The organism is Halapricum sp. CBA1109, assembly GCF_009741825.1.
Taxonomy (GTDB): Archaea; Halobacteriota; Halobacteria; order Halobacteriales; family Haloarculaceae; genus Halapricum.
Genome location: NZ_WPCA01000001.1, coordinates 1 through 57,671, shown reverse-complemented (window position 1 = coordinate 57,671; position 57,671 = coordinate 1). Strand labels below are relative to the sequence as shown.

Sequence of the window (57,671 nt, the reverse complement as noted above, 5' to 3'; positions counted from 1 at the left end):
CTGACACCACAATAAGATTTCAACGGAGCAGAATCACGTGTCTTTGTTTCGACGAATCCACCAGATCGATAGGATTGCCAGAGCCACCCATTCGATCAGGAGTACGGTATTAGAGACGCCGATATTGAGATAGCCGAAGAAATCGTTGAGCGCTGCTGATGCTGCGAAGCCCGTCATCACAGCAGCGGTATCCTCCATGTAGTACGTTGTGCGAGAACTTTGCCAGGGATCGCCCTCGAACGTAGCACGAACAACGCTCCCCTGTGGAACAGCAGTGGCCATACCTGAGCTGTCGGTCGTCACATTTGACTCGGAGGCACCGGTGAGCGAAAGTTCTCGACCGGCGAGTGGCGCGCCTGATTGCGCATCTGTAAGCTGCATTTGCAGGACATCAGTGCCACTAGAATCATCGATCCAGACTGTGATTTTAGCATCTCTGTAGGGAACAACCGACAGAGAGGTGCCTCCGATCTCCTTCTCGAAGATGGTCGTCGCTCTGAATTCGACGTCTTCTCCGAGTTCTCGATCAAGCGTCTCGACATATCCTGCGACCTCGTCGTAGAGCGGGGAGGGGCGCGCGTTGTCAGGAGCGATGATCGTCGATGGGAGTGACGTTCCCGGCACGATTCGGTTGATTTCGGCGTAGTCTCCTCGCCACCAGGAGGACTCATTTGCTGGTTCATCCAAATAGAGAGAGACGTTTCCGACCGCGACCCGATTCCGGAGCAGACGTGGATATGTATCGCTGAATGAGTGGCCAGAAGAAATAGTAGTAGTCTCATTAGCTGAGCGTTCCTCGACAGCGTCACTCTGCGACACGGGATAGAAGCGCCACGGCGAGCCCAGATGAAGACGAGTGTTTCCGAACGTGGCGGTGATCTGTTGCCATGGCGCGGCAGCGAGCGTCTGGTTCCCAGACCATTCAATATGGATAATATCGTCTCCTCGACGGTCGTAGTACGTTGCGTCGATCTGAAGAGCTGCAGATTCGTCGTCGACGATCTGGACCGGAACAGAATACGACACGACGTGCGTCACATTTTGGAAGCGCTCTCTATCATAGGAGGTGCACTCAGCACTGGTGATACCGTAGCGTTCCAGAACAGAGGCTGTGACATTGACTTCGGCAGTGATTTCGTATGCTCCTGCAGAGAGCGATGGCTTCCAGCTCATGTAGGGCTGACCGAGAGCCCACATTCCAGACGAAAACTGCAAGTTCATATCGGCAGTGTATGACCCGTTACCGATCCAGACATCTACGACGGCGTCGTGACTTTCGAGCGTATATTCAGCCCACTTCGTTCGAGGGTGGTTGTGGATCACCGTCGAATTGTTGATGGTATGGACGTGTCGGCAGGTATCAGAGACGGAGTACTCATCCGGAATTTCGAGGCGGTAATCCCATGGGACGGCAGCCGTGGTGTCCCAGTCGCGGGTGACGTACCGGCCGCGATACCACGCTGCTGGTGGGACGTCTGCGATTCCGACGTACGTGTCACGGACGACATTGGTGGGTCTCTGCCACTGTCGGTTGATGCTCCCACCGTTACTGACCGGATAGAGTTCTTCGCCTTCCTCCATCGGGATCGCGACTCGCTCTCTCGCAACGGCAGGATCAGCATCTTCGGAATACCGAAGGAGTTCCTTGACAGCCTTCCAGCGGCGTGTACTCACCCACTCACCAGTAGGGACGTGAACAATCGCGCTGGATGGGTTGGCTACAAAATAGCCATCTGGAGAGTCGTCTTCTTGGACATCAGCGTTGTACACTGGATGCCAGTACCCGAGATGGTTGAGCGCCTCGACCCTGTAGTTTCCTGAGATACTAGTCGGCTCTAGTGCGGTTACGTTCGAGAGTTGGATAATGCTCGTGCGGAGGTGACTATATTCATCCAGAGGGACCCACGTGTCCCGGTGGGGAATCGTCCCCGATTTGTCGTACAGTGAGGTCTGGTAGACATCAGTCTCGTATGCTACGAGAAGCGCATCACTCGGTCGGAGACTGCGTGGGTCGAGTTGGACGGGGAATATCCCGAAGGTCTCGTTCTCGTACGTGAGCGACCCATCGTCGTGGAACACAGGAACCCTGAGAGTGCTGGTGTTGAACAGCGGGTCTTCATCCTCACTCGCCAAGATTCGGTAGGTATCATTGTATGTCCGCTCGACACCAGGTTCTGGTTCGGGAATCGTTGGTGAGCTTTGGTTGGCTGCTGGTCCCTGCGCGAGTGAGCCTGCCATCGCAGTCGAGCTCAAGAGGAGGCACACGAGGACGACCGTCGGAAGGGTCTTGCACGATGCAGCCGCTCGAGGGACAGATTCACGGAGAGAGGACATATGTCAAGAGGTTAATGATGGCGTTGAAGCCGAATCCAGCGACGATCATAAACACGCCGAAGAACGTCATTCGCTGTCCCCACTGGCGGGATTTGTAGCTGAAGCCGCCGTAGCGGGCCATAAGTCCAATCCCCAGAATGCAGAAGCCTGTGAGGGTTAGGGCTTCAGCAACCCAGGGTGGGAACGTGAGGGCGGTTGCGAGGCCACTTCCGACCTGAAGGATGGACCCCAATAGAACCTGCACCGGGATACCAGTCTGTTCTGACGAGGGTGTGAATGCGAGCGTGTGTGATACCGCTTGTTCCAGTATAGTGGCGGTGAATTGCGATTTCATGGTAGGTTCGGGCTGGGCCCCACCCGGTCAGTCGGCGAAGTGTGAGGACCCATAGACCGTATCATCAACACACTGATTCGCGAAAGAGGGAGAAATAGCCTCGAAGATTACGGCTACCGCATGATTGCACAGACCGTAGGCCTACAGCCGCCGTAAGATTGCGGCTACCGTATTCGTGATATGTACAAGTCCTACCGAGACCCAGAAGACGGTGATACACAATCGAACGCCTCGACTGGGCCTGATCCAGACGAGGCCACGCTATCACAACCATCATGCCCGAAGTTGAAATTCAATTTGCAAGCGACGAAGAATACGAAGTTCTTCGTGACGTTCGGAACAGACACGGAGTGCAGTGGCGTGGGATGCTTCTGCAGGGAGCCCGCCAGGTAGAGGGCTACGATCTCCGACAGGCACTGCTACAGCTCGACCCTGTCACACTCGACAGCGAGGATCTACACGCAGGATCTCTTTCGAAAAAGTCGGATTCTGCTGAGCAGCGCTCACAGTGTACTCAGCAGGTCAGAGAGCAAGTCGACACCCATCCGCAAGCGTCGAACTCGTTCGGACACCCCGTTTCCGGTGAAATACCGCAGGAAGAAAACGGCCCAGGCACACCGACTGAGCCCCCAGCAAACTATGTCGCCGAAGAGAGTGCTCGCGACGAATCGGAGGCCAGTCGATGAAGTCCACGAGAGTCAATATCCCGAGCGAAGAGCAGTACGAACATCTCAAACGCATCCGTGAAACCCACGGGCTCTCCTGGCGAGGGCTCACCATCCGTGGTGCTGAACGGCTCGAATCGACGAGTCCGTTCCCGCCCGAAGATCGCTTGAGGAACGCTTCGAGCGGGGAGTCGGAGTGACTGAATGGTTCAATCAGTCCCCGTCGCTGCGAACCTCCTCGAAACCAAACTTGGAGGATTCTCTGCCCGGCGGATCGGCGAGTCAATGGCCTTGCCTATTGCACCGTGTGGTATCCTCCACGCGCTGAACTTCCCGACAGAGGTGACGCTTCCATTGTTTGTCGGCGGACTCCTAGTCGGTGGGACGATCTTCAGAAAGACGCCGAAAGGGCAACGCCCGATGATCTGGACGCGAGCAGTGCTCCAGCACAGATTTGGCTCGAACGCTTACACCTGGTCACATCCCGGTCACTCAGAAAATGACTTCGCCGAAGGTGTCGCCCAAGATGAGTGGATTACGCGAGACTCGCCGCCACACGTCTCACGGATGCACGAAGCATCGGCGGCCGCTGAAGTGAGCTTCCGATCATCAGCAGCGGAGCGAGAGACGCCCGACTATCCGGTGGCGACTGAATCAGAAGGAGTCGATAATGGCCGGTAGCAAGGGATCACACAAAGCAAGAGCGGAGGGAAAGACGTCGACGCTCGACCTCCTGCACTTTGAGAACATTCGTGACCAGGGTATCATCGAGACGCCAACGTCGTATGCGATGCTGCTCGAAATCGAACCTCGGGACTGGCTAACGCTCTCTGAAGAGCGACGGTCCAATCTCTACATTGCGTACCTGACGTACCTTCGAGGATTGTCCTATCCGACCCAGATCCTCAGTATGACGACCCCGTTCGACGCGAGTGATTACTTCGACCAATTCATTCGCCCGCCAGCGATTGAAACAACAGCACCCGTCGAGACTGACGAGAGAGAGGCCGAAGAACAATCCGTCTCTGCTGATGGTGGGACCGTCCCACCAGTCGATACAGTCGGGGATTCGCCGCTACTGGAGTATGGACGTCTCACCCACGTCGAGTGGCTCGGCCAGATGCTATCTGAAGGGCAAGTTCGAGACCGCCGATTCTTCGTCGCAGTCGGCGTCAACAAAGGAGAGGACGACGACGAGAACGCTGGCTTCCTCAACCGGCTGCAAGGGATGTTCTCGGTGATGGGATCCGCCCAAGAGATCAGCGATGAGGAACCATATCTCGACGAGGTCTGGGCTCGCGCACACCGCGTTGCATCACAACTCCCGCGGACCGAGGTAGGGACGACCGTACTCGACAACCGGGAAGATGTTCTGAGTGTTCTCTATCACTCGTTCAGGGGGACGCCGCCAGCGATCGGGTTTGATCATGCGTCGTTCACGCGAGCCGACGAAGACGCGCTGATCGACCCAGTGAGCGGAGACCAACTGGATCTGGAGACAACCTTCGCAGAGGCCGACGCTGAGGCACTTTCGAAGACTCCTGACCGACCGAAAACCGACGACCTACCTTACCAGGGTCGTGTCGCACCCGAGTTGGTCACAAAAGTCGACCGAAGTCGTCTCCTCCAATGGTACGTCCGGAATATCGCACCGCTGGGCGTAGGCCGAAATTCGTCGACGCCACTCAGCGTGTACGGAGGAGTAGCGATGTTCGTACTCGCCGTAGTGCTGGGCATCGGTGCCTTCGCAACGTTCAATGCCACCGGTACGGTGTCCTCACAAGCAAACTACTGGCTACTGAGAGAGGGATCGTTTCTGTTCGCAGCAGGCGCACTACCGATGTTTCTCGTCGGCCTCGTTGTCCTCCTGCCATCATCTCGACGTGCGAGAGCATTCGGCGTACTCGGTTCGAGCATCATCGCCGTGGCGATCTATCTGTTTCAGGCGGCCTACCCGGCCGTGTGGGACAGTGATATGGGCCAGACGACGACCGTCCTCGAAGTCTACGGCGTAGGGATACTCATCCTCGTCCTTGCTGTCGGGATGGCTGTTCGCCAACGCCGTGGAGCGCTCAGCGAGGAAGATGAGAACGAGGCAGACATCGACGATCCGGAGCCGTCTGCTGGGGAATAGCGAGGAAATCGTACCATCATTAGAGCCATGCTGAAGAAGATTACTGACGCATTCAACAACGAAGATCCGAACGTAGAAGCCAAGCGGCGGCCGATCGACGAACTGACCGGTGACGAAACTCAGCACGCGATAGATTACCTCAATCTGCTGGGCAAGGACACGACGCTTGAGAATATCGAGTGGGCAGCCTATCAGATGGAAGCCGAGGACGTCAAGCTCGCCACTCCAGAGATGACGCTGAAAGAGCGAGGTGACCAGGACAAGCGCGTTGTCGCCCCGCGTGTCGTTCAGGACTTTCCCGAGTTCCAGATTCGCGACGACAAGGTGACGTCGATTATGACGGTCACATCACTTCCACGGAAAGTGGGCCTGGGATGGCTCGTGCCGCTGACGCTGGCCGACGTCGACCTCCGGCTCTCGCTACACATCCAGCCTCGGGATGGACGTTCGACGCGAAAGAAGCTCCAGCGTCGATATACGCAGGCGGTTACGATGCTGAGCCTCAAAGAGAAGAAAGGTCGAACCGATACCTACGAGGATCAGCTCGATCGCGATGATTTGCAGCGTATCCTGCAAAACGTGATCAAAGGGACGACGAAGCTATTCGATGTCTCAATCTACATCGAGTTGATTGCCGACTCCCAGGAAGAACTCGAAGACGCAAAAGGCCGCGTCGACGCAATCCTTGCCGAACAGGACGTCGACCTTGCGCCGATCAAGCACCAGCAATTAGACGCGAATGGATCGGTCGCGCCGCTGTGCACGGATACGCTCGGGAATGCACACCCAATCCAGCTGGAAGCCCTCGGTACGTTCTTCAATTTCGTCGAGCCGTCGATTTACGATCCAGATGGCATCTTGTTCGGATTCGACGATACCAAGCGCCCCGTGATTCTCGACCGCTACGCACTGTCTGGACATTCGATGGCGATCTCGGGAAAGACCGGCTCTGGAAAATCCTACTTCCGAAAATTAGAGATCTATCGTCGATTGCTTGCAGATCCGAACGTCCAGTGTATCTTCTTCGATCCCGCCGGCGACGACTATCCGAAGTTCGCGAAGTCCCTCGGGGGCGAAGTCATTCGATTCGGTGGCAAGCACACGGTGAACCCGCTCGATATATCTGCTCCCTCAGATGCAGAACTCGAAGGTGGTGTCGATACGTACGCCCTGACGATTCGCTCGGTCATCGAGATGCTGAATACGCACTTCGAGCAACGCGATGGACTCTCCGCTGGTGAAGAGGGTGTACTCATTCAGGCGGCGCACTACGCCGCGCTATCGCGAGGAATCATCCTTGGACAGTACGAGACGTACGACCGAGATTCGCCGATTCTCGACGACCTCTTCCGAGGTGTCGATATCGTTGCCGTTGGTGGTCTCGAAGCAGCTCACGAGCAGGGTATCATTGAAGCAAGTGACCTAGATGTCTTCAGGGAATACGGAATTCTCGGCGACATCGTTGAAGACCCAGACCGAGAGTACGTTATTCCAGTGTCGGAGATGCTGGTCAAGCCGACCGATCACCATCGCGAACTGGCTCGAAATCTCCAGCCAAAATTCGAGTCGTTCAAACCGGGTGGTATCAACCACAACCTGAACGGCCAGACGAATCTCGACCTCAATTCACGAGTCGTTGTGATGGATATGAGCAGTTTCGCCGATACAGGTGAAATGCCACTCATCCTCCACGCAATGCTCTCGTGGGCGTATATCGAAGCGAAGCGCTCGCCGTTCAAGATAGATGTGACCTTCGACGAAGCACACTATCTGCTTGGACGTCCAGCAGCGAGAGATTTGATCAACCTATTCATCCGTCACGCTCGGCACTACGAAGCGGGGCTGACGTTGATGAGCCAGACAGCCCACGAGTTCGTTCGGACGGCTGATCGGCGTGAGGTGTACGAGAACTGCGACGTGAAGTGTCTCTTCTACGCCGAGTCGGTGAGCGAAGACACCCAAGAGTACTACGACCTCTCCGAAGACGAGATTCGATTCATGCAGACCGCTGCACGGGGACAGGACTCTGGGTACTCAGAGTGCTTGCTCGCGACCAGCGTTCACGGCCGTCGACGCCTCGAAATTCGGAGCGGTCCGTTCGAGCATCAGGTGATCGACGACAAACTCGACCCTTGGGAGTGGCTCCGAGATGTGGAAGGGTTCGAAGCCCCGGAGGATATCGACCAGCCGTACAGCACGGCAGTTAGCAACGAATTCGAAGTCAGCGATATTCCCACCGTGATGTCTCGCGACCGCGATCTCGAACTCTCGCTCGATGAGAGCGGGAGTGAGGACGTGACAGTACTCGACCCCAGTATACTGGACCCTGATGAATCAGGTGGTTCCCTAGGTCCTGCGACCTCGACTCGAGATACCGAGGAGGTCTAGATGAACATCCCGCTGCAATTGGTGGTCCTCATCGGGATTCCGAACCCCTTGGGCGGTCTCAGGCGAGCGGTCGGAGCCTTACCTGACGCAATCGCAGGCGCAATCTTCAATTTCATCCGTAGGATTGCAGATGCGGTTCTCTCCGGAATTATCGACTACTCGGTTGGCCCATTACTGGATATCTCAAACCCGATGGGGAGTGCACAGGCGCTGACAGCTTGGTCGGACGTCGCTTCGGTTGCAATCGCCGTTCTCCCGATTCTAGTCGTCATGAACCTCGTCGCGTGGCCGTTTGGTGAACAGAACTCCGGGTCACTCTGGGAGATCGTCCTGAGAGGGCTTGCAGTCATATTGTTCATCGGCATTTCGAGGCCGCTCTGGGGATTCGCTATCGACGCGACGAATCAAATCACGCTGGCCTTGTTGCCAACGTCGTTCAACATGGCGAATCCCTCCGATAGTCTGGGCATCCTCGGTGGTACAGCTACGCTGTTCTTGCTTCCGATCATCGCAATCTTAGCGTTCATCGGATTCACACTCACGATGTTGCTGCTGTTACTTCGGTGGTATCTCGTGTGGGTTGTCTTTGTCGGGACACCGCTGTTTGCGGTGATGTGGTATCCGAACAAAGGACCATTCAAATCCGTCAGTAAATACGGGTCGACGTTTCTTCGAATGGGAGCGTACAGTCTCCTCGCTGGGCCTGTCATCGCGTTGGTCGTCAAAGTCTTCGCACTGATTGCCGGTGGCGGGATGATTACTGGACGGTCTGGAATCAGTGGGACGGTCCTGGAGTTCGGTGTCACTCTGGCTCTCGTCCTCCTCATGCCGCTGATGATCTTCTTGGTCTCCTACAAGGTGATCGCCTGGGCAGGTCAGCCGATGGGAGTCGGTGCAGTCGTCGGCGCGACGATCGTCGCCGCAGCGGCCGCGGCGTCCGCAGGTACGGCAATGGCTGGAGGGGGCGCTGTGGGCGGCGCAGGCGCTGCTGGAGCAGGAGGAAGTGCAGCTGGTGGGAGTGGCGGCGCCGGAGGTGCCAGCGGTGCGAGTGGGGCTTCTGCGGCCGGTAAAGGTGCCACCGCAGCAGGCGAGGCTATCGATCCATCTGCTGCAACCGACGGAACATCAATCGGCAGTGGCATTCGGCAGAGCATCGGCGACGCGATGTCGGCCAAGCGGGAGCAATCGGACGTCGAGGCCAACGCACCTAGCGTCGGGCATAAGATTGTCTCGTCGGCTAAAGAATCGATATCAGACAAAGCCAGTGGTGGTAAAACTGGGTCTGCTGTGACAAGAGCGAAGGGGGCTGCTAGTGGTGCGAAAGATGCTGCTTCCTACGTGACCGCTGGTGCAGCATATCATGGGAGTGGATCATCCGTTGTCGACCGGATGAGAAAGGTAGAAGCCGCTGCCACTGACAAAGCAGCGACTCACAGAGATAACGCTGACTTCATTGCCAGTGCTGGGGAGAGCAAGAAGATCGATATGCAAGAGGCCGTCAGTCGCGGTATAGTCCCCCAGGACGCGCAACCAGCAGAGCACGTCTCCTCAGTGCCAGTGAATACGATTCGTGCTAGCGATAAAGATGGAGCAGATGTTCAAAAAGCAACCTACCGGGGACAGGACGGGTCATTCAAGACGATTGATCTCTCCGAAGCACGAGATTCCCAACTCGCCAAAGCAGACGAACATATGAGCGAAGCCACTAGCGCAGCGAGTAGGACAAAATCTGCTCGTGCTATCGGACAAGGTTCAAAGACAGTCGGGAAAGCGCCTGGGAAGATCGGAGTGAAGGCTGGGAAAGCATACGGGAAGACAGTCGTTGCTGGTTCGAAAATTGGGGCAGCCGCGATGATCGGTGGAGTAACTCAGAACCCATATATGGGTATGAAAGCCGGGCAATATATCGGTGGAAGTCGACCCAGTAATCGAGCGAGGGAAATGCTGATAGGGTCGAATATGGAGCAGAGTGCGGGGAGATCAAGTACGGTCTCGATGAGTGGTGGAGTCGGACCCGATGAACATGAAGATACGCCAGATTACGATGGAGGGGATTCTTTCACACAGTGAAATGCGCTTGCTTTCACGGTGAGAGTTTATTAGATATAACAGCGATATACGGGTAGTGCAGCTGAGCACAACCCACCCACACCGAGGATACCACCACGTGACACAACCAGCAATCAATGGACCTCATATTTGCATTCGCAGTCCTGTTCGCAGCGGTAATTGTTAGCGATCTCACTGTAATCTTTCTCGACCGACGTATCCAGTCAATGGTCGAAAAAGATCTTCCCGAAATCGAGGACTACAGAATAGTTCTACGTGGAGAGAGCTCGGTTGGTAGATGGGGTAGTTGGCTACTTTGCTTCATAACTGTTGGACTAATCTACGCACTACTACGGTTCGTTCTCATACCCCTTAGAATTCCAATAAGCAGTCCATTTCTCCTATTAGCGGGAGTAGCAAGTTTAGTTGTGGCCTTTGCTTACAGAGAGATTCTTTATATAGCAATCTCAGTACTGAAGGATCGGTCAAAGTTAGCTGAGCAGATCGTATTTTCGTATTACCGCGCAATTGAGAAGCCCCCTGTACTGATGGGGTTCTTATTGTCCACTGCATTGCTAGCTGGTTACTCAGTAGTCTACTGGGTCGTTTCATGGCTCGGTGTAGCTGGGATCCCGAGCCCCAGTTCCTCCAGCGTCATATTCATATTCAGCCTCTTTGGGGGTTTTGTTGGGTTCGACGTGGCAAAGGACTTACCAGAAGACGAGTCTACCAAATCAGAGAGCGAGCAAACGCAGAGGGCTTCGGCTATGAGTTCATCTGCTGGTTCACAACAGTCGATTACGAATCAGGCCAAACGAGATCAGTTTAGGAAAACTCAGGAACGCCGGAATCAACAGTCCCAGCAGTTCACGCAGATGTCCTTTGATTGGCAGTGGTCGGACATAGACTTCGACGAGATTGGAGGATATGACGAACTAAAGAGCGTACTGACTGACGAGATTATTGCCCCACTTCGGGCAGAGCATATCGGTGATGACCGATTCACACGTTTCGATGTTGAGCCCGAGCGAGGGATTCTGTTCTATGGGCCTCCGGGGACTGGAAAGACGATATTTGCCCGTGCCCTCGCCGGCGAGCTCGGAGTTCCCTTCGTCGAGTTGAGTCCATCCGACGTCGCTAGCAAATGGGTCAACGAGGGGCCCACGAAGATTCACCAGCTTTTCGATGAAGCTGCTCGGCTAGGTCCCAGCGTGGTATTCATTGACGAAGCTGAGCACCTATTCGGGGCTCGAGGAGGAGACATGAATAACATCCATGCAGAGGATCGGAAGATGACGACTGAATTTTTGGTGCATCTCACGTCAGAAAATCGCGAATCGATCGTAGTCGCAGCTACGAATCGGCCTGATGATATCGATCCCGCCATTCTTCGTCCTGGACGACTGACCTCACACTACTATGTCGGCCTTCCGGAGAAGAACGCACGTAACGCGATTTTGCACTCGAAACTAGCGGGTGTTCCAGCAGACATCGATTCAGATGAACTAAGCGAGATTGCAACCTACACGGAAGGATTCACTGGGGCGGATCTCGCTGAGCTCGTCGACGAAGCCAAACGATCGGCTGCCCGTCGAAATGGGCCGTCTGTGATCAAGAGCGATTTTCCATCAGCTGATGCCTTATCGGAGGCCTCACAGCATCTACTTCGCGAAACAAAAACTGAGAAAGTTTCAGACAGACCTACAGAGGGCTTGGTTGACATCGACAATTTGGACGACGACGAACCGGTTGGGTTCCACTGAGGAGCGTGTCATAGAAAGCTTCCCACCGTCTGTCTATCCAACTCTTGTCAAGACTCGCGTGCAAGATAGAAGGCGCATATTCAGCACCGAACTTGGTATACGCCGGCTGACTCAACCAAGTTTTTACTAACCATCCGTCTGATAAACAAACTATGAGCCGGATACCAGATGAACTTGGTGACATAGCAGACGCAGATGCAGGAGAATGGCCAAAATTCATTCTTCAACATGAGGAGAAAATAGTTCACACACATAGTTGGAATACCAGTTGGCGGATCGAGAGGCATGGGATACACCAGCAAAAGGAGGATTTCAGTGAAGATTGGACTGATGTATACCCTGGTCCTTGCAAATCCGATACTGCATACGTGTATCATAACAACTCCCCGATTTATTCAAAGAATATAGTACTTGTAGATAGTGCTCAAGCTATCATCCCATATCCTACAAAAATTAATGGTGATTGGAAGATATCACAGTTGGAAGAGAATATCGGCGCGATTCTGACGGATGATGTGAGTTCATTCTATGACAAATTAAACTCGGCAAATATCGAAGTCACAGACGATACTATCCGACCGCGTTAGTGTCGCCCTCTTTGCAAACCGAGTACCTAATAAAATCTCTACATCTTGCACCCGGATTATGATAATTTCTGAATAGGTCGGATCACCCTGTGCAAGACAGAACACGCAAATCTTACCTATCATTTCTCATGAGTTTCAGCTAAGTCGTTTATTATCATTCCTCATTGGTCTTAGAGATTGATCGGATTTTCAAAACCGCTGGCAGAAGTTGGTGCGATCAACTCCGTTTTAGTGGGCCGGTACAACTTCTAATCGTTGAGTGAGTTTCGCAAGACGCACCGTCGGGCCGAACACCGAATGAGAATCGGTCAACGAACTCAGGGATCAAATGTACTCAATATACGTGGAATTCAGACCCCAGAAATACGGGAAGTTGATGAGACAATAACTTCCGTAGTTAGGCTATCTATATCTTCACTTAGATCTTCTTCAAAACCTGCTGGATTTGTTATCTCATATCCAGGGTCATGAACATAACAAACAAGAAATTCGCAGTCGGGATGGGTTCGATAATGTTCTTTGTCCTCACTTAATTCTTCTAAGATATCGGCGTTCCCTCTACCAGATCTTGTTATTTTTATTTCCACAGCTATAGTCTCTTGTTTCAAAAGAAAATCAATTCTTGGGGATTTCCCGGCATAACTTGGTGCCCATTCTTCTTCACGAATATCGTCAAAGTACAGTTTCAGCATAGCATGAAAGAGGTCTTGGACGTCATACTCATCGTTGATCTCAATGGTGCTTCGATCTGAATATCTCTCTTGTAATTGGCGACCAACAGCTGACAGTCTATCACATATTCTGTATACATTCTCAAGCTTAGGAGTATGTATACGGCCGATAAGCCGATTATATTGGTCAACTGATTTTGTACCCGGAGAAAATATTTGTCCAATCTCGATTAGGGATCTGAACCATCTCTCTCCGTCAACCTTAATCTCGTCTGGTTTTGGAAGGAAAACGACGTTCCCATCGGGCTCGATCAATTCATCATTGTATTCCCAGCTCTTTACTACTAATCCCACAGGGAGATCGCCTACTGGCTCCTTTCCGGGTATTTTGGCAATAACCTCGTAATCACATATCGCAGAGTTTTCAACATCGATATAGACCTCAGAATTGGTTACGTTAGTAAAATATGGAGTGAATGGTTCTTCGTTACGCTCAAGATCAACATGTGCCCACCAATGATCAACAACTTCCGAAACAGCGCATTCCTCATCTGATTCTGGAGGCGGCGGGGATTCTGAAGGGAACCCATCAAATTTTGATAACCAGTTGTAATTGGAAAATAGATATGTTTTGTTAGGTCTTGGATGCAGTGATTCTAATGATGTTGTAAGGGCGACAACAGTTCTACCCGTTTCTAAAAGCTCGACAATAGATTTCTGCAAAAACATCATCGCATCATGTGTACCTTCTCCACCAACAGTATCACCACCGGTCTTGTCTTCTGTCTTTGATATCTCAGTGTCCAAAATAAGGATATCTTCGGTCAGAGTACTATTATCAAAATCTTCCCAAGGCGATATTATGCCTCGTTCGGGCGCATCAACATCAACAGCCACTTCCTCTAGAAAATCAGATATTATTCTGGCTGATGTCATTAGGCCTGTTAGTAAAAATCCCTAATTCTTATAAATTTCCCACTTATAAAGCCAGCATCGGATAAGAGGAATCTCGATGTAGAGAACTTGTGCGGAAACCGTCGGCCCCAGACTCGGATATAGAAACGGATTATAATTCTGTGCTGAATCCAACCTCTATATTTTGCAGAGCCTTCTGAAACTGTATTTCTTCCAACATTCCACTATCCGGGTAGCACCGCAGAGAATTGATCGTGAATGTTTCTATGACACGCTACTGAGAGTAGCCGCAGTTTAGTGTATTTGATGCAGTGCTATTGCGGACACAGGGGTGTGTCTGCTAGAGTTACCCCACAAAGCAGAATCTATGTGAACAGCGTGGGGTAACCCCTGTTGAGAAGATACCTTACCTGAGTCGGACAGCAGTCCCCTCGCGCTCTAGAATCTGCTTTTCGACTAATCGAGCAATTGCATCGTCAACAGCGCCCGATTGGTCGTCAGAAAGCGCTCTCACGTTCGAGAGGACGCGGTCTCGAATTTTCTCGACATCGGCTACCCCATCATCGACCGCACCCAAGACGGTGTACTCAACTTCGAACTCTGTCGCGAACTCTGCGATACGAGACGTGAACGTATTCGGGAGGCCAGACAGAGAAGTGACGGCCATCTCGATAGTGAACAGCGGATGGGAACGGTCGCGGATGTGCCGTGCTTCAGTCGACCCTGTGTTGAACGGACGCTGTTCGCCGATTTCGGTCAGGATCGATTCATAGTCGAGGCCACGCTGGGCGTACTTCCGCATATCCTCAATGTCGCGGCGGCGGCCACTCGCCAGGTCACCACCTGAGACCGCTTTCAGCAGAAACATATCCTCATCCGAGAGGACAAACGCCGTCGCGTGGTCACCGGTCCAGAATTCCTCGGCCCGGTCATGCATTCGCTCGGTGATCCACACTTTCCCGACGACTTGCCGCTCGAAAAGATCGACATGGAATCCGCGGTCTTCGTGATGGAGCTCAACTGTTTTCCCGACACCCTCGAACGACTCCGTCGGCTCGTCAACCACCGCGAAGCCTTCTGCCTGAAGCACCTGCAGAACGTGCTCGAACTCGGAAACGACACCCAGTGCAAGGTCGATATCCTCGGTCTGATCTTTCAGCCCTCGTGCTGTCATCGCGGAGCCGCCGAGAAGATACACGTCTACGGGTTCCGAAAGCCAGCTGTCGAACTCTTCGAGGAACGCCCTGATCGCCTCACCTCCTTTGAACACAGTCATTGGACACCGTATTGCTCTTTGAGAGCCATAAATTCTGATTCACTTGGAAGGAAGATTGGGAGGTCCTCAGCAATCTCGAACTCTCCGTGAAGGGGTCGGTACATTGCGGCCACCGCTGTCTCCAGATCGTACCACCTGGCCGTTTCTGTGAGGATCTCCTGATCGATATTCAGTTTCTCGATCAGCAGCATCGAATAACTGACGCGTCGCGACCCGCTATCGAGGACGAGAGTGTGGCACACGACCTCCGAGGGCGTGAGGTCTTCATCCGGTGCGTACCAGAACGCGGGTTCGCCACCGAGGAAGAACTGTAAGCCGTACTCCTGGAATCGTGCGAGTCCAGTGAGTCGCCACTCAGGACTTGACTCTAGTGCGGTCGTATCCTCCGACGTCTGGACGCGAACGAGTGCTCGCTTCGGGTCACACCACTCGACTGTCGCACTCGGGGCGAGTTCTCGAGCTCGCGAGCGATGTTCGTGTGTCACGACTTCTCGTGCAAACCTTAGCAGTGGCGAGAGGTCATCAGTCAACGCGTATTCGGGCCCAGACGGCGACAGCATTGCACGATGCTTGAGCAGTGACAACGCGTTGTGGACGCCCTGTCGGGTAATTTCGAGTCGGTCTGCGATCTCGGTCGCTCGACGTGGTTCGTCGAGATACCAGCACACCCGCAGCGTCGCTGGTGAGAGTATCTCAGTCCAGTCGACGTGACCGAGCTTCGAACGGAGGTCTCGATACGACTCGACGACTGGATGGTCAGTCACCTGGACGAGACGCCGATTCTTCGAACCGCGGGCTTCGGTGAGCAAGCCGTCTTCGATCAACGTGTCAAGGACGTCGTAGATATGTGCCTGGGAATACTCAGTCTCGGTCGCGAGTTCGTTTGCTGTAGCTTCACGGCCAGCGCTAAGCGCGTCTAGCAGTGCAAGGCTGGCCTTGGTCAGCATCTCTGTAAACTATAGAGTGGATTCATATAAATATGTTTGTGGATTTCTGTTTACAATCGGCCTATGCGGAACGGCTACCCAGATGCAGACAAATCCTGCTACATCGAATACGGCGTGAGCTAGTCACAGAACAAGCAGATTGCGAAGCATACAGACAGTGTTTCGTCAGAATCCTGGCTTCTGTCGTACCTTCGATTGTGACTCGAAACCGCTAGGTCGATGAATTTGAAGAACTGCTGTGACCGATATCATGATCGGCTGAGTCCTCGAAATTTCGGACAGGGTGGTGTGCCTGTAGTTACCCCACAAATTCAAAGTAGTTGCGGAACGTGGGGTAACTATGGCAAGGAAGCCTCCAACTCCGGACCTACCAAAATATCTTCTTGAGCCGCTCAAGAAACAGTCTCCGGAACGACTGGAAGCTGTGGCCACCTATGCGAGTGATCTTGCCGAATGGAAACGAGAACAGCGAGAAGCAGAGCTTCAACAACGTCGAGCTGAGGAAGAAGTAGATCAAGAGGAACTCGAGGAGTTAGAGGAACGCGGGTTATCGACAGATCCCAATGAATACGACGACGTTCCAGCAAGTGGAGCCTACATCACGGTGAAAGAGACGAAACCGGGATACCGGTACTTCTACTGGCAGTGGCGTGACGGAGACTCGTGGAAAAACGAGTATATCGCACCAGTCAACCCAAAGTAAATACGACCTCGATGAAGCTGGGAACGGGGACCCTCCCCCCCCGTCATCGATGTGTAAAACCGTGAGAAGAGGGCAGGGGGAGAAGACGAAATCATGGGAAAACAGACGGAACAGTCGCAGACGCGGTTAAGAAGCCGTGACACTCCAGAAATAGCTTCTCTAGAACTTATGACTCTAGTCTGACGAAGTTTTATGTAACCGCCGAATTAACCAAAGCCGTAATGGACCTAGAGTGAGTGTCAGCTGGAGTAACATTCCAACTGACCGAGCGAGGATAATCACTCTGAAAGATCGTTGTTCTGCACCCTTCTTTCCTTGCTATCACTAGCGTTAGACCCTCTTACCCTGAATGAGACCGTTCGATTCATCGGCTCTACCCCTCCTTCATCGGTGATTTACACATCGATGACGGGGGGGAGGGGGTTGTGTTATGGATTCGAGACAATCCGTCAGGAATCTCCTTCCTCTCCTTTGTTCAAAGGCATTTTCCAATCTCAGTTGAGTCTGACAAGAGTGATCTGTGCTATTGACGACCTGGACTTTGCGTTCACTAATACCGAACACGCTTGCTCAGCTTCGTTGAACTAGTCGCTTCATCGATGCCAGTTACACTTCGATGACGGGGAGAGGGGTGAGGGACTTACACATCGATGACGGGGGGTGTGTCTACACCCACACTCCGAGAAAATATCCCAGCTTAGCCCTGGTGGAAGTCCTTCAGCTGTGCGTTGACCACCGTTCGGAGGAGTTCCTCCTGTTCGGCAATACTCTCCAATCGGGTGTCTTCCGTGATCCGTTTCATGATCCCAGTGGGGTCACCTGTGAAGGTGAACTCCATGTACATCCCGCCACCGCGACCACGACTCTTCCTCGATGTAGAAATCAATCCGTACGTGGAAAGCTCCTTGACGTACTTGACGTACGTTTCCCGTGTCATTTGATCCGCATCGATATCGTCCGTCACCCACTGATATACTTTGAATCCGACTGGACTTGGAACAGAGCTTCCGGAGCGCTTTGAGTAATGGGCGACGGCGGCAGTGGCGTACAGTGAGATCTTTTTTTGTGTCGTGAGTCCCTCGACGAGCTTTAGCGACCGATCTTTGTCGATTTCCTCTTGAGACTCGCGGACGTGGTGTTCGTCGACGTGGTCATCATCACGCTCGTCGGCGAGGTCGCCGGCGCCACGAAACAGGTCGATGGCCTTCCGAGCGTCCCCGTGACTTTGTGCTGCGAAGGCAGCAACAAGTGGAATTACGTCATCGGAGAGTGCATCCGGCCGAAAAGCATCGCGACGATTCTGGAGTATTTCGCGCAACTGGGTGGCATCATAATCCGGAAAGTAGACGTCCCGTGGGTTGAACGAACTCTCGGCACGGCCGTCAATATCCTCCATGAATTTCGGATCGTTCGTCAGTGCTGCGACGGATACTCTCCCCTCAATCTCGTTCGTATTGCTGGCTCGCGAGAGTTGGTAGAGTAACTTTGAGTAGGCAGGCTCGTCGTTAGCACGCCGTCCGACCAAGAGATCGATCTCGTCGAGGATGAAGATGACCGAGTCGTGATGTTTGTTAATAAGTTCGTAGAGACGTCTGTACTTACGCTTCGTCGACACGCCAGTTTCGGGCACGCCCACCTCTGCACCGACGTCTTTTGCGACTGTCTGGACGAGTTCGTAGACCGCTTGGTCGAGGGTGTTGATTGGCTGGCAGTTGATGTCGACAACACCGAAACTTTCACCATTTGATTTACAGAGATCGACGATTTGCTGTGTCACGGCACCGATGATGAGTGACTTCCCAGTACCGGCGGGACCGTAGAGCAGCATATTCGGCGGCCGATTTCCTTGCAATGTCGGCTTCAGGAACGATACGACGGACTCGAGTTGATCGTCGCGGCCGACGATCCGCTCTTCGTCGATGATGGTGTCCGGCTCCACGAGATCTCGGTTGACAAAAACTGACCCGCCACCGTCCTCGTTGAGCATATCCCGAATCGACTGTTGTGTACTTCCGCCAGCATCGTCTTCGGAAAGACCGAGAGACGCGTTGTCGGCAGCAGTATCTTCCTGAGTGGCGTCGAACTTGTCCTCTGTCTGTGATTGTGTTTCTTCCTCCTCCAACGCCGATTGATCAGTGCCACCCTGATTGCTGCCAGCCATACTTCTGTTGTGTGGCGGGGGTGTTAAAAAGATTCACCTCCGTCGATGTATATCTAACAGCCTTAATTGTGCTAACCACTATATTCTCCACTCTGAATCTTTTCACCTTGATACCGGTAGCGATGTATATCTTTGTTGCCCGCCCCCCGTCATCGAAGTGTAACAGTGCGCAGTTCGGCTGGATTTTGATAACCTATGATACTGTAGTCTATCCAATGTATCAACTACACCCTCCGTCATCGATGTGTAAAGCCGATCTCTTGATTTAGATTTATCGTCGAATTGGTGCCGGAAGAAAGTGAACCCCAGTCGATGACTATCACAATGGGTATAGCAGACAAAGCCGCCGACAAACTCGTACAGTGGCGAATGCGTGATCATCTGATGGAACTCGATATGCAGGGGATCATAGATGCACATAAGAAAGCCGCTGGCTCCGTCGGTGGTCCTGCCTAGCATTTCGAGCTACAAGTAGCGACTGAAGTGGTCGTCGAGGTTCTTGAGGAAATCTCACGAATGGAGAGCATTGATTTCGATTCCATTCGGACTAGTCCAGACTCCCGTCTCGGAGACTACTGAGGGTATCTGAAACTGAATTGTAAAATCGAACTTCTTCTCTAATTCGATTTTATGCCTTTGACTGATCGCGGACAGCGGTCAGAGGTATCTCTGGAAGTTTTGGTCCAATCTCGCGCTTCGCGACGGTTATTGCTTCTTCGTAGGTTGTCCCCTTCGCCTCCATCGTGAGAAGGAGCCCAACCAGGCCTGTCTTCGATACCATCAGCAGGGCATCTGTTGAGGTTTCACAGTCAGCGCAACGGATTTTTTGAACGCTGATATCTATCTCCCTGATAGGGTTCTTCGCCGGGGTAATTCTTTTTCCGACCTCACTGACTGCGATGTTGATCGCATCTTGGCCACTGTCTACCTTCTTTACAATCCACGGGATGGAGAACGTCACTTCGTACCACTCTCCCCCCGGAGACCCACCTGAACGGTTTTGACTTTCTTTTTGATAGTCTGATGCGTTCTCAGTGGCCGATTTTACTTCGTGGTGTTTGTCGGCCATGCATATAATACACTACAGGTAATATTAAATTCATCTAACGAGGCAGAATCTCCTCAACCTATCGCTCAGCGACCATTGTTGGCCACAAATTGAGAAACCCCTCAGAGGCGGGCGGCTGCTCGTTAAACATACACCATCTTACTAGCGTCTTGGAGGGTGTCATAGAACTCTTCTCACACCGTGATGATCGTGCTTCCCCGGATTGTCTCCGGTTCGTAGTTGGTGATTGCCACGACGAGGCGAAGGCACAGCGCAAGAGGCAGTTCCTCCAGCCGTGAATGCATTGTTTTCAATTCATTAACCGTCTCCGGCATTTCCTCTGGCTCAACATTTCCTAACAGTCGATCAAGCCGATGCGAATCTAACAATCACACTTCGTTCATCATCAGCGTCTCGGAGAGGCACGCACTTAGATACTGAGAGCCAATCAGACTAGCTGTCTTCTCGCTAGTTTCGAAAGACGGTCTAGCTGCAGCTAGGCAGTCTCTCGGTGCTAGAATCGGCCTTATTCCCACCCGTTATTTTCCATGACCGCTAACCTAAGCCTATGACGTTGAACGATGTGATCCCGGCGCATCCACCCCTGACACCGTTTGAGCAACTGCTTGACGATCACCTCCCCCTTGCGTGGCGACAGGCCGACGAAGCGCCTCGTCTGCACTCGAAAAGAAGGCCTCCGCCTCCCCGAGCATGACGTCGACGAGTTCTGTTATATCGACATCTGCGATAACATCGGGATGGTTCACATAGAATTCCGCGAAGTCGTGGAAGAGAGTCCCTTCGACGAACCGTTCCTGTTCGGGGGAATCGAGAAGCTTTCCGAAAAGGTAGTCTCGGGGACTGTTTACGTAGCTGTTGAGACTGGACTGGCTGACTGTCTCGATTGTCTCGGACTCAACGTCAAGCGGATGGCGATCGAAGCCGACGCCGTTCGATCGCAGTCGTCGTCGATGTTCAACTGACTCGAGATCACTGAACCGTTCGAAGTCGTCATCGAGGAGATCGCCGAAGTAGAGGCAAGGCGTGATCGGCTCCCCACCAGCCGTGTCCTGAACGAGATAGTACTGCTGGTCGCCGCTCTGAAGCAGGCGCTGGAAGTTACCGATGTAGCGTTCGAACTGCGTCTCAGTATCGACCCACGGTCGCTGTGGAGCCGAATGCGTCCAGTCCTGTCCCATTCCGAGATGGAAAACGACGGGACGATCAACGTAGGCAGAGGACTTCGCATCAGCGAGGAGAACACCCTCGTTGTCCCTGTCGACAGGGACTTCGTAGGTCTGGAGGTAGTAGGCTAGCCGGTCAACGCCCCCGGTAGTCAGGAGTTCATCACTAAGGCTGAGAGTTTGCAATTCCTCCTCGAAGAGGGTAAGCTCGATGCCGATTTTACTCGTATATGTATCCAGAGCATCCGCAAACGTTCGTTCTCCGATGGAGGAGCAGAATTCCTGCAACCACTCAATATCCGGGCTTTCGACCGTCTCCAGACGCTTTTGATGATCGTTGACCGGAATATCGAGGTCCATCTGCGTGAGCAGCGGTTGGACGTCACCAACGGTCGTTTCGGAACCGCGGAATCCGACACGGAGCAGTCGAACGAACGCTCGGTGGTGCGGATCATCGATGAATCCTGGGCCACCGTAAAATGGGATGTCTGCTGCTTCGAGAGCGGACTCGACGAGCGACGAGTACTGACTCCCACTATCGAGGACGACCGCGACACGTTCAGCGTTGTGCGCCGAAATCGTATCGAGAAGCGCACTGACGATATCGGTTGCCGACTCGAAGACGTGGAACTCCGGATAGTCGAACACCTCGTCAGTGAACAGATCGACACGATCGAACGCTTCCGGCAGGATGCTACGCTCCAGGTTGGTCAGCTGCTCATAACCAACGACAGCAACTGACTGATCATCGTCGATTGTATGTTCGGTGAGCCGTTTCGAGGTTGTCCGGAGATTTTGCATTATCTCGACGACTTCTCGGGTCGTCTCGTCGACGTAGGCGTCGTAGTCAAGAATGGCGTCAAGGCGACCCTGATGTTCCCAGCACTGGAGGACATTCCCGATAGCGTATGCGACTGCTTTCCAATCGTGGTCAGTCTGCTCGATAACCTCGAGAAAGGCGACGCGGTCTTCTGCTTGTTCGCGTCGGCCAGCTGCGAGACGACGCGGGGTAGTCGCAAACGTTCCGAAGTGAGGGCGGTCGAGACGGCGGTTGATCGCACTCGCAAACGGGGCGTCAGGAGTGACGACCAGGTCGTAATCTTCGACTTCCGCGTAAAGTGATTCTGCAGTTTTCGCTCTGCGGATAGGCACGAATATGAGAAATACATACCAATCACAAAAAGATAGGGACGCTTGCAGGTTCTATGGGTGCCGACTCCGTAGGTTATGTAAGCAAAACATGGATAATCTTCTTGTCAATCACACTGCCACGTCTGAAACAGAACCACAGCATAAAACGGTTGCCGACGCTAAGAGAACTATACGGAGTACTCCAGTATGGAATTCGACCCCGCTGATTACACAGGCAAATCAAAGCGCGATATTCTGCGCGAACTCGTCGAATACGTCGTCAAGACCGACGAGGAGATGGAAGAAAAGACGACGCGCAGCGGGGGACAGACCGACCTGAACATATACTTGTGCGACAACCAAGGATTCGAGATTGGAGACGTTGACCACTGGGTACATCAGCTCACTGAGGACGATCGCATTACTGGCCATGCGGAGAATTTCGCATCCGAGCACACCTTCTCAGAAGACGTCGCTGACGATGACATATCTATTGTTACCATCACTACTCCAGCGAAAGGGCGCGAAGATGAGTTCCTCTTCGTCACCACAGACGATGGTGACTACGTCTGGGTAATCACGACTGTTCACTCTGATTGGCGCGATAAGACTATTGAACGCTTTCTCGACTATCTCCCGTGTCTCGAACGGCTCTATTTGTCCTCCGATGATCTGGAAGATCTTACCTCCGATATCAGAGATTCTCGAGTCTCCGGGTTCACCGCGAAATACCACGCCCCGAATAGGGAGAGAGACGCAACTCTTCGATTCACGGGTGCGGAACCTGGTGACTTAGAGAAGGCCGAAGACGCATTCGATGCAAAGCCAACGCGGATTGACTTCGACCAGACGAATTCTCCCAGTACTGCTATTCAGGGGGCGAATACGAATAACGGTCGAATTTCTATGCGGTCGGTACGCGATGGGTCAGAGCCGAAAGCTGTGGAAACGCTGCTCGGCATCACGGAAGGGTATCAGTCACTTGATCGTGCACGGTTCGATGTCGAGTTCTCTCCAGAGCTACGCAAATTGGAGAATGGATTCACAGTGGACGGATTTACTGCCGTTGAACTTACTGAACCAGACCGTGACGACGCAGCTACTGAGGAATTAGTCGACGAGCTCGAAACGCACGTATTAAACGGAAATCGGTATCGACACGGAATCCGTGATGGGGGAACGAAGATTCGTGTATTCGATACTGAGCACGACGAAACCTTCGACGTCGCTCTTGAGCCCCCAGATATCGTGCTATATGCACGAGAGACGACAAGTGCGTTGAGTCTCCGGGAATTTGTCCGCGAGGTCTACGAGAACCTCGATTCGACATACTCCCTCGCGAAGAAACAAAATCCGGTGGCGATTCAATAGATATGACGTCGCTGACAGCGGGTGAACGGCAACGACGCGAGGTCAACACCTATAATCTATTCTATTCCGCTGTCACGGCTCGTGCTGATCCCCCTCTGTACTCACGGGGGGTTCGTATCCCTGTGATGTTCCCCGTCTTCGAGGACCGATCCGAGGGGAGATCAGTCAAGGCACAGCCGGATTTCGTTCTGTACGACGGCTCGACATGCGCGCTCTGTGAAATCAAAAGCGGCCACCACATCAACGAACGCGACATCAATCAGATGGAAGAATGCGATGAGGTGACGATCGAAGCCGCTGAGGAGGAATTAGAGAACGCTCAAGTCCGAGAGAAAACCGAATATGACGGTACTGTGACTGCTGTCGAGTCACTTATCGTTTATCAGGATATGGATGAAGAGTATATTGAGGAGACGCGTCGTGAGTCGGAGAATTTTCGAGCGGCTCTCGACAGGATTACCGATTACGCGGTATTGATGACGCAGGATTACGGCGGCGACCTTCGGGTACTAGCCGGCGATTTCGACGACGATAGAGCGATGCAATCCGCGCTGCGGACCGGTGTAACGCTCCCGGAGAACCCACCGGATGAGATTCTGCTTACTGAGGGAATGGAGCCGGAGGTTTTGGCTATGGCGGTTACGGATATCTGGGGTGAACAGGCCCTAGATCATGAAGACGGTATCGAGGTAACACGAGAACAAGTACGAGACTTCTTCGCACCGCGGCACAATGTGAATCCTGGCGATTTAGGAATCGTATTTGAGTTCCTGGAGGACATCGGCGCGTGTGATGTAGTAGGAACGCATCGGTACGAGTTCCGACGTGAGCATATGGGTGCGATCCTCGGCGTCGAGGAGATGGTTATGGAACAGCGTGTCGAGGATTATCTCCGAGAAGACGACCAGGCGACGTTTGACTCATTTAGCGGTGCTGACGACGATAACGATGATGACGAAGAGGACGAAGAACGTGAATAGCTAGCCGATCCCGATTGTGGATTAGGTACAGAGGGTATTTCTGGAGCGTTGATTGCCTCAAAGACAGTACGGACTATCGTCCTGTTGATACAGGTGAGACACAAACAATTACATGAGCAGGGACAGGACTCATCAGCATATGGCAACTTCCGTCCCCTCACTCTTCGAAACCTGTACCCCACACGACGATGTGTTGGAGGGTACATTATCGGAAAACCAATTCGCAGCAAAACTCTCTGGTGTCGTCTTTAATCCAGATAGTGCGCCAGATATCTACGCAGATCCTGAGACATTCTTTACCAAGACGTACGCAACGGACGGTCTTCAGGATCTGATCACCCTTCTGGCGAAACGATACGTCGGGAAGAAGACGGACGAATACAGCGGTGAAAATGGCTTCCTGTCACTCGATACCGTCTTCGGTGGTGGAAAGACCCACTCCCAGATTGCGGCGTACCACTTCTCTCGCGAGCCGACCGCAGTTGATGACCTCTCCGAGTTCATCACCGACGACGAGATCTCTTCAGCATTTGCTGACATACAGGACGACCTCACTGTAGAAACGGCGGTCTTCGAGGGGGGGCACGTCAGTGCGATGGACGCGAGGTGCAACAAGGACGATCCGTCCGCCCCCAGTACACAGACGATGTGGGGGGAACTCGCCTATCAGCTGGGCGGTGCAGATGGCTATGCGCTGTTTAGCGACTACGACGCTGACCGTGTAGCTCCCGGGGAGTCCGACATTGAGGAACTATTTGAGTTGCTGGATGACCCTGGACTCGTCCTCATCGACGAGGTTGCCCAGTATCTCGAACAGGCGGCTGCCGTTGCAGTTGAGGAATCGACCCTCGCGGACCAGACGAACTCATTCCTGTGGTCGCTAATGCGCGCGACACAGAACTCCGACGATGTTACTGTCGTTCTCAGCGTTGCTGCGACCGCATTCGAAGACAAAGCCCAGCAGGTACAGGAACTCATCGACGATCTCGACGCTATCTCGGAGCGGACGGAGCGCTCCGTAACGCCGACTGAAGACGACGAAGTAGCCGAAGTGCTGAAACACCGACTCTTCAAGTCTATCGACGAGAGCGCAGCAACACAGGTCGCGGACGGATACCAGTCTTTCTACCGTGATTACGAAACGGATCTCACAGACCGCGTGACCAAAGCGGAGTTCCACGAACAACTCGAGCGAACCTATCCCTTCCATCCGACGCTCATCGAGTTGCTCGCTCAAGAGATCGATACACTGCCGAACTTCCAGCGGACGCGGGGTGCGCTCAAGCTCGTCTCCAGGGCCGTCCACCACGTCTGGAGCAATCAGAGTGCCAACGAGGGTCGGAACTTCATTCGCGCGTTCGATATGCACCCTTCCGACGAGTACGTCTGGTCGACGCTGCTGGATCTCTTCGGACAAATCGAGCAGGACCTCCGGACGGCATCGAAGTCGGACGTCTTCACGAACGATGGCAAGGCGGCGTGCCAGTACGAGGACGAGAACTGGACGCCGATGGGGCATCCGCCGATCGCCACGCATCTCGGAACGACGATACTCTGGAAGAGCATTGTTTCCGGTGGCAACCGGGGACGTGGGCTCTCGCGGCGAGAGTTGTGGGAGATGATCCTCGAACCCAGCGTGGAGCTCGACCATTACCGTGACGCGCTGAAGAACCTGAGCGAAACCGGGAGTAGCCCCGAGACGGAGGCGTTCTTCCTTTACGAGACCGAGAACGGACTGCTCCGGTTCAAAGGTGAGCCCAAAATCTCGAAGCTCATCACCAACGAGGCCCAGCAGATCGAGGACGGTGTCGCCAGAAACAGGCTCGAACAGACGATTCGAGGAGCGCTCGGCGGTGGAGAGTTCGACACGATCTACGACCCGCAGGCTCCGTACGAAGTACCGGACGAATACGACACGGTTCGGCTCTGCGTGATGGGCTTCAGCGCCGTGACGGTATCGAGCGACCAGGATGAACCGCCGGAACTGCTCCAGACGCTTGCGACGACGACCGGAAGCTCACCGGGAAGCGAGAAGAAGCGAGTGTATCGAAACAACGTCGTCTTCCTCGCAGCCGGGGAGCAGGAGATCGAAGGCGCACTCGATCACGCAAGGCGCGTAAAGGCGATGGAGCGAATCCTGAACGGGCAGGCCTGGGAGACGGAACTCAACAGCGCACAGCGTGACGACCTCGACGAGCGGTTGCAAGAGACGTCAGCGCTGCTCGGGGAATCCGTCCGGCAAGCTTACAGACACCTCTACTACCCCGGTACGGGCGGTCTCAAGAATGAGGTCATCGACTCCGTCAACGAAAACGATGACCTGCACGACGTCGTCTTCGAGAACCTTGACAGCCTCGATCGGCTCATCACCCGGAACGAGGGCGCGCTGGGAACGGCGTGGTTCACCAACCGTATCTGGCAATCTGATCCGGATTCGATGACCACGCTCGACATCCGGAAGCTGGTCGCCAAGCGCACCGACGTCCGGATCCTCCTCGACCCGAAGCCGATTCGAGAGACGGTTCGCAGCGTGACCACGAGCGATACGACCGACTACGTGTTCTGGGATGGTACCTCAGGACGCGGATACTGCTCCGAAGAAGATACGGCATCGACAGAGACGGGCGAACGTCCGCTCGTCGACGCGGAAGAGATGTCGACGGCACTGTCGATGTCGGACGTACTGATCAGCGACGATCACGTCGTTTTCGCGGACAGTGAGGCGCTGCTGGAAGCTCACGATCTCACGTTCCCAGCGCTCGACGAAGACGAGGAGAACGAGACTGAAATCGAGGACGATGACGAGACGACGGATGACGACGACGATGACTTGGGCGGGACCGCCATCGACGAACCACCGAAGCGCTCGGAGCTGTCGTTCACCGCAAGTACGGATTCCCCGAGTGCGATTTCGGGCGCGTTCTCGGCGGTGAACGGCGACATCGACCAGCAGAAGATGCGGCTGCGGGACAACCACGATGTCTCCAGCGGCGATATCGATGTCGTCATCGACACCATCGAGATCGAGCTCGAGGGCGACCAGGTCTGGGAGCGGGCCTGGTTCATCAGTGACAAGATCAAGGATTTAGATAGGATCGGGGAAGCAACCAAGGTCGTGTTCGAATACGTCGCGGAATCCGCAGACGAATCGATCAGCGTCTTCGAAGCGGGCTACGAGGGCACCGCAGCAGAGTTCGCCCAGCACTTCGGGACGAACCACATCCCGGAGAGCTTTATCAGCCGTGGCGGAGAGGCTGAAGGAGAAGCCGTGCTCGTAACCGAAGCCGGTTCCCTCGACGACAACTCGCGGGAGAACACACTGGGCGTCCTTCAGGAAGCACTCGAAGGACTCGGTGGCATCAACAATATCGAACTCGTCGTCACCGGCACGGTGAAGGAACGGACGGACGAACCTGAGGAGGTGACCCAATGAGCATCGAGTCGGAAGCGGAGTCGTTTGCCTACGGGAGCAGTATGCATGGCGGTCGTCCCACGTTCGCTCTGACGCGGCGACTCGGAGACGATGCCGGATTGACGCTATACGAGTTCATTCCCGATGATCTCGCGAACGGCCGGCAGAAGCGCCTCCAGCGGGCAAACAGTAACCGCACCCTCTCACGAATCTCGATCGTGGACGCACTTCCCGATGTCGATGAGGACGCAGACGGACGGCTGAGCTTCGTCGACGTCGGGTCGCCGTCCGAACGCACCCCGAACAGTTGGGACTGGAACGAGTGGTGCGCGTTGAAAGTTACGACGCTTCGTGGGAAACGCCAGCAGGCCGTTCACCGACTCGTGAAGTCGGTACTGGCTGACGCAGGCGTCGATCCTGCAACGGTCACTCGTGGTGAGGGATCTGCAGTGCTGTCGGAAAGCGATGGCGTGCGGCTCACGATCGCTTTCCTTGCGCTGAAAGAGCTCCGGAAGTACGAGAAACTCACGACTGTGGCAGACAGTCTTGACCGGATGAGTCTTGAGGAGTGTTATTACTGGCACGCGAAGTGTCGATCACCATCAAGTCAGAACGGCGTCACAGCTCTTCGTCAACTATTAGCAGGACATATTTGAAAATGAACGACAGATCTGATTTAGAAGACGATTCGGAGTACAAGGCAATAAAAGCAGAAAGCGTTCTACCTACTAAGACCGTAGGTATTGAGAGTCTAAAGGAATCGAACCCGGAGACCATGTCTCCACATAGAAATATTTTCAAGTGGTTTGCTCGACGGCCTACCGCTGCTACCCGGTTAGCAATCCTTAGCTCTGTCCTCCCGCAGGATGTGTCTAATGATGAATTACTGGATCTGATGTGCATTGGCCCGAGAAGGAACGTAAATAGAGATATCACGGATTATGTCTTGGAAAAGTTTGCTTCAAAAAATAACCGAAGCGGATCAATTGAGGAGCATTTTGGATATGAATATCCACACAGAAATGTTCCCCCCGCTTCAGAATTAGAAGAACTCCACGATCAATTACGATCTCAGTGGAATGGAGATCTGCCGACGGTAATTGATCCGACTGCTGGCGGCGGTACAATCCCTCTCGAATCGCTCCGCTATGGCCTCCCAACGGTCTCAAACGAACTTAATCCCGTTGCTTGGCTAATAAATAAAGTAATTCTGGAATATGCTCCAGAGGTCGGCTCTGTTGAATCTGATATTCAATATTGGATGGATGAGATTGAAGATTATGTCCGTAATGAGTTAGAAGATTACTTCCCTGATAGAAATGGCATCTCCCCAAGCCACTACTACCGGGCCTATAGCATCTCCTGCCCCTCGTGCGGTAGTCGGATTCCTATTTCAAATCGCTGGTATTTCAACCGTCGTCGAAATGCTGCAGTCTACCCTAAATTCACTGAGGGAGAGTTAACATTCGAAGTTATTGACCCGTCCAAGGTTGACACCAGAGAGAGCTATGATCCGAATCAAGGGACTGTAAGCGGTGGAGATGCAGAATGTCCCCATTGTGGTGTCGTAACAGAACGTTCAGATTTAGTCGAGATATTCAAGAATGGCAGCTTTGAATTCGAGGTTTGTGGAGTAAGATATGAAGAGGAGATTGGAGGGACTAAGTACCATTCTCCAATTGAAGAAGACGTTGAAGCGGTTGAGAAAGCTGAAGAAAAAAATCGACTCTGACCTCCGGCTATCCACACTTCTCACTGTAGAACGATTCGAGGGATACTATGACCGGGCTGTTCCCTACGGAGTAGAACAATGGAGAGACGTCTATAGCCCTCGCCAACTACTCACGCACGCTGCTTATTTGGAAGCATTTGAGGAGGTATCTCCCGAAATTCAGTCAGAATACGAGGAGTCAAAGGCAGAACTCATCTTGATTTTATTATCCTTTATTCCGGTGAAACTAGTTAGCCGTAATTCAAGATTGAACCCGATGTCACCGGACTATGGCTCTCCCAGTGATATGCTTGGAGATAATAACTTCTCATTTAAATATCATTTTGCTGAGAGCAATCAAATGGTGGGGACATATAGCTACGAGTCGGAAGCGGAGAACATTATTGGTAGCTATGAAGAGACTGCTCAGTATGTCTCTCATGTCGATGAACCAGCTACAATATATCGGGGAGATGCTTCTGACCTACCTATTGATGACTCAGAACTGCAGGCAGTGGTGATTGATCCACCCTATGGAGATAATATCGTCTACTCAGAGATCTCCGATGCGTTCTACGTCTGGCTACGTGAATACCTTGGAAGTGTATTCCCAGAGGCATTCGGTCCTCAAGAAACGAACAAAGATGATGAGGCCGTTGAAAATCCAGCATTAGTTGACCAGGATTCCGACTCCTCTAATGGGGCTTCTGCACGGGAACACTACGAAAACAAGATGCGGTCAATCTTTACTGAAGCACACCGCGTTCTAGAGCCCGGTGGAGTTATCACCATTTACTTTACGGATAAAGAAATCGGAGCGTGGGATTCATTAACAATGTCTATCATGGAATCGGACTTCACCATTACGGCGACACACACGATTTCCAGTGAAAGCCCCAGCCGTATTGGTGTACAGGGACAATCGTCTGCAGACACGTCACTACTTCTCACTTGCCGCAAACCGGTCAATCCTACTCAAGAGGATACACCGCCAACGCTATGGAGCGATATTCAAGAGCAAACCTTCGAGGCGGCAAGGCAGAAAGCTACGGATCTTTTAGACTCAGATCTTAATTTGACTAAGACAGACGTCATTATAGGCGCGTTCGGTCCCACTCTCCGGGTATTTACTGAAGAGTATCCTGTCGTAGATATTCATGACAACCCCGTTCGACCAAAGCAGGCATTAGAGGAAGCAAGACGAGCCGTCACGGAGGTTCTTATTGAGAGGGAGTTGGAAGACAGTCTAGATGAAGTGGACTCGCTAAGTCGCTGGTATATTCTCTCCTGGCTTGTATATGAATCTGAAAACATACCCTATGACGAAGCGAGACAACTCGGTATCGGGGTAGGTGTTCAGATCGATGAAATAAAGCAGGATACCAAAATCTGGGGTAAAAGCGGGGATACCCTTGTTTTGAAGGGACAGGACTATCGTGTCAGAGATTACACTGCACTCGAAGCTGGTGAAAAACGACGCGAACAGGCTTACCCAGTAAATCCACGAGATACGTCGTTCGATTACAACATCGATGCCGTCCACGCAGCTCTAAACGTGCTTGAGACCAAGGGCGGCGACTTTGCTTGGAACTGGCTGAAGGAACGCGATCTACAGAATGCCTCCTGGTTCACGAAGACGGTGAAAAGCCTGCTCCAAGTCGTTCCACAGGATCATCCTGACTACGAGTTGCTTGTCAATCTCGCATCTGGTGAGACCGGCCAGTTGCTAGACATCGATACGGACTTCTTGAGTAGGGAGTCCGAAGACGAACAGACCCGAACTACTCTCCAAGACTTCTAACTCCTCATCTGACCATGTCTTTCCGAGATCATCACTGGAAACGAGTGTACGAGAGCAACTTCCGGGGTGAAGAGACTCTGGTCGGCGCGTTCTACCAGCCGATGCTCTCGGAAGCGGTTCAGTACGATCGTCTCGCTGGCTACCTGAGCCTCCAGAACCTCGCTGACGCCCTCCAAGGGATTGAATCCGCGTTCGAGACGGACGGTGAAATCCGGATCATCGCCTCGAAGAAACTCGGTCGGGAGAACAAACCAGCTCACGGATAGTCCCCTCTCAGAGGAAGGCGAGTCCCGTCTCGCGCTCATCGCGCAGATGATGGACGAGGGACGGCTTCAGCTGAAGATCGGTGAACCTCGAAACAGTACCAACGGCGGGATCTTCCATCCGAAGCTCGGTATCGCGACCGACGCCGACGGCTACAGCATCTCATTCGAGGGTAGCATCAACGAGACGTACAACGCCTGGTACCGCAACTACGAGCGGTTCAAAGTCCATCGATCGTGGGACGACGTCGAGGGGGAGTACGTCGAAGAGGACATCGAGACCTTCGAGCGCCTTTGGAAAGAGGAGCACGAAGACGTCGAAGTCACGGACATCGACGAGGCGATCGAACAGGACATCCTCGATTGGCAACCCGAATCCGACGAGGAACTGCAGGAGCATGTCGAACGCCTCCAGAACACGAAGGACCCACAGGCCTCGGAAGCGGCAGTCGCACAGATCGTCTCCGACTACGGCCGTCTCCCCGGTGCGCTGCATATGGCTGAGGATATTAGCTCAATCTCGCCGTGGCCTCACCAGCGCGTTGCCGCCGATACGGCGGCAAGCATCTACCCCGAAAGCCTCCTGTTCTGTGACGAAGTCGGACTCGGGAAGACTATCGAGGCAGGGCTGACGATCTCTCGACTGCTCACCATCGGAGAAGTACGTGACGCGCTCTTGCTCGTCCCCGCGACCGTCCAGCCGCAGTGGCAAGAAGAGCTACTGGAGAAGTTCAATATCAATACGCACTCGTACGATTATGCCGGTGCTCAGCGCATCCTTCGAGATGCGTACGGGAGAGAACACGCACTATCCGAGTATGACCCGGCAGACGACTGGGAGAACTCACACATTGGTGAGTTCGTCTCCGAGCGGGACGGCCCGACGGTCGTCTTGGCCTCGTGGCACACGGCGCGCGTGAGGGCAATATGGAGCTGTTCTCCCCGACAGTCCACAGAGGCAGCGACAGCGAGAGCGGCGCTCTCACTCCGGGTCAAGGAGCGGTCGATGCCGACTGGGATCTCACACTCGTAGACGAAGCCCATCACGGACGTAAGGGGACGAATCTCTACGACCTGCTCACGGACCTCCGGAAGGATACCACGAGTATGTACGTTCTCACGGCGACACCGATGCAGCTGGAAATCACAGAGCTGTACGACCTTCTTCGGCTCTGTGAGCTCCCCGAAGGCTGGAACGATCGTGAGAACTTCGAGACCTACTTCGATGTCCAACAAGATCTCCCTGAGCTACTGGACGAGATAGCCGGGTCTGACTCCAAAACTGTCGAAGTACTCCTCCCAGGTCTCTCGTCCAAGTGGAACGTCGAACCCTACGAAGGGATGCTCACTCTTCGGACGTGGGCAGGGATGATTCAGGCGTTCGTCCGGAAACACGACGACGTCGCAGATCGAGTAGAGGAGGCGATTGACGAAACCGGGCTGTCGCTGAGCGAACGCCGTCGGCTCAAGCGCGTCCTTGGCGTCGGTCGGCTCGGCGCACGCGACTGGGAAGATCGGTTCTCGCAACTCTCCGGTGAAAGCCTGCGGTTTTTGCTCGAGCTCGGTAGTCAGACGACACCTGTTCAGTCTCGCGTGTTCCGCAACACCCGGGAGACGCTACGAAAGTTCGCGGAAACTGGTCGGCTCGACCAGCGCGTACCACGCCGAGAGATCGAGGTCCGAGAGGTCGAACTCGGCGACGCAGAACCGTTGTACGACCGCGTCGAGACGTACATCTCCGACGTCTACAACCGCTCCAAGCAGCTTCTTGAAGGGAAAGAGCAGACCGCTGTCGGCTTCGTGATGACGACATATCGCCAGCGACTGACGAGCAGCCTGCATGCCATCGAACAGTCCCTTCAGCGACGTCGAGAGAACCTCAAATCGGAATTGCGTGATGTCTCCGGAATCTCGGACAGTGACCTGCGAACGGGCGCACTCGCCGATCGAGAAGAGGTGCTCGATCGTGAGTACGACGTGTCGGTCGACGAAATCGGGGCGACCGGGGACGCCGGCGAGCGCATCCGACAGTACGAACTGAGCGAACTCGAGGATTTCATCGCCCAGCTATACGACGTCCCCGAGGATCCGAAGCTCGAACAGTTGGTCCAGGATCTGCAAACGCTGAGCGGTTTGGCACGAGACACAGTCATCATCTTCACGCAGTATACGGACACGCTTGACGCGATCAAGAACAAGGTATGTCTCAGCCATCCTGCGGTCGGGACCTACTCCGGCCGGGGCGGAGAAATATACGAGGAAGACACCGGTGAGTGGCGAGGAACGAGCAAAGAGCGGGTCAAACGAGAGTTCACCGATCCGAATGGAGATCTCTCGGTTCTCATCTGTACTGATTCCGCTAGCGAGGGACTCAACCTGCAGACTTGCGATGCGATGATCAACTACGACCTGCCGTGGAACCCGATGCGGGTCGAACAGCGAATCGGCCGGATCGACCGCATCGGGCAGGTGAACGACGACGTACTCATCTGGAACTACGTCTACGCTGATACCGTCGAAGAGGACATCTACGACCGGCTTCGTGAACGAATCAACCTATTCGAGCAGGCCGTCGGACCGCTCCGTCCGATATTGGAAGGATTAGAGGGGGACGTTGAACGAGTCGCGATGGGTGAGTCGGATCAGGACAGCGAAGACATCGCCAACACGGCCGAAAGTCGCGCTGCCGAAGCAGCAGAACTATCGAGACGTGTCGGTCTCGCAGAGGATGGCAAGGAAACAACTGAAGCGGAGATAATCGAGTCGTCGAAACTCGATGGTTGGACGACAGCTCACCCAGATATCGAATTGGTCGGGTACCCCGATCGCCGCTTCGAGCCGATGGTAACTCCAGACGTCGTAAAGCGGCTCTTCACTCAGAGCCAAGTCCTGCGGGATCAGGGATGGCGATTCGAAATGCTGGATCGACAGCTGACCGACGACGAAGATGCGCCGTACAAGAAACTCTACCGTATGTCGGTCCCGGACGATGCTAATCCGCCAGTCCCGACAGATCCTCCAGAAGATACTGTCCAGGCGATGTATACTGATGACGACGAGGTACTGATCTCTTTCGACCCGAAAGTGCTCGAATGGTATCCGTCCGTCGTGATACCGCTCCCACAGCAGGAGTTATTCGAGTACCTTCTGGATGTGCTACGCCAGAATCAGCGCGGGGAGGATATCGGAGAATTAGTTCGGTTTGATGGTTGGTTGAGCGAATCAGGAATCGAGATCGAAGTGAACGAATCCGGTCAGTCAGATCCGCTAGTGTCGATGTATGCCTCCTCTGAGTCTAAACAACGGTTGTCACTTGATGTAAGTGTTCTAAATGAAAAGATGGCGACAGAAACCATTCAACGCTGGTTAACTCCCTTTGAATAAGAGATGACTCCCGAAGATCGGGCATCTTGACTTCCGCTAGAATTGGCGTATGGTGATACGTTTGGATAGGAAACAAACATTCAATCCCAGCTATCACCAGCACCAATCATCGCAAAATCAACATCGTATCGCTCAACTTGTTCGGTACACTCACTGAGTAAACGTCCAACATTTTCATTGTTCTCTTCCGGGTCAAAATTGAGTTTGAGACCTGGATGGACACCGCAAATAGTATAGTCCCACTCGGACGCCACAAAATCGGATTTAATATCCTCAAAAGTATCCTTGCCGTGAATGATATGTGAACCAATGTCCCGTTCGTGTTCGTTATGGATCTGATCGACGAGTTCACGATTGTATGTGTAGCGAAGCGAACGGAGCGTCTGGTGATAAATATCTTTGAAGTAATTCACTCTAACACCGGCTGACTTCGATCGCTTACAGTGATAGAAGGTTATTTCCTTATCATCTCTCTTGAAGTCAATGAAATCTGCAATCTCATCTCCCATGTCCCCACAAAACAGCACATACTCTCCCCCTCCGTATTCCGATGTGAGTATCTCAACCATCGCGGGGAAAACCGTTTTTGTCGGGGTCAGATCCCAGACAGCTGAGAGATTATAATCCAGATCGGAGATGTGGTCCCACCAAGGTGGCTTCTCGGTGGCTTTCTCGTTGATATAGTCTGACCAGTCCGGCTGGAGAGACATAATGAGTGACGATGGATCGAACTCATCGAGAGTGGTCTCTGCAGCGTATTCGGCACCTCCCATCACGGCTGTACTAGCATCGACATGGAATCTGGGAGGATACTTACGCAAGAATTCATCCCCTGGAAGCGAAGAGTGAGTCCGGACATCGGGGAGGCGAAACTGATAGTCAGTAATCTCTCCAGACCACTGGTTCGTGGCGATGTCATACGTGCACTGGATAGAGGAATTCACCGGCTCAGCGGAAACGCACACATCAACCGACGACGTCGGAGTATCTACCGAATCGTCTATTTCAATAGCTAAATTAATCTCATTCCAATCGCCTGTGCTTGGTTCTTGGAGCTCTACTTTTTTTGTAAGCAGTGCTGGGAATGGTACCGCAGAAAATGGCTCTGAACTGAAAACATCCACTGTAGTCCCTTGATTGAGTGTTCCGAAGTGCTGAATTGTTGGTTCACGGTCTGCAGTCAGTTTCTTTGCTAGTGTCACACACCACCTTTCGAACGAGGAAAGATCGCCCTTTGAATTTGACCAGATTGAGCCTGTTGTGTTACTAATTCCCCGCGTATTACTGGTCGACGATGTGGACTCACTCTCATCGCTGTCGCTATCAGGGGCTTCGGTGTCGGACTCAAATGACGCGAAGATATGTCCATGCGTGTACCGTCGGGAGTCAGAGTGATATACTGCCCCCTGTACATCATTGCCTGTCAGAAGCTTATGTTCCGGTTGCGTCCCTGATGGGACCAGTACATTGTTCATGCCCGCAGCTCTAAATTTCGGTGCTGAGAGCGACTGCATCGCCCTGGAGAGCCGTTCCCCTTCGATCTGTGATATTGTCGTTTGGTCACGTACCAACGTGCTTCGGATCTTCTTTGCCCGGCGGGAATCGGAGGTGTACTCAAACAGGAGATCGCTGTTATCAGGAGCACAGTAGAGATGTAAATTATATGTCTTGCTCTGTAGAATCGTATCGGTCCCCCATGTCGGTGATTCCTGCGTCGTTGTGATACATCCCCACACTGAGTCTGGTGACGAGATGACATATCCGAGGCTACGATCTGCCTCTCCAACGTCGAAATCTGAGTCGTCAGCGAAGGGCTCAAAGACGGTATCGTCCAGTGTATATACAGTGACTGATTTGTACGGGCGAATGTTGTCTGGGCTCACGGCATCCAGCGGTGGTGCACCCCCAGTGGAGTCTGATTGTTGTGGCGAAAGATATTCTGAGATCAATTCGTCGGCGATATCTGCCCACCCTGTGTCATCACGATACAACTGACGAACGGCTTCGGACATGCTCTCACTCTGGACCGTCTCTTCGGTAGCAATGATTGTTGCCGGAGCATCATCAACCGGTTTACGGGCTAACCGGCCGATAATTTGGACCATCTTTGGGAATGACTTTGGCGACTCGTGAAAAACCGCTACCTGAAGATTTGCTACGTCAAGGCCCTCAGTGAATTTATTCACTACAACTACACCATCGATTGCCCCATCTCGAAGCTGTTCGATGGTCTCATGATTATTTTCAGTTTCTGAATGGACAGCTCGAAGCTCCAGATCTGTCTCATCTTCGTAGGTGTCTAGAAGCTCGTTGACTTTGCTTATTTTGTCTGTCCGGGCTAAGAGTGTTGCCCGCTTATTGGACTCCTGCAACGATCTGAGTGTACTGGCCGCCTCCTCTATTTCCTGATTGGGCCCAGTGACTGTGTCAAGACCGACTTCGTGATAGATGCCATCATTACGGGCTTCTTCAATCGGATAGTGGTAAATCAATTCACCCGGAAGTGGTTGATCTTCACGGCGAAACGGCGTAGCAGTGAACAGAAGTTGCGGAAGGTTCTCAAAGCTCTCAAGCACCTCTCGCCAGCCAGGGGCTGGCGTATGATGAGCCTCGTCGACCATGAGGAGATCAAAAAAGCCGTCAGGAGGCAATAGGAGCGGGTCTTCGTCAGCGTTCGCATAGACTTCACTCACGCTGTTCGGTGTTGAGACAACAACGTCTGCATCCCTGTGTGATTCCCAGTCATCTTCGGTAGTAGGTCGTCCCTCATGGCTATGGACCTCCAGATCGTCGGTGTCGCCAGAAAACGCATCTGCCTTGTTGAGTCCTTCGAGCTCGTCAAACCGGTCAACAACCTGACTTCGCAGTGCGTCTGACGGGACGATGATGAGGGCCCGGTCAACCTCATATTCGAACGCGGCAAGCATCATGACCGCCGTCTTGCCGCCTCCAGTCGGGAGAGAGATAGTCGCAGGACTGTTGCTATTCGTTGTTTTGTGAGCTTTTATCGCCCAATAGGCCCCCTTCTGGCACTGTCGATATTTGGCTGAGTTGCCCGACTGGCTGCTTGGAAAAGTAATGTCTGCAGCATAGTCGGTAAAAAACGTCGACATAGCTATCAGTATGTGAAGAAACACATATGATTTGCTGTTATGGGGTGAAGCATATTAGAGCGTAATCTCGGTTGTGCAACAGTTGTAACGACGTCGATTGTCCTGAGAACTTTGATAAGAATCCGCTATGTTGCCTTTTCTATTAATGTCGGTATTATCCGAGCAGGAATTGCGAACCCGATGGCAAGATCGATGGGACAATTTTCTATCCCACGTTCGAGAAGCAGATACAGCAGAAGCCGCTCAGAATGCACTCCGCGACAAGGTAATCATCGGTAATGCCGAAAGGAAAATTGCTGGCGGGCACGAAGGGCGAGAAATCCTCGAGCTACTTCAGAATGCTCGAGATGCGATCTGGCAAGGGGATGCAGAGCAGGGCCTTGTCTACGTTGGCGTCTACGACGAAGGGGTGTTAGTGGCTAATACGGGCAGCCGATTCGATCTCTTTGACCCACAAGTCGAAGATGCCGTCACGATGATCGGCGAGACCGGAAAGGGAGATAACGATCAATCTATCGGCCACAAAGGTGTCGGCCTGAAATCCATCCTCGCAACGGGTGACGCTTTCGAGATCTTCACTCGGCCGGACCAGTCTTCCGACGACATCCTTGCTGTTCAATTGAGTCGAGCATATCTCGTCGCTGCTATCCGTAATCGGCTAGGCCAGGATAGCAACATCTTGGATCTTACCGACGATCTCGATGATGCGACTCTACAGGAATTGCTGACAAACAGCAGTCCAGACGAGACGATTCCGCTTACAGGCGGGATTCAGGATTCAATCTCCAAACTCCCGCTGTTCAATTTCCCGGTTCCGTTGGCTATGAACGGATCGGAGGCAGATTCCGACCCAGTCCGCTCTCGTGTTCGTGACCTACTAACTGGCTCCTCCGGCACTTCGATCGAGGATCAGTTCCGTACTGCAGTGTTCATCCGGTACGAGGATTTTGAGTGGCGCTCACAACTATCCGATATCGGCGCTTCGATCCCCGAGGAGGAAGATACTGGATCGATTGAAGATCGGCCACAACGGATTTGGGAGTATCTCTCTGCGACAGCAAGCGAAGATGGGCTCCAGCCCGAAACGCTCGTTCAACTCGGTGGTATTGAGGAACTCACGCTTGAGCGTGCCACTGATGGCGGCAGCGATACCGTGCGCAAAGAACGGTGGGAGATCCAACGCGATTCAAGCCCGAATGTCGCGACCCCGGGTCTCGCACACAGCGAAGTTGATGTCCGTATACAGTCGCCGGACGATACCGAAACCACCCATCGCTTCGATCAATTCCAATTCACGAACGCACGTCAACACCATACTACATTACTCGTGAACAAGGCTGCAGACGGTGGCTCAGTCCCAACTGCCTCGTACCCTCTCTATCTATTCTATCCGATCGAAGGAACGAGCGCGGTCGAGCTTCCGTTCTGTCTTCACGGTCGCTTCCGAGTCGAAACGAACCGTAAGGACCTCAGTTCGAACAACTTGGCGGCGAACTGGAGCGTGCTTCAGGAGGGGCTGGATCTCATTGAGTTAGTTGGTGAGGAAGTTGCTATTGCTGCAACCGACCAGGATGCGCCCAGTTATAGCTCGCATCTTCCGTGGTGTCTTTTACCGTCCATTCCAGATGTCGACGAAATATCGGAACCAACGTCGAACGACGAACTGTTCGACTGGTTCCGCCTTGAACTGTTCGAACGACTTGGGGCGACCGAATGTATCCCAACCGTTGATGGGCCACGGCAACCAGAAAATACGCTGCTCCACTGGGATAGCTCTGTCCTCGAAGGCCAGCTCGCATACCGAACGCTTGTCGACCACCTAGAGCGCTCAGTAGAGACCTCTCCAGAGTCATCACCGCTACTCACTCAGAAAGCACTGACCGCTGTCCTCGAAATCCCTTCAATGTGGCGCGAGCGTATTCAAATGCTTCTCGCGATAGAGGACGGGCAGACTGCCTCGAAGGCACTACTCGAGGAGTGGGTTGAACAACTCGCAACCGGGCTTGCGATGCAAGATGACGATCCGCCGGCCCAGATCGTTCCCGCGACTGCTGCCAGAACCCTCCTTCGAGGCACGGTAACTCTGCTGGCAGCTGCAACGGAAGGCGATGAATTCCTTGATGAGACACTCACTGACCTTGGCGATAGATTCGACGGCATCTATCTCTTACCGTGTCGAATTCGCGAGGTCGATCCTGATGAAGAACTTGCGCTCGTCACAATCGAACGACGTCAAACTCCGACAGGTGGGCAGCATACACAGCGTCGCGTTCGGTCGGTGATCTGGGATATCGAATCGACCACTCGTGATATCGAGCGCCCGCCGACGCCACCGCGAACCTCTAATATGACGGTCTATTTCCTCGATGACGTTATTCAGGAGGACGCCACGGTTCATCACGTTCTGAGTACGGCAGGCCGAGTCTGGGGGCTTCGTGCGTATGAAGGCATTCCGAGCTTTGTCCGCTCGCTCCTCGACACGTTCGCTGATGGGCGACACGAAACAGTCGAACCAATCGATTTCGCGTTTCTAACTGCGCTTGTTGATCGTATCGGAGCCGAATCGGACGACCTACAAATGGGGGAGGGCGAGTTCTTCCCGCTCTCATACCTCGAAACCGCGATCACACAACAGGAAGGCGTTCAGCGAGCGAATCTCCGTCGACGGGTACAGCTTCGCACCTGTGATCTCCAACTGCATCGAACGCAGCCGCAACCGATTGCAGAAACCGTTCTCTCGGATGAGTGGCAGTCAGTTCGCGAGCGAGCACTCAGATCCGATGAAGAAGAACAGGCAGACGATGACGCCGAGGTGCCCGCGGATTGGACTGACGTCCCTGCAGATCAGTATCCTGCCCCGACGTGGCCGTCCCCGGACACAGAGACATGGGCGACCTTTCGTGATCAGATCAAGCGGGACGTTTCGGACGCTGATTTCGTCCGCGCTTTATCTCTCCTTGGTACGGGTTCGTTGCCGGGCGTCAGCGTTCTCTGGATGTACGGCGACGACCACCCTTCGATGCGTCGGGACCACCATTGGAACCCGACAGAGTGGGGTAGTGACGATTTCATCGATTCTGTGCCTGATATCGTCCAGAGATTACAGACGACTCTCTCGGAGAACGCAGACTATGTATCACTTCTCACCGGTGTAGAGCATCATCCGCAGGTTAGTGCCGATCATTCCCCGAAATGTAACGTCAAGACAGATGGTGAACTCTCTCAAGTAAACCTGGCCTCGTGGGTCTGGATAGATGACGCTGAACGTCTTTCTCAGCGCGCTCATGCGGTTCGAGAGGTTCTCCGCCGACACGGTGATGCATTCGTTTCGACGCTCTTGCAGACCGGCTGGTCGTGTAACAACGGCCACAAGCGACGCTCGTGGACCTCGTCAGTTCCGAGTCTGTTGAACTGGCAGCTTCGTAGTCTCGATATCTGGGGTCCTGTTGTTGATGTCGACGATGAGCTCGCCGAACGGTGGGTTGAGTATACCTCGCAGCTTCGCTTCGCTGTCCGGAAAGAAAGTAGCCGTGGCGCACAGGCTGCTCGGATGTTTCCACACGTTGAGGCGGATAGCGGATTCTCCGAAGAGGTGCTCGAAACGCTTGACGTTCAACCTGTGAGCGACCTCGGGCCAACCGGTGCGACGAGGCGGCTACAGCAGTTGCAATCTGTTCTCGTCGATGGACCACTGCCGGAGGATGGTCCAGCCCGTCTCTGGATTCCAGGTGAACGCATCAACGACTGGAATCAAGCGTATACTCAACTCTTACAACCGTTAGTTCGAGAGTTCCCAGACGATCCAGCGGATCAACGCGATGAACTGGACTGGGGTGCCTTGACGCACCTCCCGCTGCGTGACAGCGACCAGTGGCTGACGGCATCTATCGAGTGGATTCAGGAAAATACAGATCAGATCCGCTACTATCAGGATCAGTCTCCCAAACCGTGGGAACTGCAGACTGCCGAAGAAAACGACTACTATATTCTTCCTCGACCGAGAAGTGGGCCGTTCGTTCGGCTGGCGACAGCACTCGGAGTTGACCAACTCCAGGCATCGAAGCTCGTACTCGATCTGGAGGATGATGACTTAGCGTCGTAACTGAACAGCACACCGGCCGCGTCGCCGAGTTCCAACAGGCCTTGACGGAACGGCAGGATCTTCTCGTTGCTTCGACGGAACGATCCGATGAGGAAGAAATCGTAGATACCGCAGAAAATCTCGCAACTGCTGCAGCAAATATCGCTGTCGTAGAAGCGTTCCCCGACGATGTGCTTCGACAACTGTCAGATCCCGCATCTGCACTCTATAGGACTGACGACGGCAATGAGGCCCTCCTCCTGAACGCCGCCGAAGCCAGTGATTCACTCTCGTTGCAAGGGCTTTCGATGGGGATCGCCCTGCTTGTCGAACGACCGACGAAAGTTGCTACCTTCCGGGAGGCACTGCGCAGCGACGTCGAGGTCGATGAACTCGAATCACGCTGGAAGAAGCGGACGTTCCCAATCGAGGCGGTCAAACAGGTGCTCGGATCGAACGCGCTTCAGTCGTTTGAACGCGATGTCAGGGCACTCAACGATCTGCTAGGTCGGCTCGATCGTACTCCAGTTGATGCTGGTCCGCTTCTCGATGCACTCGAAGATGCAGACTCCGATACGATCGGCTTCATCCGGGAGTGGTGCGCAACGGGCGAACAACCGAATCCTGACGCCAATGTTGACCACGACCTCACAGACCTCGCTCCGACGATCCGAGAATGGATCGACGGTGTCCACGCAACACTTCCGGACAAGTTGCAGTTCATCGCCGCGGGCCTCTTCTCCGAGACGGCTACCTATTGGGTTCGCGAATTGGAAGCACAGGACGTTGATGAAGCAACCGTAGCTGTTGTCATCAATTGGCTCGATGCTCACCGCGGGACACTCGACCGACCGCCGTTCAATAGCGATGCCAGACAAGCGTACGTGCGCCTTCGAACCGTCGCCGAACTCTGGGAACAGACCGATCCCGCAGAACTCACTGAACTCAACACTTGGAGCGAGCGACTCCGCGAACTCCACTCATCTGCGTCTCCCGAATGGTCGGATTCAGTCCCCGAATCGTATGCGACAACGCTCGGTTGCCTGCCGTTCGTTGCGCACGTCAGCATCAACGACCGAATTCAGACTCTCCTTGAATCCCTCTGCGAGGACATCGACAGTGAACTACCGGAAGTCGAATTCGACTGGGACAGTCTCGTTACCACCTACGTTGAGGAGGGGACGATTCCGGAATCGGAAACTGATCGAGGGGCTAAGGACCATCAAGAGCGAGCGTTTGCAGATCTCGCAACAGCGATCGATACTGATGGCGAAATCGCGGGCGGGAGTTCTGATGGCTCCATAGTTCCTGAAGGCGTTGAGGTAGCTGGTACTGATAGTTCTCTCTCCGTCTCGACTGGTGGCGGCAGCGGCGGTGGGAGTACACAGTATCGCGGGCGTGGCCAGCAAGCAGAAGCGTACGTTATGGCTGGTGTCCTCGATCGAATCGCTACGTGGCTTGACGAGCATCCTGGTGGAGACATTCGCCAGTTCCGCTCCCGGTTCAAACGGTTACATTCTGATCAGCAGGAGCGGTCATACAAGTGGCACGTCGAGAACGTTTGGTCGTCTGATCTCCTCCCACTCTTGGGAGACTCAGAAGCGTTGAATCACAGTACGATAAGCAACTGGCGAGCAGAAGTAGATGAGGACTCATTTGTTGAATTTCCGCTTGTTCGACTCGTAAATGTCACAATGGAACGGGGGCCTGGATTCGACGTCATCGATCCCCTTGGACCGCTTTCTGATGACGAGGGGACCGATGATTTTGGCCTCCAGTTCGTTCCCGTCGAGGTCAAAGCCGTGAACGGAACCACCCCGCGGTTTAATTTCCGGCTCACAACAAACGAGTACCGTCAAGCCAAGGCATTCGTTCGTGACGGGGATATTCCGTACGTTATTCGTCTTGTCTCAGTTCCTGATGCTGGAACCCCAGATTGGCCGTCACAAACAGAAATTGCGGCAGAGAAGGTTTTGAGAACCGAAACTGAGCTCGAAGCAGTCGTTGAGTCCCAACGGTTCGAGGAAGTAGTTAAAGGCGGGTACATGAATATGCGGATCGAATAGCAAGGCTCCACAACCTCGGAGGATGTTTTGTTGCTTACTTTATAAAAACACAAACTGATGGAACCAATAGATAGTTAGAAATGTGGCCTGAGATTGGATCCTCGTGTTCGCGGTGTTGCTCTACAACATCTGGCGACTTACCGACTTCTTGTTGAAAGCTGGCGTCGACGGTGAGATCGAGTACGCGCCCGTGTTGACCGTGGGTGAGTGTGTCGAACTCCTCGCCTCAGCGTTGATTCCACCTGACTAACCAGCTGCCGTCGCGTCGAGACCGCTGATTTCGAGTGGAAACACTTTCTCAGGTCGGTCGAATCAGCCGGTTTTCTCACAAATAAGCGACCCTCTCGGTGAATCCGTCCCGATTAACTTCAGAAACGGTGAGTAAGACCCACATTCAGTCCGGTATTGTCTCCGAGTAAGGCATCCTCCGAAACTGTGAGTTGCGGAGCCCGAGGCATGATATCGCTAGCGGAACTTGAAATCACCATTCCTCAAACAGTGGAGGAGGTACTACTCACCGTAGTTGTGGATTCTTAGCTCCACTATGGGACTACTCGGCCACCGACTGCTGCTTGGAGTTGTTACAAAGATTTGTTAGACCTTTGTAACAATTAGCATTATAAATACAGACTTGCAATATGATGATATGGGAACAGCAACCCGGAATCAATCTGGGGCATCCAATGCTGATTATAAGGATGCGAAACGTGATTTAGCTGATGCGGCGAGTGATAAAGATGCTGCCAAGGCGAGTGAAATCTATTTCAAGATGATTCTGGCTGCCCAACCGAACGGCGCAGCAAAGGTTCCAGCATATTTAGCGGTCCGATATGGCTCTGAATTCATTATCAAAAGTCACCAGAACGGTGTTGAGTCCGCTACTAAGGAGGTCGGCACCTCTGTGGCAAAGGAAGTCGTTGCAGCTGGTGCCTCTGACGCTGTCGTTGAACAAGCTTCAAAGGAGGCCGCCACCCGAGGCCTTGCAGAAGGATCTCAAGGAACCGACCGGACCTTCTCAGGGTCCGCAGAACGAGCAATGGAAAGTGCGATGGGTGACATTATGACGGAAGGAGCTGATGCTCTTGAACGACACCGAGATTCAGAATAACATTGACGAATTCGTAGAGGCGCATGGCGTTGAGGGATTCTTCCGAGTATATTTTCGGGAGTATCTGTTTCAACTGCTTAACGAGGAGATTGAGGCAGCTACAAATGATCCTGAATCAGACTCCGCCCTCCAACTCCATTTCAGCCAGAACGTCGAGACGGACCAAGAGTTAGAAAAATTTGAGGAGCAACTACGAGATCAATGTGCCAACCGGGCGGATGAACTGGTCGAAAGAATACAGGACCAGCCGGAACTAGCTCCAATTTTCGAAGATGCCGATGTAGAACTACTAGAGCACGAAGATGTAGAAGAAATGATTCGGAATACTATGCACGAGATGATTGTGGCGTGGGAGGACGAAGATCTTGAAGGGAACTAAGCGATTCCTGATTAAGTCTGGGACTGGATCGAGTCTTAGTGAAGCAGACTCCGACTACACCATTGTCGTCGACGATTATCGAACCGAAGCTGAAACGGAAGGTGGTCGTCTTATCAAGTATAAAAAGAACGTTCTCAATGATCTTTTCGGACGGAGCCCTCCTCAAACAGTCACGGCGTTGATTGAGGTTGCACTCGGTACGTATGCTGCGGACCGTTTGGTGAAACGAGGGCCCACTGGTGCGAAGGAAGATGAGGAAGAAATGCTGAAATCACGTCAGATTCAGATCTTGTACCCTGTTGCTGACGTGGAGAGATGGCAATCATTGGAGTCTGAATTGAATCATGCTATTAGCTTCATCTCACGTGACAATTTTCAATTTCGATTCATCGATGCTATCGACGAGACTCAGTCTAATGATGGGGACGATAGTGAGCACTGTGCTCAGATACCTGGGGCAGATTCTGTCGCGCTCTTTTCTGGCGGATTAGATAGCTTGGGTGGTCAGTCTCACTTGACCGATGAAGGGCACAACCCACATTTTGTCAGCGTTGATCACGGCCGAAACGTCGGCCATCTAGTGCGGAATTTTGACCATCTCTTCGATGGTAATCTGACCTCAATAGGTGTCGATGAGGGGTTCTCTGCATACGAAAATACGCAGTTCACTCGGTCATTCATGTACTTCGCTTTCGCCGCCGCTGTCGCGGTAGCCCTCGATGTCGATGATATCTATGTTCCCGAGAATGGTATCCTCTCACGGTTCTCCTCGCTGGAATCGGGCTGGACGACGACTCGCACAGTCCACCCACTGTTCGTCAAGAGCTTGAACCGGGTTTTCGAGGAACTATTTCCGGACCGTAACATAGAAATTACTAATCCTTTCCTTGGCTACACGAAGAAAGATGTCGTCAACTCTATCTCAAACAAAGAAAACATCCTTTTCACTCGAACGTGTCCCCATCCGCGTGAGCTGTCACAAAAAAAGGACGATGTCGGACACCCCTATAACTGTGGCGAGTGTATTCCTTGTCTAATTCGCATCATCGGTCTTGTGAACAGCAAACACCAAATACAGCCAGATGAGTTGCTATTGGATAATAACCATTTCCTGAAATTTAACTTCTCGACCGTGAGTGCAGAGACAGTTGCCCATTCCGAGCAGGGTCGACAGTCTAGTTTGTCGGTGTTTTTATTGGGCCTGAATACCCATCTCTCGTTTGCCTATCGTATCCAGACTTCTACACAAAAGGAACTGGTGTCATCTAACCCTGAGCTTCTCGACCCAGATATATTCGAGCTCTATGAACGGTTTAGCAAAGAGGTGTTCCGGACTGTGGAGTTCTTCGCTGCAGAGAACCAAACCCTGAAAGACTACGTTATAGAATTCCTTTCCTTAGAGGACGGGGAACTTGATAGCTTGACGTAGACATCACCTATTGTTGGCAGATATTCGTGAGTATGATATCATATAGGCACATCGGACTATACAACAGATGATTTCTCGTGCAAAACTGAACCGGTGGACACATTCGGAAACTGCGAATCAGGAAGAAGCCCGAGATACCAACCGCGAACTCCGGGATGATCTGGAAGAAGGTGGCCTCCAGGGCGTCAGTGAAGGGTTAGAGTTCGCTACCCTCCTCCAAGGCTCGTACCGGAACACGACCATGGTATACAATTCCGGTGACGTAGACATTCTTGTTATTCGGACAGACACCTTCCATGCAGATTTTTCTCACGTCCCTGATCATGCCGCCAGCCATGCCCCTGATCGAAATCCACAGCAGATGTTCGAGGAACATGCCGAAGGCGTGTATCGAACCCTCCAAGCCCAATACGGGACACGCAACGTCGAACGTGGTGAGAAGGCAATCGAAGTGGACAGTGATGAGTTGCCCCTTGGAGCCGATGTCGTTCCCTGTCTCCAGTATCGACGATTTTGGTCACGCCAGCCAGGAAACCACATGAAAGGAATTGTATTCTGGACTCCAGACGGGACGAAGATCATCAATTTCCCACGCCGTCATCGAATCATGGGCACCAGGTACAACGAATATACAAACGGGAACTACAAACCAACGATCCGTATTTTCAAGAACTTCAGGAATACACTCGCAGAGAACGGCGCTATTGAGAAAGAAAACGCCGCGTCATACTTCGTCGAGTGTCTCCTCTCAAACATCGAGACTGCCACAATCGCAAAGGTGGATATTCGCGACCGAGTCGAGGGAATTCTCGACGAACTCGAAGCCGACGCCGCAGAAGAGTTCCCGGACTATACTGTACAGCATGGGATGCAATCGTTGTTTGGTGACGAGTCAACCCAATGGGATGTCGAACACGCTAGGACATTCGTCACCGAGGCCAGACGCCTCTATGAAGAGGATTAATAGCGATGCATACGTACTCAACAGACAACGACAATAGGCCGACTGTATACGGTATTCTTGGATTCGGAGCCTATGCAGCTGCCCTTGCCGTGGGGTGGCTTTCAACAACGCTCAGCGCAGTCATACCAGCAGTCGCGGGCATAACGATCTCCTGGGGAGTGGGATTCACCCTTCTTACAGCGATGTTTAGTCGGTTTATTTGGAAAACAAGAATCGCCCGCGCAACAGGAGCGTCAAAAGTTCCTGATTTCAACGGCGAGTGGACGGGATATGTGAAAACCTCTTATGAGGGTGTCATTCCAGATGATGCACTTCACGCTTCGAACGACCCGAACGCGGAAATGCAGCGGGTCGCAGCGACGCTACGAATCACTCAGACATGGCGGAAAATTAGCATCCACCTGGAGACCGACAATTCCGAGTCAGACAGTACTGGAGCAACTGTACTGACTGAAGATGGGCGTTGGCCGAGCCTCAACTACCAGTATGAGAACGATCCAGACCCAGATTCAGCGCCTTCGATGACAAGACACTACGGAACCGCGGACTTAGCTTTAAAATCAGACTCTGATGAAACAGTACTAGAGGGATTCTATTACACAGGTCCTGGCCGTGAGAACTACGGAGAAATGTACTTCGTGAAATCAGAGTGAAAACTCAGTTCACTCTGTACAGTTCCAGTATCCCATGGGTTCCCCGCTGATCAGGGCGGTTGTAGTACTTTCCTTCGAGTTTGTCTTCGCGCTCATCGTATTCTAAGATAGCAGTCCCATAATGTGGGTCAAGCTCTTCGTTGGTGGTACTCCCCTCATTCCAGTAATTATACGAGAGTGTCGGCCAGGCTTTTTCTTTGACCAAGATCGTCGCTGCTCGGCTATGTGAGGGTGATTCTGGCCCATCCAATGATACACGTATCTGATCCCAGGTCTGTTTAATCTCAATACTGGTTTCCTGTTTTGTCAGTCTCTCAATCTGACGCCCATTGTCGACAATCTGCTCATCAGAGATGGGGTCCGCGTCGGCGGAAGTGTACAGATGTCTTTCCCATATACCATTGAAGTTCGGAACAGCGACCAATCCCTTATCGTGTAACCACTCCCACTTCCAGAGATATTTCGTGAAACCGAAGTAGAGTGCGGATGAGACAACGCCCATCGAAAGTCCAGGTATAGGACCAAAAACGCTGATCCCTCCAAGGAAAATCACTGCAGTAGCGATACCGATTAAGATATATCGCTGATGGCGGTTCGATTGGTCAGTGGAAAAGTTGTGCATTCTTCCGTTTGCTGTACCAGTCGTCCCACATTTCTCGGAGACGGGTTATGAGTTCATCTGCTTCGTCAGTACTCCACTGCGTGCTGCTACCGCCAAATAGAGATTCCATTTCAGAAACCTGATCAAAGCTTGAGAAGTCCGCATCTTCTAGGTGGGTGAGGATTTCGTCGAACCGATCTGATCGACTAGTTCGCTTTAGGATACTCTCTGGAACGTTGTAGATGAGACACTCGATCCCGTACGAGTGGGCATCAATCGTCCAGAGAGTATCGAAATGATTGTTGTAGTAATAGCGTGCGTTCTTGAATATACGGACAGTTTCCTTGTAGTTCGAGTGCATTTCCCGTCCGTTCTCGCGGTGAATCTTAGGGAAGTTGATTACACGATCGTTGCCGCTCTGCGGCATAAAGTGCATACCCTTGTCGATTTCCGCGTCCTCATCGCCGCCTTGGGGATAAGTCCGGTAGACACGGTATTCACCGCACGCGACGACATCAACGTCGACATCAAGTAGTGATGTCCGCTCCTTGTCGATTTTGATTGCCTTATTACCGAGAGTAACAGCTGAACGGCCAAACTTGATCCTGAGTGCCGTCAGCACATCATCGTAGAAATCACGGTGGTCATAATCGGCGTCATCGTGGTCTTCGTTGTATCGTTCTTCCGCTTCCTCACTGAGCTCCTCAAGGTCAGAGCGCCATGCAGACGTGATTTTCGCGACGACGTCTACGTCGCTCGATCCCCGTGTGTGAGTTGTGTTCGCATATGAGCCCTGTAAATAGACTTCGTAATCTTCGTCCGCTTGTTCGAGTGGTGAGCGTTCGCTCATCAGGGCACGGCGAGTCTTGTCCCGTGCATCAGCCGATCCCTTGTCAGCTCCGGTACTATTCCAGTCGTTAAATTTGGTTTCCGGAATCGGCATTTTAGCACCTGCCCATCAAACTCGATAGGTACGGTGTAGTCATGACTCGACTGCGGATGGCGGCATCCACGCGGTGTATAATGTCGTCTGGAATCATCGTATTCTATCTCCGGGTGATTTTTATGGGAGACAGAAATTGGTATGTCTGCTTGATAGTTAAATACTCGCGAAGCAGCCTGAAAGTGAAAACCTGTCTGCTGAGGTCTCTAAGACCAAAAATCTCTAGAATAGATAAATCACATCACAGGTCGTCGCGGTTTCTGAGAAATAGTATATCATAATATGATTTATCACTCCCTATTCCTTCACTAAAATCGATTTTCACCATGGTAAGAGGGCTCAATTCGTGGATATAGGGTCTTCGGAATATTACTGCGTCTTAGCGCAGAAAGACACAGTAAAATTTTGTACCCCGCCGCCGTCTGTGGAGCACAACCGATGTCCGGCCCAGAACCAGGGGGTTCAACGCCCGAAACGACCATCGAGCGCGCGATACAGGCGAGGCTTCGGAGTCTCGACTCTGGGAACTACCGAGCGAACAACGAACTCGTCCTCAACGAGTTCGCCCAGTACCTCCGTGAGCATCGAGACGTGACCGAACTCGAAGAGATAACCGTCCTCGACTGTCGACGGTACGCTCAGTGGCTTCGCAAGCGCGTCGACGAAGATGACGACCTCTCAGCTGCGTCGGTTCACGCGAACGGTCCGTACTTTACTATTGTACGAGCATTTCTCGGCTGGTGTGTCGACGACGAACGCCTCGACAAGAATCCGGCGCGGCCGAACCGGGTGAAGAACGCACTGCCTGAATACCATGGTGATCACGACCGGCAGTTCTGGTCGGAGGGGGATCGTGACGAACTTCTGACCTTTGCCGATGAGCGCGTCGACAACGCACTGGATGGATCACAGGATGACCGAGAGAGAGCCTACCGTGACCGTGCTGTCGTCGCGATGCTCGCGCTGACAGGCGCTCGTGGGGCGGAGTTGTTCTCCGACCCCCGCGACGACTATCGCGACGGCTTGGCGTGGGACGACGTTCACATCGACGACGGCTACGCAGTCGTATTTGGGAAGACACGCGAACAACAAGCAATTCCCCTTACTGAGCGTGTTACGACCGCCTTGAATGGATACAAACGGGTTTTCGCGCCTGCGAGCGATGACTGGCCGGTATTCCCGACTCGCCACTATCCGACGCTCGCAAAGACTGCACGGAACGGCCTTGCAGAGCGAGGATTGAGCGACGACGAGATTGATGAAGAACTCGAAGATACGACCTCAATCGAGGTCCTCCGCGAGCACGATATCACGCCCCCAGCCCTCTCAAAAAACGGCGCCCCGTTCCCTAATGCAGCGGCTATGTGAGTGTGCTGATCTCGATATCGACGGCGAATATCTCAAGCCGCACGGTGGACGTCGGGGGATAGGAAGTCAGCTCTACGCCCAAGATGCCGAACTCGCACAAGAACTACTCCGTCACGAATCGATAGAGACGACACACGAGGCATACCGTGAACAGAACGTTATCGAGCGTCGCGACAGGCTCGAGGAAGTGCTGAACACCGACTAACTCCAGAACAGCTGGGATATCCACAACGCTGTTGCTGAGCACAGCGAAGCGTGGACACTGAAGAGGGACCACGAGCAAATCTGATTAGTGCCGTGATAGGCGATGGTGAAGAACTGATCCGTTAGTACGTCAATCCATTGGCTAATGCAGTGTAGAGTATATGGAATAGGCGCCTTGTCCACATTAGACGGATTATCCATATTGTATAGATAAAGTATATCATACGAATTTCCCGTAGTGGAGATTCTGTGGATTATATGTATGTGATAGATTATCCGTAGTCGATTCAAGTAGTATATTCTCTGTCAGAGAGGTGTCTGACGTAGATTTATGTTATAGGCGGTATCATGTGGATAATGTTTATAAGGTGGCTGAGTCGGATAATCCACCTAACACGGATAATCCATGACATACCGGATAACAGTCGCGATGCAGAAAGGCGGTGTTGGAAAGTCGACGACAACGATCAATCTGGCTGGCGCCCTAAACGACAGGGGCCACGATGTGCTCGTTGTCGATGCCGATCCCCAGGGCGGAGCCACACTCAAGATGGGGCTTCGAGAGGAATATCGGACTGGAGACCATGCACTGTTTGATGTTCTCAGCGATATGGGGACACTCTCCTATGACGACCTGAACGAGCTGATCGTCTCGACCGGTGAGTTCGACATGGTGCCAAGCCATCTCAAGAACTTTAACCTCGAAAAGTATCTCTACTCCGAAGCCGGGGGGCACGAGGCACTCAGAAAGGCCGTAGACAGACTGGACGCAGATTACGATATCATTCTAATCGATAGCCCACCGAATCTCGGTCCCCTTTCCGATGGGTCGCTCATCGCGAGTGAGAACGTGCTCTTCCCGAGTCACCCGAACACCATCGCGCGCGATAGCCTAGAAATACTTTTCGACGAGATCGAGACGATCGAGGACAAATTCGACCAGTACGATATCAAAACGATGGGCGCCGTGCTCAACGAGGTCCCGTCTCAGGGGAACGTCGCCCGAGAAGTAGAGGACTGGTTCTCCGAGAACTTCGGCGAGGATTATGTGTTCAAGATTCCTGATCGGGACGTCGTCGAGCACGCAATCGAGTATCGGACGACAATCTATCAATATGACCCTGAAGAGGCCGGGTATCCTTGGGACGCCGATGCGAAAGAGGATATCATGGCCTCCTATGACCAAATTGCGGACTACGTGGAGGGATTCCTATGAGCGGTGATAACCCACTCAGTGACCGATTTGACCCACCTGACCAACAGGAACAGAACTCATCCGAGGAGGCGACGGCGGCCGACGATTCTGTGGAAACAACTGAATCGGATAATTCGGCCCATATGGATTCTGCGGATAATCAAGATAATGTGGATAATACGGATAATACAACTAACCCAGATTCAGGACAAGCCACAGACAGAGATTCGACATCGGATACACGGCGGGACCGGCCCCACACAGCCATGTATATCAGCGCTGACCTAGTCGACCGGATGAAAACCCGCTATCGGGAAATCAATGGTGAGCTAATGATCAACGAGGGCGAGGAAATCGAGCTCAACAAACATTTCTACGAAGGGCTGATCAAGGCTGGTCTCGAGAATCCGGAACTGGAAGAGATTGTTCTAGAGCAGCGGACCGAGAAATGATACTCTTTCCACTCACCTGGGAGAACGATACCCATGGACTATCTTACGTACCCGATTCGCGTCAGACAGATAGCGACGTTCTGAAGACGAACTCACTTGTGATGTGGTGAAGGTTCTTTTTTATCACAACCACCCCTGACGCAGCAGAAGCCATCGAACTCCCAGAGTAGGTCGGCGACCGAGAGTAAGTCAGACGGTTTCGCCGTTTCTGGACCCACGACCGATACTACAAGAGGACCTGATCCGGAGGCTTCGGAAACAGACAGATAGTCTCCGATTCTATGCAAAGCACCATTCTTGGGACGATACAGAAATAACCCGGAAACCCGGAAACGACCCCCCACCGCTTATGTTCACACGTTCTGAACGTTTTCGCCATGATCACCGACGCGAGGGTCCTCCGTGAGGAGTTCGTCCCCGGCGATGTTGTTCATCGGGACGCCGAAGTGAACGCACTCTCGCGCGTTCTGGAGCCAATCTCCGACGGTGAAGACGCTCGGCCGGTGCTGATCACCGGCCCCTCCGGCGTCGGCAAGACCACCATCACGAAGTTCGTCGTATCTCGGCTCCGCGAGAGTGTCCTTGATATCGAATCAGTTCACGTGAACTGCTGGCAGTCGTACACCCGGTTCGGGGCCATCTACGCTATCCTCGAAGGGCTGGGCCAGACGCTGGACGTCCACCGTCGGTCGACGCCACACGACGAACTGCTGGAAAAGCTCGACAACTACGACGGCCCGCCGGTGATCGTCACGCTCGACGAGGTTGACCAGCTTGACGACGCGCGCCTCGTATACGACCTCTACCGGCTGGACAATTTCTCGTTCGTTCTCGTCACCAACGACGAGGAGCAACTGCTGGCCGATTTGGACGAGCGTGTCCGCTCGCGACTCCAGACCGCTGAGACGATCCGTTTCGACCGCTACCACGTCGATGAACTGACCGATATCGTCGCCGCACGAGCGGACCACGGACTCGAACCCGACGCGATCCGGACCGATCAGCTCCGGTTGATCGCCGACGCCGCCGCCGGCGACGCCCGAGTCGGGCTGAGTATCCTCCGGAGCGCTGCACGGCGGGCCGACCGCGAGAACGCCGAACGAATCACTGACGACCACGTGGAGGCTGCCATTCCCGAGGGGCGGCAGGAGGTGCGTTCCCGAACGCTTGACGCACTCCGACCCGAACAGCGCCTCGTCTACGAACTCGTTGTCGACCACGGGGAGATCGCACCTCGGGACCTCTACGAGGAATATGCCGAACGAGCCGACGAGCCACGGACCAAACGGACTGTCCGGTCGTGGCTTAACAAACTCCAGCAGTACAACCTCGTCGAGTCCCACGGGAGTGGCCCGAACCGCGTCTACGAAGCTCGTGAGGCGGAGTGAGGCCCCTGCTTCTGGAAAATCTACAACGCAGATTCCTATCTTGGAATCGCCAGGACCACTCTTTATGGATAGAACGCGCGAATTGGTCATCCGATGCTCGTCCTTGTGAAGGGGTGCGGAGTGGTAGATTTGTGTCGTGAGTCTACGCTCGGTCGGAGTCGCTATGATTGCTGTGGAGTGCCTGATGAACAGTGGTGCTCGCCTTCGTCGCTATAGAATCCAACGTCCCCATCGCCGAAGTCAGCGATCACGGAGCGACATGCCCCCTCTCGGTATGTCAGAGACTCGGTCGTTTCGGATTCGAGAACATCGACAGTAATCGTCTGCTCACCGCGGCTCGTTGGGAGTGCCGAGTCAACAGCTTGAACGCGAGCCCCCTCAGAACCACCGACCTCGTACGTCTCGTCAAGCTTCCGTTGACCGTCTGTCTCGATACGAATGGTGACCTGACGAGTTTGTAGCCCCGTATTGACTAGGCGAAGCTCGCCGATACGTGCAGTCGCTTGTTTGCCCATCGAACACCCAGCGAGCGTGGTCCCCATAGCACTACCGGCCCCCGCAAGAAGCGCACGGCGACTGAGACACCTGTTCATATATCATATCATCCGCCACTGGAATAAATGCCTTATTGAGGTCAGTAAATGGGCTGAATGACCACGGATGCAAGACCTACGCTCTGAATCTAGCACGCTCTTACCGATGGCTCTCTGACAGTTCATTGAACCGCTGCTGCATAGAGGGCGCGAGTCTTGCACGGATAGAGGGGCAGATTGGAGGTAGTTGGATCGGTCAATACAGAGGATGTATCGAGTACCTTCCCTGCAGGATAGATGTGGATTCTGTAGGTCTTCCCAGGCTACCAGAAGATGAGTTAAATATCCGAGACAAAGATATTAGTATCCCAGGAAAGATATCCGAGAAGAATGGACGCCCAGATATCACGGCCGACAGCTGTCGTTCTCGTCCTTTTTGTCTCACTCTGGTTGCTTTTGCTGGCATCTTGGTTTTTGTAACGAGTCTGGGAGAGAGGCCTGCGCTGGCCTGTCCGGCAGTCGAATTCAATCACACGTACGATGATGCAAACGATACCCTACTCGTCGAACACGACGGCGGTGATGCCTTGAGAGATGGGAAATTCACGGTCGTCGTGACCGACGAGGAGACGAACGAGACGGCAACGGTCGTTTGGCTCCAGGAAAATGCGACAAGGACCATCCATATTAACGATAGTATTGCGATCACTGACCGGGAGGGGAACCAGCCGGTTCAAGCACCGTGGGTACCCTTCGACTTGGGGACCGGAGACCTCGTTGAGGTCCGTTGGGATGTTCCAGAGGAGAGTGAGTGTACCAGCGGCACGCTTTCGAGATTCAGAATCGAGTGACCGACGCAGTTCTACTGACCGGTTGATTCATCCGGATCGGTGTGAAACGAACGATGACCGACTGCTGACTTCATCCTCTGTATTCAGCACGGCCGTCAAAATAGATTATTGACAGATTATGCACGAGGCAATCACATCATCTGCTCTTGAGAGCGCGGTAGATAACGGCCGCGACAGTCAGACGGACTTCACGGAAACCCGGAATCACCTCCGTTTCCGGAAGCAACCCGGAACCACTCCGACTTGCGACACAAGCGTCCGTTCACGACGTTGACCACGCACTTCACTCCATTTCCGGAAACACGGAACCCACCCTCCAGACGTTATGGCCGCAGTCGGTGTCCATCCATACATGCCACAGCGAAGCGGCGACGGGCGCTGGCCCGGCCCAACGAGCGACGAACTTCTGGGCCAGCGTGCGCGATCTCGCGAGAATAGTGCGTGTCCGGAGACTGTCGTGACGACCGCCGACGAGACAGTCCCGGTCCCGGAACTACCTGAGCTGGAGGGCGGCGTGTACCTGCTCGACCCCGACGCAGACGGGCCAAGAGCGCGCCGGTCGGCCGTCCACCAACCGCTCCAAGGGCTGGCGCTCGACACCGCTTTCACCGCCGGCGGCGACGTCGTCTGGATAGACACGCAAGGGCACGCGACGACACACTCGATGGCGAGCGTCGCGCCCTCGCCACAAGTGCTGGACCGTGTGCAGGTCGCCAGAGCATTCACTACCCATCAGCACCACACGCTCGTCGCGCAGGTCGGCCGCTGGCTCCACGGTGGGGACACTGGCCCATTCGGCGCTCCTAGGACCGACGACCCAGCAGTGATCGTCTGCCCGGCCGTCGACGCCCTGTATCGCGGTGGCGAGCTGTCACCCGGCGTCTCACGGGCGATGCTCTGCCGGACGATTGCTGTCCTCGGCTCTCTTGCGAGGGAGCACTCGATCCCGGTCGTCCTGACCCGTACCCGCGAGGACGAGTACACTGCGCCGATAGCCCGCGCGCGACGACCATCTCGCTGGTCGAGACCGAGTTCGGTGCTCGGTTTGACTGTGATGCGCTGGACTTCGAAACGCTGGCTTACCCGGTCGGCCATGGACACCTCCAGACGACGTTGTCGTTCTGGCAGGAC

40 protein-coding genes and 2 pseudogenes are annotated in these 57,671 nt (G+C 53.4%); 31 read left to right on the top strand and 11 right to left on the bottom strand.

What is annotated here, in order from left to right:
• Nucleotides 1-33 precede the first annotated feature (33 nt).
• Together GJ629_RS00195 and GJ629_RS00190 are read right to left on the bottom strand one after the other, a co-directional pair.
• A complete protein-coding gene (locus tag GJ629_RS00195) occupies nucleotides 34-2,238 on the bottom strand; it encodes a hypothetical protein (RefSeq protein WP_157511201.1) in 2,205 nt (734 codons plus the stop codon).
• A gap of 79 nt (nucleotides 2,239-2,317) precedes the next feature.
• Nucleotides 2,318-2,668: a hypothetical protein gene (locus GJ629_RS00190; RefSeq protein ID WP_157511200.1), complete on the bottom strand. Its 351-nt coding sequence runs from the start codon at nucleotides 2,666-2,668 to the stop codon at nucleotides 2,318-2,320.
• 682 nt (nucleotides 2,669-3,350) lie between these two features.
• Here GJ629_RS00190 and GJ629_RS00185 point away from each other — a divergent pair.
• The 6 genes from GJ629_RS00185 (at nucleotide 3,351) to GJ629_RS00160 (ending at nucleotide 12,254) form a co-directional block, all read left to right on the top strand.
• The gene (locus GJ629_RS00185; protein WP_157511199.1) at nucleotides 3,351-3,533 is read left to right on the top strand and encodes a hypothetical protein; all 183 of its coding nucleotides are present in this window, start codon (nucleotides 3,351-3,353) and stop codon (nucleotides 3,531-3,533) included.
• 470 nt (nucleotides 3,534-4,003) lie between these two features.
• Nucleotides 4,004-5,467, top strand: coding sequence for a hypothetical protein (locus tag GJ629_RS00180; protein ID WP_157511198.1), 1,464 nt, complete (start codon nucleotides 4,004-4,006; stop codon nucleotides 5,465-5,467).
• Between the two features lie 27 nt (nucleotides 5,468-5,494).
• Nucleotides 5,495-7,855, top strand: a complete 2,361-nt coding sequence (locus GJ629_RS00175; protein WP_157511197.1) for a VirB4 family type IV secretion system protein — start codon at nucleotides 5,495-5,497, stop codon at nucleotides 7,853-7,855.
• Nucleotides 7,856-9,925, top strand: a complete 2,070-nt coding sequence (locus GJ629_RS00170) for a hypothetical protein (protein ID WP_157511196.1) — start codon at nucleotides 7,856-7,858, stop codon at nucleotides 9,923-9,925.
• Nucleotides 9,926-10,041: 116 nt separating this feature from the next.
• Complete coding sequence (locus GJ629_RS00165) at nucleotides 10,042-11,667, top strand: 26S protease regulatory subunit (RefSeq protein WP_157511195.1); 1,626 nt, start codon at nucleotides 10,042-10,044, stop codon at nucleotides 11,665-11,667.
• Between the two features lie 152 nt (nucleotides 11,668-11,819).
• On the top strand, nucleotides 11,820-12,254 hold the full coding sequence (locus GJ629_RS00160; RefSeq protein ID WP_157511194.1) for a hypothetical protein: 435 nt from the start codon (nucleotides 11,820-11,822) through the stop codon (nucleotides 12,252-12,254).
• A 350-nt stretch (nucleotides 12,255-12,604) separates the two neighbouring features.
• On the opposite strand, the gene GJ629_RS00155 is transcribed toward GJ629_RS00160, so the two are convergent.
• The 3 genes from GJ629_RS00155 to GJ629_RS00145 all read right to left on the bottom strand — a co-directional run bounded on the left by GJ629_RS00155 (nucleotide 12,605) and on the right by GJ629_RS00145 (nucleotide 16,063).
• Entirely contained in the window at nucleotides 12,605-13,861 is a 1,257-nt protein-coding gene (locus GJ629_RS00155; protein ID WP_157511193.1) for a hypothetical protein, read from the bottom strand.
• Between the two features lie 385 nt (nucleotides 13,862-14,246).
• Nucleotides 14,247-15,116 carry a hypothetical protein gene (locus GJ629_RS00150; RefSeq protein WP_157511192.1) on the bottom strand — a complete coding sequence of 290 codons (870 nt, stop codon included), beginning with the start codon at nucleotides 15,114-15,116 and terminating at the stop codon, nucleotides 14,247-14,249.
• Nucleotides 15,113-16,063, bottom strand: coding sequence for a helix-turn-helix domain-containing protein (locus GJ629_RS00145; RefSeq protein WP_157511191.1), 951 nt, complete (start codon nucleotides 16,061-16,063; stop codon nucleotides 15,113-15,115). Before GJ629_RS00145 ends, GJ629_RS00150 begins: the two co-directional genes overlap by 4 nt.
• Before the next feature lie 340 nt (nucleotides 16,064-16,403).
• On the opposite strand from GJ629_RS00145, the gene GJ629_RS00140 reads away from it, so the two are divergent.
• A complete protein-coding gene (locus GJ629_RS00140) occupies nucleotides 16,404-16,766 on the top strand; it encodes a hypothetical protein (RefSeq protein WP_157511190.1) in 363 nt (120 codons plus the stop codon).
• A 697-nt stretch (nucleotides 16,767-17,463) separates the two neighbouring features.
• Here the strand turns inward: GJ629_RS00140 and GJ629_RS00135 are convergent.
• The 3 genes and pseudogenes from GJ629_RS00135 to GJ629_RS00125 all read right to left on the bottom strand — a co-directional run.
• Nucleotides 17,464-18,753 carry an orc1/cdc6 family replication initiation protein gene (locus tag GJ629_RS00135; protein ID WP_157511215.1) on the bottom strand — a complete coding sequence of 430 codons (1,290 nt, stop codon included), beginning with the start codon at nucleotides 18,751-18,753 and terminating at the stop codon, nucleotides 17,464-17,466.
• A gap of 802 nt (nucleotides 18,754-19,555) precedes the next feature.
• Nucleotides 19,556-19,996: a DUF555 domain-containing protein gene (locus GJ629_RS00130; RefSeq protein WP_157511189.1), complete on the bottom strand. Its 441-nt coding sequence runs from the start codon at nucleotides 19,994-19,996 to the stop codon at nucleotides 19,556-19,558.
• 638 nt (nucleotides 19,997-20,634) lie between these two features.
• Nucleotides 20,635-22,311: pseudogene (locus GJ629_RS00125) on the bottom strand (hypothetical protein); the annotation flags it as partial.
• 186 nt (nucleotides 22,312-22,497) lie between these two features.
• On the opposite strand from GJ629_RS00125, the gene GJ629_RS00120 reads away from it, so the two are divergent.
• From GJ629_RS00120 to GJ629_RS00090, 9 genes are all read left to right on the top strand, one after another.
• Nucleotides 22,498-23,661 carry a hypothetical protein gene (locus tag GJ629_RS00120; protein WP_157511188.1) on the top strand — a complete coding sequence of 388 codons (1,164 nt, stop codon included), beginning with the start codon at nucleotides 22,498-22,500 and terminating at the stop codon, nucleotides 23,659-23,661.
• A 122-nt stretch (nucleotides 23,662-23,783) separates the two neighbouring features.
• Nucleotides 23,784-24,641, top strand: coding sequence for a hypothetical protein (locus GJ629_RS00115; protein ID WP_157511187.1), 858 nt, complete (start codon nucleotides 23,784-23,786; stop codon nucleotides 24,639-24,641).
• A 139-nt stretch (nucleotides 24,642-24,780) separates the two neighbouring features.
• Nucleotides 24,781-28,074, top strand: a complete 3,294-nt coding sequence (locus GJ629_RS00110) for an ATP-binding protein (RefSeq protein ID WP_157511186.1) — start codon at nucleotides 24,781-24,783, stop codon at nucleotides 28,072-28,074.
• Nucleotides 28,071-28,709, top strand: a complete 639-nt coding sequence (locus GJ629_RS00105; protein WP_157511185.1) for a hypothetical protein — start codon at nucleotides 28,071-28,073, stop codon at nucleotides 28,707-28,709. Before GJ629_RS00110 ends, GJ629_RS00105 begins: the two co-directional genes overlap by 4 nt.
• Before the next feature lie 2 nt (nucleotides 28,710-28,711).
• The gene (locus tag GJ629_RS00100) at nucleotides 28,712-29,785 is read left to right on the top strand and encodes a DUF1156 domain-containing protein (RefSeq protein WP_157511184.1); all 1,074 of its coding nucleotides are present in this window, start codon (nucleotides 28,712-28,714) and stop codon (nucleotides 29,783-29,785) included.
• Nucleotides 29,694-31,565 carry a DUF1156 domain-containing protein gene (locus GJ629_RS00095; RefSeq protein ID WP_197428328.1) on the top strand — a complete coding sequence of 624 codons (1,872 nt, stop codon included), beginning with the start codon at nucleotides 29,694-29,696 and terminating at the stop codon, nucleotides 31,563-31,565. The genes GJ629_RS00100 and GJ629_RS00095 overlap by 92 nt, the downstream gene beginning before the upstream one ends.
• 44 nt (nucleotides 31,566-31,609) lie before the next feature.
• Nucleotides 31,610-31,831 carry a hypothetical protein gene (locus GJ629_RS15895; protein ID WP_197428326.1) on the top strand — a complete coding sequence of 74 codons (222 nt, stop codon included), beginning with the start codon at nucleotides 31,610-31,612 and terminating at the stop codon, nucleotides 31,829-31,831.
• A gap of 49 nt (nucleotides 31,832-31,880) precedes the next feature.
• Entirely contained in the window at nucleotides 31,881-32,861 is a 981-nt protein-coding gene (locus tag GJ629_RS15890; RefSeq protein ID WP_197428324.1) for an SNF2-related protein, read from the top strand.
• Nucleotides 32,756-35,212 carry a helicase-related protein gene (locus GJ629_RS00090; RefSeq protein ID WP_197428323.1) on the top strand — a complete coding sequence of 819 codons (2,457 nt, stop codon included), beginning with the start codon at nucleotides 32,756-32,758 and terminating at the stop codon, nucleotides 35,210-35,212. Before GJ629_RS15890 ends, GJ629_RS00090 begins: the two co-directional genes overlap by 106 nt.
• Nucleotides 35,213-35,292: 80 nt before the next feature.
• On the opposite strand, the gene GJ629_RS00085 is transcribed toward GJ629_RS00090, so the two are convergent.
• Nucleotides 35,293-38,325 (bottom strand): DEAD/DEAH box helicase, encoded by a 3,033-nt coding sequence (locus GJ629_RS00085; protein ID WP_157511183.1) that lies wholly within the window; start codon nucleotides 38,323-38,325, stop codon nucleotides 35,293-35,295.
• 145 nt (nucleotides 38,326-38,470) lie between these two features.
• On the opposite strand from GJ629_RS00085, the gene GJ629_RS00080 reads away from it, so the two are divergent.
• The 8 genes and pseudogenes from GJ629_RS00080 (at nucleotide 38,471) to GJ629_RS00045 (ending at nucleotide 49,005) form a co-directional block, all read left to right on the top strand.
• Nucleotides 38,471-42,427: a sacsin N-terminal ATP-binding-like domain-containing protein gene (locus GJ629_RS00080; RefSeq protein ID WP_157511182.1), complete on the top strand. Its 3,957-nt coding sequence runs from the start codon at nucleotides 38,471-38,473 to the stop codon at nucleotides 42,425-42,427.
• A gap of 41 nt (nucleotides 42,428-42,468) precedes the next feature.
• Nucleotides 42,469-44,472, top strand: coding sequence for a hypothetical protein (locus GJ629_RS00075; protein WP_157511181.1), 2,004 nt, complete (start codon nucleotides 42,469-42,471; stop codon nucleotides 44,470-44,472).
• Between the two features lie 103 nt (nucleotides 44,473-44,575).
• Nucleotides 44,576-44,722, top strand: a pseudogene (locus GJ629_RS17745) (transposase); the annotation flags it as partial.
• Between the two features lie 396 nt (nucleotides 44,723-45,118).
• Nucleotides 45,119-45,580, top strand: coding sequence for a hypothetical protein (locus GJ629_RS00065; RefSeq protein ID WP_157511180.1), 462 nt, complete (start codon nucleotides 45,119-45,121; stop codon nucleotides 45,578-45,580).
• The gene (locus GJ629_RS00060; RefSeq protein WP_157511179.1) at nucleotides 45,549-45,959 is read left to right on the top strand and encodes a hypothetical protein; all 411 of its coding nucleotides are present in this window, start codon (nucleotides 45,549-45,551) and stop codon (nucleotides 45,957-45,959) included. The genes GJ629_RS00065 and GJ629_RS00060 overlap by 32 nt, the downstream gene beginning before the upstream one ends.
• Nucleotides 45,946-47,388, top strand: coding sequence for a hypothetical protein (locus GJ629_RS15885; RefSeq protein WP_197428322.1), 1,443 nt, complete (start codon nucleotides 45,946-45,948; stop codon nucleotides 47,386-47,388). Before GJ629_RS00060 ends, GJ629_RS15885 begins: the two co-directional genes overlap by 14 nt.
• A 67-nt stretch (nucleotides 47,389-47,455) precedes the next feature.
• Nucleotides 47,456-48,352, top strand: coding sequence for a hypothetical protein (locus tag GJ629_RS00050; protein ID WP_231754393.1), 897 nt, complete (start codon nucleotides 47,456-47,458; stop codon nucleotides 48,350-48,352).
• 5 nt (nucleotides 48,353-48,357) lie between these two features.
• On the top strand, nucleotides 48,358-49,005 hold the full coding sequence (locus tag GJ629_RS00045; RefSeq protein ID WP_157511178.1) for a hypothetical protein: 648 nt from the start codon (nucleotides 48,358-48,360) through the stop codon (nucleotides 49,003-49,005).
• Nucleotides 49,006-49,009: 4 nt separating this feature from the next.
• Here the strand turns inward: GJ629_RS00045 and GJ629_RS00040 are convergent, their stop codons facing one another.
• Nucleotides 49,010-49,558, bottom strand: a complete 549-nt coding sequence (locus GJ629_RS00040; RefSeq protein ID WP_370515728.1) for a hypothetical protein — start codon at nucleotides 49,556-49,558, stop codon at nucleotides 49,010-49,012.
• Nucleotides 49,559-49,607: 49 nt separating this feature from the next.
• Nucleotides 49,608-50,456 carry a nucleotidyltransferase domain-containing protein gene (locus GJ629_RS00035; RefSeq protein ID WP_197428320.1) on the bottom strand — a complete coding sequence of 283 codons (849 nt, stop codon included), beginning with the start codon at nucleotides 50,454-50,456 and terminating at the stop codon, nucleotides 49,608-49,610.
• Nucleotides 50,457-50,987: 531 nt separating this feature from the next.
• Here GJ629_RS00035 and GJ629_RS00030 point away from each other — a divergent pair.
• The 7 genes from GJ629_RS00030 to GJ629_RS00005 form a co-directional block, all read left to right on the top strand.
• Nucleotides 50,988-51,917: a phage integrase SAM-like domain-containing protein gene (locus GJ629_RS00030; protein WP_231754392.1), complete on the top strand. Its 930-nt coding sequence runs from the start codon at nucleotides 50,988-50,990 to the stop codon at nucleotides 51,915-51,917.
• The gene (locus tag GJ629_RS17740) at nucleotides 51,808-52,122 is read left to right on the top strand and encodes a tyrosine-type recombinase/integrase (protein ID WP_370515727.1); all 315 of its coding nucleotides are present in this window, start codon (nucleotides 51,808-51,810) and stop codon (nucleotides 52,120-52,122) included. Before GJ629_RS00030 ends, GJ629_RS17740 begins: the two co-directional genes overlap by 110 nt.
• A 405-nt stretch (nucleotides 52,123-52,527) precedes the next feature.
• Nucleotides 52,528-53,337, top strand: coding sequence for a ParA family protein (locus GJ629_RS00025; RefSeq protein ID WP_255475180.1), 810 nt, complete (start codon nucleotides 52,528-52,530; stop codon nucleotides 53,335-53,337).
• The gene (locus tag GJ629_RS00020; protein WP_157511175.1) at nucleotides 53,334-53,768 is read left to right on the top strand and encodes a hypothetical protein; all 435 of its coding nucleotides are present in this window, start codon (nucleotides 53,334-53,336) and stop codon (nucleotides 53,766-53,768) included. Before GJ629_RS00025 ends, GJ629_RS00020 begins: the two co-directional genes overlap by 4 nt.
• Nucleotides 53,769-54,145: 377 nt before the next feature.
• Nucleotides 54,146-55,156 (top strand): Cdc6/Cdc18 family protein, encoded by a 1,011-nt coding sequence (locus GJ629_RS00015; protein WP_157511174.1) that lies wholly within the window; start codon nucleotides 54,146-54,148, stop codon nucleotides 55,154-55,156.
• An 832-nt stretch (nucleotides 55,157-55,988) separates the two neighbouring features.
• Nucleotides 55,989-56,540 (top strand): type IV pilin N-terminal domain-containing protein, encoded by a 552-nt coding sequence (locus tag GJ629_RS17395; protein ID WP_370515726.1) that lies wholly within the window; start codon nucleotides 55,989-55,991, stop codon nucleotides 56,538-56,540.
• A gap of 352 nt (nucleotides 56,541-56,892) precedes the next feature.
• A partial coding sequence (locus GJ629_RS00005) for a hypothetical protein (RefSeq protein WP_157511172.1) occupies nucleotides 56,893-57,671 on the top strand: 779 nt, incomplete at its 3' end.

Coding starts and splice junctions, on each gene's coding strand:
- GJ629_RS00195 (WP_157511201.1), bottom strand. CDS start 2,238: ATGGCAGGCTCACTCGCGCAGGGACCAGCAGCCAACCAAAGCTCACCA.
- GJ629_RS00045 (WP_157511178.1), top strand. CDS start 48,358: ATGCATACGTACTCAACAGACAACGACAATAGGCCGACTGTATACGGT.
- GJ629_RS00120 (WP_157511188.1), top strand. CDS start 22,498: ATGGAATTCGACCCCGCTGATTACACAGGCAAATCAAAGCGCGATATT.
- GJ629_RS00185 (WP_157511199.1), top strand. CDS start 3,351: ATGAAGTCCACGAGAGTCAATATCCCGAGCGAAGAGCAGTACGAACAT.
- GJ629_RS00060 (WP_157511179.1), top strand. CDS start 45,549: ATGCTCTTGAACGACACCGAGATTCAGAATAACATTGACGAATTCGTA.
- GJ629_RS00100 (WP_157511184.1), top strand. CDS start 28,712: ATGAACGACAGATCTGATTTAGAAGACGATTCGGAGTACAAGGCAATA.
- GJ629_RS00140 (WP_157511190.1), top strand. CDS start 16,404: ATGGCAAGGAAGCCTCCAACTCCGGACCTACCAAAATATCTTCTTGAG.
- GJ629_RS00015 (WP_157511174.1), top strand. CDS start 54,146: ATGATCACCGACGCGAGGGTCCTCCGTGAGGAGTTCGTCCCCGGCGAT.
- GJ629_RS00050 (WP_231754393.1), top strand. CDS start 47,456: ATGATTTCTCGTGCAAAACTGAACCGGTGGACACATTCGGAAACTGCG.
- GJ629_RS00025 (WP_255475180.1), top strand. CDS start 52,528: ATGACATACCGGATAACAGTCGCGATGCAGAAAGGCGGTGTTGGAAAG.
- GJ629_RS00020 (WP_157511175.1), top strand. CDS start 53,334: ATGAGCGGTGATAACCCACTCAGTGACCGATTTGACCCACCTGACCAA.
- GJ629_RS00110 (WP_157511186.1), top strand. CDS start 24,781: ATGGCAACTTCCGTCCCCTCACTCTTCGAAACCTGTACCCCACACGAC.
- GJ629_RS17740 (WP_370515727.1), top strand. CDS start 51,808: ATGAAGAACTCGAAGATACGACCTCAATCGAGGTCCTCCGCGAGCACG.
- GJ629_RS00180 (WP_157511198.1), top strand. CDS start 4,004: ATGGCCGGTAGCAAGGGATCACACAAAGCAAGAGCGGAGGGAAAGACG.
- GJ629_RS00105 (WP_157511185.1), top strand. CDS start 28,071: ATGAGCATCGAGTCGGAAGCGGAGTCGTTTGCCTACGGGAGCAGTATG.
- GJ629_RS00035 (WP_197428320.1), bottom strand. CDS start 50,456: ATGAGCGAACGCTCACCACTCGAACAAGCGGACGAAGATTACGAAGTC.
- GJ629_RS00160 (WP_157511194.1), top strand. CDS start 11,820: ATGAGCCGGATACCAGATGAACTTGGTGACATAGCAGACGCAGATGCA.
- GJ629_RS00030 (WP_231754392.1), top strand. CDS start 50,988: ATGTCCGGCCCAGAACCAGGGGGTTCAACGCCCGAAACGACCATCGAG.
- GJ629_RS00155 (WP_157511193.1), bottom strand. CDS start 13,861: ATGACATCAGCCAGAATAATATCTGATTTTCTAGAGGAAGTGGCTGTT.
- GJ629_RS00085 (WP_157511183.1), bottom strand. CDS start 38,325: ATGTCGACGTTTTTTACCGACTATGCTGCAGACATTACTTTTCCAAGC.
- GJ629_RS00080 (WP_157511182.1), top strand. CDS start 38,471: ATGTCGGTATTATCCGAGCAGGAATTGCGAACCCGATGGCAAGATCGA.
- GJ629_RS00065 (WP_157511180.1), top strand. CDS start 45,119: ATGGGAACAGCAACCCGGAATCAATCTGGGGCATCCAATGCTGATTAT.
- GJ629_RS00170 (WP_157511196.1), top strand. CDS start 7,856: ATGAACATCCCGCTGCAATTGGTGGTCCTCATCGGGATTCCGAACCCC.
- GJ629_RS00165 (WP_157511195.1), top strand. CDS start 10,042: ATGGACCTCATATTTGCATTCGCAGTCCTGTTCGCAGCGGTAATTGTT.
- GJ629_RS00150 (WP_157511192.1), bottom strand. CDS start 15,116: ATGACTGTGTTCAAAGGAGGTGAGGCGATCAGGGCGTTCCTCGAAGAG.
- GJ629_RS00135 (WP_157511215.1), bottom strand. CDS start 18,753: ATGCTCAACGAGGACGGTGGCGGGTCAGTTTTTGTCAACCGAGATCTC.
- GJ629_RS00145 (WP_157511191.1), bottom strand. CDS start 16,063: ATGCTGACCAAGGCCAGCCTTGCACTGCTAGACGCGCTTAGCGCTGGC.
- GJ629_RS00095 (WP_197428328.1), top strand. CDS start 29,694: ATGAAGAGGAGATTGGAGGGACTAAGTACCATTCTCCAATTGAAGAAG.
- GJ629_RS00190 (WP_157511200.1), bottom strand. CDS start 2,668: ATGAAATCGCAATTCACCGCCACTATACTGGAACAAGCGGTATCACAC.
- GJ629_RS00175 (WP_157511197.1), top strand. CDS start 5,495: ATGCTGAAGAAGATTACTGACGCATTCAACAACGAAGATCCGAACGTA.
- GJ629_RS15890 (WP_197428324.1), top strand. CDS start 31,881: ATGGACGAGGGACGGCTTCAGCTGAAGATCGGTGAACCTCGAAACAGT.
- GJ629_RS00090 (WP_197428323.1), top strand. CDS start 32,756: ATGGAGCTGTTCTCCCCGACAGTCCACAGAGGCAGCGACAGCGAGAGC.
- GJ629_RS00130 (WP_157511189.1), bottom strand. CDS start 19,996: ATGGCCGACAAACACCACGAAGTAAAATCGGCCACTGAGAACGCATCA.